Origin of the sequence: Vagococcus carniphilus, assembly GCF_014397115.1 — a bacterium.
Classification (GTDB): Bacteria; Bacillota; Bacilli; order Lactobacillales; family Vagococcaceae; genus Vagococcus; species Vagococcus carniphilus.
In genome coordinates this window covers 2,478,491-2,536,161 of record NZ_CP060720.1, presented here as the reverse complement: position 1 = coordinate 2,536,161, position 57,671 = coordinate 2,478,491, and the positions used below count along the sequence as shown (strand labels likewise).

Here is a 57,671-nt window from a genome sequence, read left to right as displayed (position 1 = left end):
TCTTCTCCTTTCAATTGGATTCCTTGAGAAATAGCAAATTCTTGATAGATTTTATTGGTTGAAAGAAGAACTTCATGGGTTCCTTTACCAACAATTTTACCTTCATCAAGGACAATAATTTGGTCTGCTTCTTGAATGGTACTTAGACGCTGAGCGATGATTAAAAAGGTTTGTTCACTCATTTCTGTTTTTAAAGCCTTTCTTAATTTAGCGTCTGTTTGATAGTCTAAAGCAGAAAAACTATCATCAAATACATACAAATCAGCTGGGTTAATCAATGCTCTGGCAATACTAATACGTTGTTTTTGTCCACCTGAAAAATTAGAACCACCTTGTGAAACAGCCGTTTGATAACCTTCTTTTTGATTAAAAATAAAAGAATCTGCTTGAGCAGTTTTGATAGCACGATCCATATCTTTTTTGGAAGCGTGAGAATTTCCCATTAAGAGATTACTTTCTATGGAACCACTAAATAGAAAAGCTTTTTGAGGTGTGTAACTAATTATTTGTCGTAAGTCTGCTTGCTTCCAATTAGATAAAGAGCGATTGTGAACTAAGATATCTCCGCTATTAATGTTAGATAAGTTAAGAAGTAGTTTAGCGACAGTACTTTTTCCAGAACCCGTACCTCCAACAATGGCGGTTGTTTTTCCTTTTAAGATATCAAAGCTAATATTTTCTAAAATGGGCTCAGCGCCATTATAAGAAAAAGTAACATCATCAAATCTGACTAAAACATCATCTGTGACAGAAGTGTTTCTTGAATTAGTTGCTGCTACGAATTCTGATGGTGTCTCTAGTACTTTATCAATCCGTTTCAATGAAGCGATTGAACGTGGAAGTGTCACTAAAACCATTGCAGCAACAATTAAGTAGCCAAGTGTTTGCATAGAATATTCAATAATAGCTGTGACAGTTCCTATTTGTAATTGACCTTGTCCAACAAGAAGGCTACCTACCCAAATAATTAAAGAAAAAACAAGCCCCATGATGAGATAAGCAACTGGTGTTAGAAAAGAGAAAATTTTGTTAACAGCAATCATACTATCTGCATAATCTTTAAAGCGATGATTGGTTTTAGATTCTTCTGTTTCTTGATTATCAAATGCTCGAATCATATTAATACCATTAAAAAATTCTCTTAATTTTGTAACCATTGCATCTAATTTTTGTTGAATACTACTAGATAAAGGTAACCCTTTTTTCAATAGATAAAAAACGGCCACTAAATAAATAACGATAGAAATCAATGGAATGATAGCTAAAGTTGGCGAGTTGATAAAAGTCATAACAATGGCGAACACACAAATGATTGGTGCTGGTAAAATTAATTGGAAAATCATCATTAGTGCCCGCTGAACATTAGTTACATCATTCATCATTCGTGTTAACAGGCTTGAAACACCAAAAGAATCCATTTTTTGAATGGATAATTCTTGTGTTTTTTGATAGAAATCTTTTCTGATTTCATAACCATAATTAGCAGCCAGTTTAGCAGACAAGAAGCTTCCTAAAACGGCAGCAAGACTTCCAATAATAGCGACAATTAGCATTTGAATACCAATTGAAATGACAAGTTTTTGATTTCCAGAACTAATGCCTGTGTCAATTAATTTTCCAATAAGAAACGGTACAGCTAGTGTTCCTATCGTTTGAAATGCTAAGGCAACAATTGTTAAAAAAAATAATCCTTTATTTCTTTTTAGAAATTGTTTCATATAAGTCATTTTAAATCCCTCATTTCTATATAAATAGTTCAGTATTAATAATGAACCGATGGGAATTAGTCTATACCTTCAAGTAGGTTGAAGGTCAATAAAAAAATCGATATACTAAAAAAAAGGGGGAATAACAAATGGATGAAGAAACGCTAACAATAGGTGAAATTGCTAAATTATTTGATTTACCGACATCAAAAATTCGCTATTGGGAAGAAAAAGAAGTTTTTACACCAAGAAGAAATAGTAATAATGATTATCGAACCTTTAATATTCAATCATCCATTGAATTACTGGATGTTATCTTTTATAGAAACTTGAATGTGCCAATTCAAAAAATGAAACACTTTAATCAGTTAAGCCCAGAATCGATTTATTCGATTTTAAATGATACAGAAAAAGAAGTTGAAGAAGAGCTAGCTAATTTAAAAAATAAATTGGTGGGAATTGAACAACGAAAAAGACAGTTAGAAGAATTGTTTGTGTTAAAAAAAGGTGGCTATCAATTTGAAAAGATTGAAATAGAGAAAATAGTTCCTGTAGATATGTCGAGTCCTGACGATATCCAAATTCAATTAGAATATTTAAGTAATTTTACGTTGTACAAGGATTTAGAAGCAGATAGTGAGTTTCAAATGGGAATTAGTGTCACGCCTGATTATCAGCATCAACAAGGTGTTTTATGGGAAAAAGATTTAGTTGAGAAAAAATATATTACTTGTTTACTTGAGTGTGATTCAGAAGATTTTGAAAAGAGTAATCTGACGAATCATTTAGATACATTAAGAGATGAAGGATATAAAATCACTCGAGTAATTGCTTCATATTTAGCAACTGCTTCAGATGAGACCAATGAACCACTTGATTATTATAAAGGTTGGTTAGAAATTGAAAATTAGTTAATAAGAATGCAAAACATATGAAATGATGAAATATTTATAGTAATCTAATCAGATTAAAGAAAAGAGGTAGAAAAAATGATTGAATTTAAAGAAATTACTCGAGAAAACTTTGATGATTGTCTTTTTTTAGAAGTAACTGAAGAGCAAGAAGATTTTGTCGCTTCAACCATGTTTTCTTTAGCGGAATCTAAGGTATTTACAGAAAATATTCCTTTAGTGATTTATGATGGAGATTTAATGGTGGGATTTGTTATGTACGCACTTGATCCAGAAGAGAATCATTATTGGATTCATCGGTTATTAATTGATAAAAAATATCAGAAGAAGGGTTACGGAACCCAAGCTATGACAAAAATAGTTAATTTAATTCAAGAGCTACATCAACCAAGTAAAGTCTTAACAAGTTTTGAGCCAGGAAATACAGTAGCTGAAAAATTATATTTGTCATTAGGATTTAAACATACAGGAAGGTTAGTGGATGATGAAGCAGTACTGGAATATTGCTTCAACTAATGTGGGAGGCTACTTATGACATTTAAAAATATTGTTTTTTCAACAAATGACAAACATCAAATACAGCAAGTAGTTGATTTAATAACAAAAGAGTTATCGAATATTTTGGTAGGAGTTTACTTATTTGGTTCTTCTACTCAGAGTGGACTTAAGAAAAATAGTGATTTAGATTTTCTTGTAGTAACTCTTAAAAGTATATCAGAAGATTCAAGAGTTTATTTAACGAATGAGCTGATGACATATTCAAGAAAAATTGGTGATAATTCTGATTTTCGATATATTGAATTGACTAATGTTGTGTTAAAAGATATTTCACCATGGAAACATCCTGCTTATCAAGATTTTTTATATGGGGAATGGTTAAGAGAGTCTTTTTTAATAGGTGATATATCCAAACGAGATATTAATTCAGATGTTACAATTATTTTATATCAAGCTAAAAGTCATGGTTTAGCATTGGTAGGTAGTAAAGAAATCTTGCCAGTTATTCCTTTTAGTGATGTAAAAAAAGCTATGAATGAGATGGTTTCAGTTGTTGCTGAAGAGGTAGTAGAAGATTCGGTAAGTGTTATTCTAACTTTATGTCGTATATTATATACTTTGGAAACTAAGGAAATTGTATCTAAAGATTTGGCAGGAAATGCAGTGAAAAGTTATTTTAATCCTATTCATAAAAGAGTTATCGAGTTAGCTATAAAAGAATATGTTTCAGGTGAATCAATGGTTGTTGAAGCACAGGAGCTAGTGGAGTTAGTAAATCAATTAAAAATAGGGATAGAAAGGAAACTTTAAATGATTGAAAAATTGGATCTTATCACAAAAGAAGAATTAGAAGAAATAGCAACAATTTGGTTAGAGTCAAATAAAGAAGCACATGAGTTTGTAGACCACTCTTACTGGGATGATAATTATGAGATGGTTAAGGAAATGTTTCCTCAAGCAGACATTTACGTTTATCGAGATAATGAAAAAATTATAGGGTTTATGGGGATTTCAGAAGACTATATTGCGGGTATTTTTATTAAATCAGCTTACCGAGGAGCAGGAATCGGCAAATTATTTATTCAAGCAGCTAAAGAAAATTATCCAAGTTTAGAATTAAGTGTGTATCAAAAAAATGAATCAGCCTATCAGTTTTATTTGAAACAAGGATTTGTCATCAAACAAGAACAACTTGAAGAAGAAAATAATGAAATTGAGTATATTATGAGTTGGAATGCGTAGTGGTCTTTATTATGAATTGTTCTAGATCATCAGATAACGTATAATAAACGAGTAAAGGGTGAGATAGACAATGGAAAATAATCGATCGAAAGAAAAAGCTGCATTATATGCAGAAGTATATAATAAAATATTAGAGATGATAAAGAGTGGCGTTTATCCAGAAGGTAGCAAACTATTAACTGAACCAGCTCTTGCTAAGGAATTAAATGTGGGTAGATCAACACTTAGACAAGCACTAGCGCTTCTACAGGAAGATGGGATTATTGAAGCTAGACGTGGTGTAGGAAACTTTGTCAGAAAAACAATTGATATTAATTCAACTGGATTAGAAAAAATGGAAAACCCTTTGATTAAAAGTTGTACAGCACCTATTTCTGATATTGAAATAAATGTTGTTCCAGGCATATCAACTCAATATACAGAACGTATTTTTAAAAGAAAAATGCCTGTTGTTTTGGCTATTCATCGATATTATAAAAACGTAGAAGAAATTAACGCCTATTGTTTTACTCACTTATCAACTGATTATCCTCATTTGAATGAGATTGATTTGGAAGAGTCTGAAAATATTCTTCAATTTTTAGAAAACGATATCTATAGATTAGCTCACTCAAGAAAAATTGAAATAAAGATAGTCAGTGCAACAGATAATTTGAAAAACAATCGAATAGCTGTAGATAATCATCAATTTCAATTGATGAAAGAAAGTATTGTTGATAGAACAGGTGAAGTTATTGCAGTTAATAAGTTTTATATTCCGATTGATAAATCATTAATTAAAGTGTTTTCATCTAACTAACCTTATTAAATATAGGAAAAAGCAAGATCAATTTTTGATCTTGTTTTTTTGTGTTGACATTTAATAAATATGGTTGTACTATTTATCTAAACAACGAACAACAAATAGAACAACTTGTTTTAGTTGTTTAAAAAATAGGAAGGAGATTTAAAATGAACGAAGAAACAGTTGAAAAAGATGTCAAAAAAGTAATGCCGATGATTATGCTGATTTTTGTATTAGCCGGAACTTTGCAAGAAGCAATTAATATTTGTGCACCAATTATTTCAGAAGACTTACAAATACCATCATCAAGTGTCAGTATGATATCAGCCGTTGCTATGTTGACTATGGGAGTCAGTTATATCGTATATACTTCTTTGTCGGATTTTATTTCAATAAAAAAATTATTAATTATTGGGATTGCTATTTCAACAGTAGGATCGATAGGTGGCTTTATATTTAGTCATTCATTTATTCTTGTTATCATTTTTAGGGCAATTCAAATGGCAGGAGGAACGAGTGCATCAGCGTTACTTATTTTAACAGCAACAAAATATTTAAATGAAGAAACACGGATGAAATATTATGGTTATAATACAGCTTGTTTTTCAGGCGGACAGATGTTAGGGATTTTATTAGGTGGAGGGTTTGGTGCTTATATTGGATGGAAGTACTTGTTTGTTATTCCTGTCTTTTCAATACTAACTATTCCTTTAATTTTGAAGTATTTACCAGATGATTCAAAACAAGAAAAGCAAAAGATTGACTTTTTAGGCATCGGTTTAATGTCAGCGTTATCATTATTTATTTCACTTTACTTTAATATGTTGAAGCCAAGTTTACTAATTATCAGTTTGGTAATAGCTGTGACATTTTTAGTTTATATCAGTAAAAATAATCATGCTTTTATTACAATAGATTTTTTCAAAAATACTAAGTATATGCTAGTTATCTTAGTCGTGTTATTAACTTATTTACCGCAAGGATCATATTCATTTTTATTTTCTTTTATGGCATCACAAGTTCACCATGTTGAGCCAACTAAAATTTCACTGCTTATTTTACCAAGTTATTTAATTAGTATGATTATTGGTATTTTTGGTGGTAAGATAACCCAAAAATTAGGTGTAACTAAGGTTTTAATACTAGGTATGGGAAGTATGGCATTAGGCATCTTAATCGGAAGTATTTTTATTGAAAAACATATTATGGTTCTATTAATCATGTCTTGTTTATTCAATGGTGGTTTTGCTGTTCTTTATACACCGATTATGACATTAGTTATTAATTCTCTTCCTGAAACAATGAGAGGAACTGGTTTAGGATTCTTCAATTTGTGTATCAAAATAACTTCTTCAACTGGTTTAGTTATTACTGGAAAATTGTTAGCAAGTCAAAAATTACATGACATGTCTATTATTCAAAGTGTGTCATCAAATAATATGATTTACAGTAATATATTATTAATGTTTTTAGTAACAATTACAGTTAGTTTAATCGCTGTAAATATGGTTAAAAAATCACTATAAAAATAACAAAGGATGGATAAAAAAATGAAAAGAAAAGACGGAACTCAATTTCATATCGGAGTAAAAGATGGACAAGTAGGGAAATATGTTATATTACCAGGAGATCCTAAACGTTGCGAGAAAATTGCGTCATATTTAGATAATCCTGAAAAAATATCCGATTTAAGAGAGTACATGGTTTACACTGGTGAATTAAATGGTGAAAAAGTAAGCGTTGCCTCTACAGGAATTGGTGGACCAAGTGCAGCAATTGCTATGCAGGAATTAGTAGACGCAGGAGCTGATACTTTTATCAGACTTGGAACATGTGGTGGTATGAAATTAGATGTTCAAGGTGGAGATTTAATTGTTGCTACAGGGGCTGTTAGAATGGAAGGTACGAGTAAAGAGTATGCTCCTATCGAGTTTCCAGCAGTAGCTCATCATGAAATTGTTCAAGTGTTAAAAGAAGCAGCAGATGAAAAAAGTGCTAAAAATCATGTTGGGGTTGTTCAATGTAAAGATTCATTTTACGGTCAACATGAACCAGAGAATATGCCTGTTTCTTATGAATTAGAAGGTAAATGGAAAGCTTGGCTTGATATGGGTTGCCTTGGTTCAGAGATGGAATCAGCAGCTTTATTCACTGTTGCAAATTATTTGGGTGTTAGATGTGGTACGATTTTATTAGCCGTGGAAAATCAAGAACGTGCTAAAGCAGGCATGAGTAATATCGGGTTTTACGATACAACACCAGAAACAGAAGTTGTAATAGAAGCTCTTAAAAAATTAATTCAAAAAGACAAAAAATAGAAGAAGGCGGAACTTTATGTTTAAAAGAGTTCATTTAGTAGTACTTGATTCAGTTGGAATTGGAGAAGCACCAGATGCTGAAAAATTTGGTGATGTTGGCAGTCATACATTAGGTCATATCGCAGAAAATGCAGGATTAACTATTCCGAATATGGAAAATTTAGGTCTAGGAACAATTGAGCCTCTTAAAGGCGTTAAAGCAGTAGAAGACCATCAAGGTTATGCGACTAAATTAGAAGAAATTTCAGTTGGTAAAGATACCATGACAGGTCATTGGGAAATTGCTGGCTTAAATATCCAAACTCCTTTTAGAGTTTTCCCAGAAGGATTCCCTCAAGATTTATTAGATAAAATCACAGAATTTTCAGGTCGCGGTATTATTATGGGGGCTAACAAGCCTTATAGTGGTACTAAAGTTATTGATGATTTTGGTGAAGAACAAATGAAAACTGGTTCATTGATTATTTATACATCAGCTGATCCAGTGTTACAAATTGCAGCTCACGAAGATGTTATTCCTTTAGAAGAATTATATAAAATTTGTGAGTACACTCGTGAAATTACAAAAGACGACCCATACATGATTGGTCGTATCATTGCTCGTCCTTATGTTGGTGAACCTGGTAACTTTACTCGTACACCAAACCGTCATGACTATGCCTTAGATCCATTTGGCAAAACTGTTTTAGATTCATTAAAAGATGCTGGAAAAGATGTTATCGCTGTTGGTAAAATCAACGATATCTTTAATGGCCAAGGAATGACTGATGCGGTTAGAACTAAATCTAACATGGATGGCGTGGATCAATTATTAAACGTGATGAAAAAAGACTTTACTGGTTTAAGTTTTACTAACTTAGTAGACTTTGATGCGTTGTTTGGTCACCGTCGTGATGTAGTAGGTTACGGAAAAGCATTAGATGATTTTGATGCACGCTTACCAGAAATCTATGACGCAATGGCAGAAGATGATTTACTATTAATCACAGCTGACCATGGTAACGATCCAACGTTCCCAGGAACAGACCACACAAGAGAATATGTACCATTACTAGCTTATAGCAAAAAAATGACAGGTCATGGTAAATTGAACCAAGGCTTCTATTCAGATATTTCAGCAACTATCGCTGAAAACTTTGGTGTTCCAGCAACAGAAAACGGAAAAAGTTTCTTAGATCAATTAAAATAAAATCATTAGATTTACCCCTCCTAGGATTATAGAATAACTAGAATTAGAGATTGACATTTTTGTCAGTCTCTTTTTTTATTGAAAAGGTTTTCTTTTTCCCTAATAGTTAGGGAAATAATTGATTTTAATTTTCTATTCATTTTTTTTATAGTTAAGACATATCAAAGAAGTACGGAGGAAAATTATGTCAGAATCAATTAATAATGAACTAGAATCAATGGATATTATCTTACATTCAGGTAATGCTAAAACATTGATTTGCGAAGCATTAAAGAGCATTAAACAGGGTGATGTTGCTTGTTTTGATGAAAAAACAACTGAAGCCAAAAAAGAAATCAAGTTGGCTCATAAGTCACATGCGGAGTTACTAAGGAAGCTCTCTTCAGAAAATAAATTAAATCAAGTTGATTTGTTACTAGTACATGCTGAAGGGCATTTGTCGTCTACTGATGTTGCTGTTCTTGTTATTGAAGAATTAGGAGAATTATATAAAAAGGGGTATGAAAATGGATAAAAATTTCTTATGGGGTGGCGCTACTGCATCTTACCAATGCGAAGGAGCTTGGAACGTTGATGAAAAACAAGAATCAATGTGGGATCATTATTTACATTTACAAGAATTAGAAAATGGCGATATAGCAAGTGATCATTATCATCGTTATGAAGAAGACATTCGTATGATGAAAGAAGGAGGACAAACCTCTTATCGTTTTTCATTATCTTGGCCAAGAATTATTAAGAATAGAGAAGGTGAGGTTAATCAAAAAGGGTTAGATTTTTATCATAAAATTATTGATACTTGTCATAAATATGATATTGAACCTTTTGTGACACTTTATCATTGGGATTTACCACAATATTGGGAAGAAACAGGAGGATGGTTGAATTTAGATGTTTGCCAAGCTTTTGAACATTTTTCAGAAGTATGCTTTAAAGAATTTAGTGACAAAATTAAATTTTGGACAACTTTTAATGAACCAAAATGGTTTATCGTAAATGGTTACTTTATCGGAAATTATCCACCTGGATTACAGAATGTTCAAAAAACAATGATTGCTGCTTATCATGTTATGTACGCAAGTGCGTTAAGTGTTCGGGCTTTTAGAGCTGGTAACTATCCAGGTCAAATAGGTGTTGTTCATAGCTATACACCTGTTAATGGGGTGAATGACTCAATCGAAACTAAAATAGCAATGAGATACGCAGATAACTATTGTAATAACTGGATTCTTGATACAGCTGCTAAAGGTGAATTTCCGATAGATTTAGTAGCTAAGTTAAGTGAATCTTACGATGTATCTTTCATGGAAGAGGAACATCTTTCTATCATTAAACAAAATACGGTAGATTTTATTGGTTTAAACTATTATGCTAGAACACTGGTTAAACCTTATACAACAGGAGAAACACAGTTGATTTTTAATCATACTGGTAAAAAAGGTGAAAGTAAAGTAGTTATCAAAGGATGGTTTGAGCAAGTAAAAGACCCTAACAGTGAATTTACGGCTTGGGACACAGAAATATATCCTAAAGGACTGGAAGATGGCTTAATTGAGGCATATGAAAGATATCAATTACCTATTTTTGTTACAGAAAATGGAGTTGGTGTTAGAGAGGATGTTACTGTTGATTGTGTAAATGATGATTATAGAATTTCATTTATGAATGACCATATTAATGCTATCATGAACGCACAAGATGCTGGTTGTGATATACGAGGATATTACACTTGGTCACCTTTTGACTTATACTCTTGGAAAAACGGATGTGAAAAACGCTATGGCTTAGTAGCTGTTGATTTTGATAATAATCAAATTAGAAAACCCAAAAAATCATATTATTGGTTTAAAGAAATAATTGAAAGCCAAGCAAAATTGATTCAAAGAAAAAAATATAATTAAGGGATGATTATAATGAAAAAAGTAATGTTGATTTGTAATGCAGGAATGTCTACTGGAATTTTAGCCAAAAAAATAGAGGCAGCATCTAATAATACATTAGAAGTTAGAGCATATAGTGAAGCAGAATATGAAGATTATTTAGAAGGAATTGACTTAATATTAATTGGACCTCAAATTGTCTTTTTAATGGATAACATTAAAAAGAATGTATCTGTACCTGTAGAATCAATTGCCCCAGTGAAATATGGCATGATGGATGGAAACGGTGTTTATCAAGATATTATTAAACTGCTAGGAGAATAGCCATGAACTTTAATAACTTTAGTAATAGTGTTAATAAATATATTTCCCCTGTAGCAAATAAGTTAAGTCAACAAAGACATTTAAAGGCAATAAGAGACGCGTTTATGTCTCTTTTGCCAATTACTTTATTTGGTTCCATTCCAATTATAATAAAAGCGCTACCTTTACCAGAAAATCCAACTAACTCTTTTTTAATTACTTGGAAAGAATTTTTGGAAAAAAATGACTTAGTTTTTAATTGGATTAGTGGTGTGACAATGGGAGCAATGTCCATATTTATCTGTATTGGAATTACTTATTTTTTATGTAAACAATATAAAGAAGATTTTTTACATCCCATTATGATTTCACTAGCTGGTTTTATGATGCTTGTCTTAACACCATTAAAAATGGGATGGGACGGTAAAGAGGCTGAGTTAAGTTTTTTAGATGGTCGAGGAATTTTACTGGCTATTTTTATTTCAATAGCAACAGTAGAGAGCTATCATTTAATGAAGAAAAAGAATGTGGGGCGTATTTCAATGCCTGATAGTGTACCAGCTTCGTTATCAGATACATTTGCTTCCTTAATTCCTGCGCTAATTATACTAACTAGCTTTAGTGTTCTTTTCATTATCTTTTATGCGATGGAAACAACAATGGCTCAATTTATCTATAGTATAATGGAAGTAAGTTTTAAGGCCGCAGATAGTTTACCATTTACGATCATTAGTGTGTTTTTAATTCATCTATTTTGGTTCTTTGGTATTCATGATGCTGCACTAGCTGGAGTGTTAGGGCCAATTAGAGATGGTAATTTATCTATTAATGCAGCTGAAAAAATGGCAGGACAAGATTTAAGTAATATTTTTACAACACCATTTTGGACTTATTTTGTTATTATTGGTGGTTCAGGATCTGTATTAGCTCTTGCATTTTTAATGATGCGCTCAAAGAGTAAACAATTGCAAACAGTTGGAAAAATTGGTTTAATTCCATCATTTTTTGGTATTTCAGAACCATTAATTTTTGGAACGCCGTTAATGCTAAATCCAGTTTTCTTTATTCCATTTATTTTTACTTCTGTGTTTAATGCTGTAGTTACTTATTTATGCATGTATGTTGGGCTAGTTGGAAAAACATTTGCAGTTTTCTCTTGGCAAATGCCAGCTCCGATTGGTACATTTTTGGCAACGATGGATTGGCGAGCAGTTGTTTTAGTCTGTGGGCTGATTGTGTTGAATGGTGTTATGTATTATCCGTTTTTTAAATCATACGAAAAAACATTAATTGAGCAAGAACAAGCTGCTGCTGAATAATTTTCTGAGATACTTGAAATATTTATATTATGAGAGGGGATAAATATGAATATATCAGATAGACAAATGAAAATAATCAAACTATTAGAAAATTCTCAGGGAAATCGTTCTTCGGAAGATCTTGCTGAAGAATTAAAAGTCTCATCTAAAACAATAAAAAATGATATAAAGGTATTAAAATCTTTTTTTGGTGATGAAATCATAGAGGCAAAACCTGGTATTGGTTATCAATTAAATAAATCATTAATTAATTTAGAAAAAATTGAATATAAAAATGAAGATTTTGAAATTTTAAATATCCTAATTAACCAACCAACTATCGATTTGTATGAGCTAGCAGATAAAGTATATATAAGTGAGGCCACTCTATTAAGAAAAGTGGCCTTAATGAATGAACTTATAGAAAAAGAATATGATTTTTTAGGAATTGAAAGAAAAAATAATCTGCTTTATATTAAAGGAGAAGAAAATAAACGGAAAATTTTTAATCTATTTTTGAATAAAGAGCTGGATAGTCATACACTAGATCTTTCAAAATATCAGTTTTATTTTAAAAATTGTGATATCAAGCAATTAACTCAAATTATTTTTGATTTCCATCAAACAATCCATTTGAACTTGAATGATTTTTCAACAGTGTCTTTTGTCCTTCATATGGCAGTTTTAATTGAAAGAATTAATAAGAAACAATTTCTAAATCAATTTGAAGAAATAAAATTAGATGAAAAAAGCTATGACCTTGCAAGGCAGTTAATAAAAGAGCTAAAAAAAGAACTTAGTATAGACATACCGAATGAAGAAATTTATTATGTTGCTAAATTGTATTCAACAAAAGTTGTAGACTCAAGTATCGATCAAAATGAGATGATAGAATTAGTGGAGGCAATAGTCACTTCAATAGATAAGAATTATTTTATTCAATTCAATGAAAATGAAGAATTTAAAAATTTTTTAAATCTTCATTTGATTTCCTTATATACAAGAGCAAAAGAAAATAAATTCTTACCTAATCCATTAACAGAAGAATTAAAATTGAAATATCCATTTATCTATACAGTAACAGTTTATGCAACGTCTATTATTCAAAAATCTTGGAATTTAACGATTCCTGATAGTGAAATTGGCTATATTGCATTACATTTTTTATCAGCATACAAATCTATGAAAAATAAAGATAGCAAAAAAGTAGTGTTAATCTCTTCTTTAGGGAAGGGAGGTATGTTATTAGTTGAACGTCAGTTGAACTTAATTTCCTCTTTTTCATTTCAGATTGTGTCTCATCAATCAATTTTTGATAAGAGTGGCATTCCAGAAAATGTGGATTTAGTTTTATCAACGGTAAAATTAGCTAAAGAGAATTTGCCACATGTTTATTATTTTAATCAAATGCTAACAGCAGAAGATCTGAAACAAATAGAAAAGATTGTATCGACTAAAAAAGAATTATCAATTTTTGATAAATATTTTCATAAAGATTTATTTTTTAGTCAGTGTTCTTTTTCGAACAAAGAAGAAGTTATAACTTTTTTATGTAAAAAACTAGAGAAACAAGGTTTTTGCCAAGAAGATTATTTACAAAAAGTATTAGATAGAGAAGAAATTTCTAGTACCTCTTATGGTAATTATTACGCGATTCCCCATGCTATTAAACGAGAGGCGACTGAAAATGCAATTGCTGTTTGTAGCCTGAAAAAGCCAATATATTGGGGAACTCATAAAGTAAAAATTATTTTTTTACTATCTCTAAAAACAGAACGAGATGAATCATTTGAGGCTTTGTTTGATCAGCTTTTTTATCTTCTTGAAAAAAAAGAGATTATAAAAAAATTAGCGGGTCAAGAGAGTTATGAAGGTTTTATGGCATTGTGTAATGAGGTTTACTCAGAAAAATCACTTTAGGTACTTATATATTACAAATAATAAAGCGACCGTAAGAAGTTGAATTAAAAGTCTAACTTCTTACGGTCGCTATTTTTATTGCCAAATAAGCGAACTAACGGATTCAGAAAAAACACTATGGCTAATGACTATTAACAAGTCCTATTAAAGCAATGAGAGCTGGATAAACGCTTAAAATAAAAGAAATTATGACAAGAAGTGTCCAAAGCCAATTCTTTTGTTTCATCCAACAGAGAATAGACAAAATGAAAGAAGTAACAGGTATTATAATATAAAGTAAAACAGATATAATATTTGCAATTAATACATTTGCTGGAAACAATAATTTGATAGCGTAAAATATTTTGTGTAAATAGAAATTTTAGGTAGATAAAAAGAAAGTCCATTCTGTAAAATTAAAGTTACCACAACCGAAATTTTATAGGAGGACTTTCTCATGACTAATTTTACTACAGAAATTATGGAAACACTAATCAATAAAGGTGATTTGGATGACTTATTCCGTCGTCATCTAGAATTAGCTATCAATACACTGCTACAAGCTGAATTAACGGCTTTTCTTGATTATGAGAAATATGATCGCACTGGTTTTAATTCAGGTAATTCCCGAAATGGGAATTATTCTCGTTCATTTAAAACAGAGTATGGAGAATTAAATTTGGCAATTCCTAGAGATAGAAATGGAGAGTTTTCTCAACAAACGTTGCCTGCTTATAAAAGAAGTAACGACTCTTTAGAAACCACCATTATCCAATTATTTCAAAAAGGAATCACTATGTCTGAAATCTCTGAGTTGATTGAAAAAATGTATGGTCATTACTATACACCACAAACCATTTCCAATATCACTCAAATAGTATCTGAAGATGTTGTTGCTTTTAAAGAAAGGTCCTTAGAATCCCAATACTCAATCATTTTTATGGATGCTACTCACATTCCTTTAAAAAGACAAACTGTCTCAAAAGAAGCTGTATATATTGTCATAGGTATCCGACTGGATGGGACCAAAGAGGTTCTTGGGTTTAGTATTGCTCCAACTGAGTCTTCGTATGTTTGGAAAGAAATACTTCAAGACCTAAAAGACCGTGGTTTAGAAGAGGTTTTATTAGTCGTAACTGATGGTTTAAGCGGCATTGACGATAGTATCCATAGTATTTATCCAAATGCTCAATTTCAACAATGTTGTGTCCATATCTCTAGAAATATTGCTCATAAGGTTCGTGTTAGTGATCGACAAGAAGTCTGTAATGATTTTAAATTGGTTTATCAAGCAGCTTCAAAAGAAGAAGCTATGAATCAAATAAGTTTTATGATAGATAAATGGAAAAAGCAGTATCCACGAGTAGTTAAATTACTCATGAATCCTGCTATATTAACCTTTTATAATTTTCCTCCATCAATCAGAAGAACCATTTATTCAACTAACTTGATTGAAGGTTTTAACAAACAATTAAAGAAATATACAAAAAGAAAAGAACAATTCCCTAATGAAGAATCTCTAGAGAGATTCTTAGTTTCTCAATTCAACAACTATAATCAGAAATTTTTGTGTCGGATTCATAAAGGTTTTAAAGAAATACAAGATACATTAGAATCAATGTTTTAACTTAACCGACAGAATGGTTTTTTCCATTTACACATAATTCTTGACGCAACCAATAATTTCCAAATGGGGTTAAAGATAGGAAGGTCAATCCAAATGCCAGATACTAGATTGATAGCGATTGTTAAAATAAAGAAAATTGGATAAATATTTTTAATTTTTGATGGTTGTTTCATATAAAACCTCACTTAGATTTATTTAGATAGACGCAATGACTTCGATTTCAAATAGAGCGTTCATGGGCAGTTGTTTGACTGCCACACAAGAACGAGCTGGATAGTTCTCTGTAAAAAAAGTGTGATAGATATCATTAACTTCAGAAAAATGGGCCATATCAGTGATAAACAGAGTTGTTTTATTAACATGTTCATAAGACATATGAGCTTCTTCTAAAATATGACCTAAATTTATTAAAGACTGAGTTGTTTGCTCGGATAAAGTATTTTTTAATTTCCCTGATTCTGGATTAACACCTAATTGACCAGATATATATAGATTCCCATTAGCTAAAACAGAGTGGGAATAGGGGCCAATTGGTTTTGGTGCTTTAGTTGAATTAATTATTTGCTTTTTCATAAAAAATCTTCTTTCTATTAGTTATAGTAAAACTTTTGATAAGATAAATACGATAAAAAAACTGGTTAAAGAAATAATAATACTTGCTAGAGGTAGTACTTTATATGCTAATTTAGAGTCTAGCTTTGAAGCAGTTGAAACAGCCCAAAACATGTCATCATTACCATGAAAAATCATGAATGAACCAGAAGCACAGGCCAAGAAAACTAGCATACCACCAGTAAAATTATCATATCCCATAGCAGGTACGATTGGAGCAATAATAGATGTAGCAGTTAGTAGTGAAACAGTAATCGAGCCGATAGCGGTTCTAAAGATAACCCCAATTAAAAAGAGCGTTAATAATCCTAATGAAGAACCAACTAAGAGTTTTGCAAGTACCATTTTTAAATCAGTCGCTTGAAGTACTGCTCCAAAGCCACTACCTGCACAAATAATGATTAAAATTTGTGCGCCAGCTTGTAGTGACTTACCAAAAACGCCATCAAATTGCCAAATAGTCGTATCGATATTATTTTTCAAACAAAGAATAAGAGCTAGAATAAGACTGATAATTAAAGCTATTTCTGTTGTGCCAGCCACTTCTAATAGATGTTGTAACCAATCGTAATTTGATAGAGATTCAATAAGAAAAGTTTTTAGCATAATTAAAATAACCGGAACAATTATTGGAGAGATAGCTGCAATAAAACCAAAGGATTTAGGCTTCTCTTCATTTTTTTCTTCTTCTAAACTATTATTTTCTGGATAAGGATATTTTTTACCTAACCATGTAGCACAGAAATAAACCACTCCAATTAATGCTAAACCAAAGATTAATGAAATTAACATGACTTTTCCCATCTCAAGAGATAAGACATCTATTGCCGCAAGTGGTCCTGGAGTTGGAGGAATGAATGTTGTTGGAATTAAACATCCCATACTTAGGGATACAATCATAACCATATAATTAATATTGGCTTCACGACTCATTTTTTTTGCTAATGGAGCTAGTAAAATAAAGGCAGATGAGCAGAAAACAGGAATTGAAACAAGAAGTCCTGTTAAAGCAAGTCCAATAGGAGAGAATTTTTTCCCAGTCACTTTAATGATTCGTTTTGCAATGACATCTGTTGCACCGCTAATTTCAAGCAATCCACCTGTAACGGTCCCGATTAAAACAATCAACCCAAGACTGGTAATAGCAGAGCCCATAGCATCTTTAATAATGGTTAGGATTTCTAAAAAACTAATATGAGATAGCAAACCATAAATAAAAGAAACACTTAATAACGTAAAAAAAGGATGTAGTTTAACTTTAATACTTAAAAAAATTAAACAGGTGATAGACAAAAGTAAGATGAACATAGTCATTTTTTTACCTCCTATTTACTTACAGTAAAGTTTTTCCTTTTTTGTAATAGCTTGCCATTTCATTTTCAGGCACCATGTTGCCACCAGTGCCCCAAATTAAATGAGTTCCGGTTTTTACAAAAGCTTCTTCACTTCCAATTGTCTGATTGAAATCAACAAAGGAAGCAATGCCAGCAGTTGAAGAAGGTTCAACATAAATAGTTTCACTATCTGTTAAAAGTGTTAAGTATTGATACAACCTATCATCATCAACGGTTGTAGCTGCGTACAGAATCGGTTTGATAACATTTCCAACTAACCGTGAAGGACGACCAACCGCTAAACCATCTGCAGCTGTTTTACCATCAATTCCAAGGTCATTGACTGAAATACCATCATTTAGACCGGTGTATAAGCCAAGTAGCATAGAAGGTGCATGAGTTGGTTCGACAAAAATAATTTTGACACCAGGGCCGAAAATAGTAACCAGACCAAATGCGACACCACCAGGGCTACCACCAACTCCACATGGTAGATAAACAAATAAAGGATTTTCTTCAGAGACTGTTATACCTTGTTGGTCAAATTGTTTTTTTAAACGAAGAGCAGCAACAGAATAACCTAAAAATAAATCTCTAGAACCTTCGTCATCGACAAAATGACAAGTAGGATCTTTTTCAGCTTCTTTTCTTCCTAAGGTAACAGCTTTACTAAAATCACCTTCATGTTCTATGACTGTTACTCCCCTTTTTCGAAGTAACTCTTTTTTCCACTGTTTAGCATCATTCGACATATGAACGGTTGTATGAAATCCTAGTTTTGCTCCCATGATTCCTATACTTAATCCTAAATTTCCTGTTGACCCAACAGCTATCGCATAGTTAGAAAATATTTCTTTGAACTCTTCGTCAGCAAGTTTAGCGTAGTTGTCCTCAATTGATAATTTACCAGATTCCAAAGCAACTGTTTCGGCAAATTTTAGAACTTCATAAATGCCACCGCGAGCTTTTATTGAACCTGAAATCGGTAAGTCGTTATCACATTTTAAATAAAGTTTCCCGTTAGTTGTTAAGTTTTCTTTTTCTTTTAAGGTGGTCAACATGTTTGGAATTTCAACTAAATGAGATTCAATGATTCCTTTAGTGGGCTCAGTTTCTGGAAAAACTTTTGCGATATACGGAGCAAAGCGATCTAGGCGATTAGAAGCATCTAAGATATCTTCTAAACTGAAATAAGAATCACTACTTTCTCCAAAGTTAGGATTTTTCCAACAAACCTCGTTTAGGTTTTTCAAATCTGTTAAAAAAGCATCCATTTCAATTGTCATTATTAAAACCTCTTTCCTTTTTATAATGTCAGGTTAGAAAGAATTCAAAAAGAGTATTTAACTTTAAAAGTAAGAGAAAATTGATTATAATATGGTTTGAGGTGTTAAATTTAATTAATCAATTTTAGATGATAAAGATAACCTTTTCATTTTTGAAGTATCTAACAGTACAAGAAAAGAGTAGCATATCATGTTAAAAATGTAAAATTAAATTTAACTTTTTGCTTATAAATTAAATTAAATTTAACAGAGGTGCCGAATGGATACAGTCAATGTTGGAAATCAAATAACTAAATTTAGAAATGAAAAAGGCTATTCAATGCGTAAATTAGCTGAATTAGGTGAAATAACGCCATCGATGTTAAGTCAAATTGAACGGGGATTAGCTAATCCATCAATTCAAACATTAAAAATACTATCAAAGGTATTAGAAGTTCCAATTTTTTATTTTTTTCTTGAAGAACAGACAACTGATAGTTTAATCACACGAAAAGATGAACATAAAAAAATGATTGTTAAAGATTTATCTTACGAATTATTGTCTCCAGATTTAGCTGGAGAATTAGAGACTGTTATTATGAGAGTACCAAGTGGAGTAGTTTCCTCAAGTGAACCAATTGGGCATAAGGGTGAAGAAATTGCTTATGTATTGTCTGGAAAAATTAACCTTTATTTAGATAATAAGTTGTATAGTTTAGATTCAGGGGATAGTGTTAAAATACCAGCTTATATGGTTCATAAATGGGAAAATATTGAAGAGGAAGAAGCAAAAGTAATTTTTTCAGTGACACCACCAACATTTTAGAGGATTAAAGGAGGCATTTTAGAGATGCTAATGGATCAGTTAAAAGAAATGGCTAATTTTACAAATCATGAAAAAGACATAGCTTCTTATGTGCTAGACCATTTAGAGGAGATTCCTCAACTGACTTCTGATGAGTTGGCTAAGTTATCCTTTACTAGTAAAGCAACAGTTATTCGTTTGTGTCAAAAATTAGATTTATCGGGGTATCAAGAGTTTAAGTTAAAACTTGTAGCTGAGATAAATCAAGAAGAACGTATCAATAGATTGTTAGCAAACGAGCCTATAACGGATCAAAGTACGCCAAGTGATATTATGAAAACATTACCTTTTTTATATGATAAATCAATAACGAATACACGATTAACGATAAATGAAAATACCATGAATCGAATAAATAATCGGCTAAAAACAATGGATGAAATTCATTTATACGGGACCGGAATAAGCTATATGTTAGCCCAATCTGCTGCTTATAAATTTTCAACGTTGGGTGTTCCTTGTTCATCATTTGAAAGTATTAACGGACATGCCTTGGCAGCAAGAAAAAAAGAAAGAATAGTTGTTTTTTTAATCAGTTTTACAGGTGCGAATAAAACAATTCATCAGATTGCGCAATATTTAAAAGAAGCGACTGATTATTACATTGTGGGAATTATGGGCCCCCATAGTCAAGGAATTGAAAAATGGTGTGATGAAATGATAGAAATTCCTAATCGAGATTCTTTGTTGAGTTTAGATGTTATCCATTCTTTTTCCTCAGCGAATTATGTGTTAGATATTATTTTTGGAATGTTACTAGCGGAGAGATATGAAAATCATGTTCTCTCTTCTGTAGAAATGCTTAATCATCAATCACTTTTATTAGATAAACTTGATAATTAATACGAAATGGACCTTTGTTACATAAACAGAGGTCTTTTTTTATGGAATAATGAACCAACTGACCAATGATAAGAATAGATATTGTTGATTAAAAATAGGCGTGCTAAACTACGGCTATAAAAATTTAGGAGGGACCTTAATGGGAAAATATGAAAAATTAGCCCAAGATATTGTTGTTAATGTTGGTGGAAAAGAAAATGTATCCGGTTTAGTTCATTGTATTACTCGATTGAGATTTACATTAAAAGATGAATCAATGGCTCAAGATGAAACATTAAAAAATATGGATGGCGTGATTACTGTTATGAAAAGTAGTGGGCAGTATCAAGTGGTAATTGGGAATCATGTGCCGGAAGTTTTTGAAGACGTTTGCAAGATACTTGATTTAGAAAATAATAGTGGAGAAAGTGAACCACCTAAAAAACAGAAAAAAATAGGCTTGTTAATTGATACAGTCTCAGGTATTTTTCAACCAATTTTAGGAATCATGGCAGCATGTGGGATGCTTAAAGGATTCAATACACTTTTTGCAACACTTCATCTCTATAGTGAAACAAGTGGTGGTTATTTAGTTATTAACGCAGCTGGAGATGCATTATTTACTTTTTTACCTTTATTTTTAGGGTATACAGCAGCTAAAAAATTTGGTTTAAAACCAATGATAGGTTTGGCATTAGGAGCAGCTATGTGTTATCCCGGTATTCAAGGAAGTGCAATAGCTGAGGGAGCAAAACCTTTATACACACTGTTGAATGGAACGATGTTTGCTTCTCCAGTTTACGTTGACTTTTTTGGTATTCCAATTATTTCGATTGATTACACTGGAACAGTTATTCCAATTATTTTAACTGTTTGGTTTGCTTCAAAATGTGAGAAATTTTTTAATCGATATGTTCCTGATTTAGTTAAATTTTTCTTTGTTCCAATGCTAACCTTGTTAGTTGCTTTACCAGTGGCAATGATTGTAATAGGCCCAATTGCAACATTTGCTTCAACATTAATTTCAGAATTTACATTGATGATTAGAAGTTTTAGTCCATTGTTAGCTGGGGCAATAGTTGGTGCTACTTGGCAAATTTTAGTTATTTTTGGTATTCATTGGGGATTTATTCCTGTTTATATCAATAATATTATGACTTTAGGCTATGACAATGTAATGATGCCGTTCTTTGCTTGTACCTTTGCAACGTCTGCTGTAGTACTTGGAATTTATTTCAAAACAAAAGATAAAAAATTAAAACAAATGGCTATTCCAAACTTTATTTCAGGTATTTTCGGAGTGACTGAGCCAGCTATTTACGGTATGCTCCTTCCATTAAAAAAACCATTTATTATCAGTTGTATAGCAGGTGGAATTGGTGGTGCTTTTTACGGTCATTTCAATTTCAGAAAATTTATTATGGGTGGAATGGGTATTTTTGAATTACCTAATATGATGAATCCAGATGGTAGTATGGGAAATATTATTGTTGCCCTAGTAGGTATTGTTATCTCGATGACGGTTGGTTTTTTATTAACAGTTATCTTTTATAAAGAACCAGCAACCCAAAGTAATCTTGATGGAAAAGTTACTAAAGAAAATATAACTGAAACAAATGAGGCAGAAGAGACGATCCTTTTTAGTCCCTTAAATGGGAAAGTTATCCCGTTAGAAGAGGTCAAAGATGCCGCTTTTTCTTCAGGTGCATTAGGTGATGGATTAGCCGTATTACCAGAATCAGGTGAATTGTATTCTCCAATTAATGGGACGGTCGTGGCACTTTTTCCAACAGGACATGCTATTGGTTTATCAACAGATAGTGGTGTTGAAATTTTAATCCATATTGGAATGGATACTGTATCTCTAGAAGGAAAGGGTTTTGAAACATCTGTATCAGTAGGAGATAAAGTTATAAGAGGACAAAAATTAATTGATTTCGATAAGGAAGCTATTATATCTGCGGGGTATGATATCATTACGCCGATTGTCATCACTAATACACAAGATGTTTTATCTATTAAAAAAACAAATAAGGCTGATGTTACTAATAATGATATGTTATTAACAGTTAAGCGATAGGAGGTAAAAACAGTGAGAAAAGATTTCTTATGGGGAGGAGCCACTTCGGCAAATCAGTACGAAGGTGGTTATCAAGAAAAAGGACGAGGACTGTCTTCAATGGATATTGTACCAACTGGAGGCAATCGTCAAAAAATGATCAAAGGGCATATAAATCAGCTCGAAATTAAAGAGAGCTTGCATTATCCAACGCATGAATCAGTAGATTTTTTTAATCATTATAAAGAGGATATTGCTTTGTTTGCTGAGATGGGATTTACAGCGTATCGAATGAGTATTTCATGGTCACGAATCTTTCCAAAGGGTGATGAAGAAAAGCCAAATCAAGAAGGATTAGATTTTTACGAATCTGTTTTTAAAGAATGCCAAAAATATAAAATAACTCCTATTGTTACTATTTCACATTTTGATGCCCCACTTTATTTAGTAGAAACGATAGGCAGTTGGAAGAGTAGAAAAATGATTGACTACTATTTGAGATATTGTCATATTCTTTTTACAACGTATAAAGAATATGTCACACATTGGATTACATTTAATGAAATTAATATGATTTTACATGCGCCTTACATGGCTGCAGGGGTACTTGTTGAAGAAAATAATGAGAAACAGATCAAGTATCAAGCAGCTCACTATGAATTAGTTGCTAGTTCTTTAGCGACTAAACTTGCAAAAGAAATTAATCCTAATAATAAAATTGGGTGTATGTTCGCAGCCGGAAGTGCTTATCCTTATAGCTGTCATCCAGAAGATGTTTTTGAAGCTTTAAAAGTGGATCAAGAAAACTATTTTTTTGCAGATATTCAAGTAAGAGGTAAATATCCTTCTTATGCTTTAAAAAGTTTTGAGAAAAATGGCATCAAGATAGAGATGACTCCTGAAGATTTAGAAAATATAGCAAATCATACAGTTGATTTTATTTCATTTTCTTACTACAACAGTAGGTGTATTGCTCGAAAAGAGTCAGATGCAGAACTAACAGAAGGGAATCTATTTGCGACTGCTAAAAATCCATATCTGGAATTAAGTGAGTGGGGATGGCCAATTGATCCTTTAGGCCTAAGGATAACGTTAAACAATATTTATGATCGATATCAAAAGCCAATGATAATCGTTGAAAATGGCTTAGGTGCAAGAGATAATCTAGAGAACGAACAAGTCCATGATGACTACCGAATTGATTATTTATCGAAACATTTAAAAATGATGAAGGCAGCTATTGAAGAAGATGGAGTCGATTTATTTGGTTATACCGCTTGGTCAGCTTGTGATATTGTTAGTGCCTCAAGTGGTGAAATCGATAAACGATATGGTTTTGTCTATGTAGATGCTGAAGATAATAATAAAAGAATTAGAAAAGATAGTTTTTATTGGTATCAAAATGTAATTAAAACAAATGGTAAAAATTTATAAAAATAGAGAACAGGTCATAAAGTTGACCTGCTCTCTATTTTTTTAGTAAGCAATCTGAAAAGGCAATCATTTTCTCAAAATTTTCAACAGAATGATCTGTTAAATGAGGTTTCAATGCATGATAAATATGTGTGACTTCATCAAAAATAAGTCGATTAGCAGATTTGTCAGGGGTCATGATTCTTGCGTGAGTCATCCACATTTGACCAATTAACCAAGTATTTTCAGTTAGGATATTTTTATCAAATTCAGAAATATTTTTCATAATCCCATTCTCAATCCAACAATCATACATTTTAGTAATTTCATCTGAAACGTTCTGTGCTCTTTTTGAATAAAATTCTTTAAGTTCTTCATCATTATTTAATAGCGTATACATTTCTGTGTAAAAAAATCGATACTTGTAGGTATTTTTAGCTAGTGCTAAGAAAAACATGAAGACATCATCTTCTGTTTCTCTATTATCAGTTGTAAAAAATATAGCATCCATTGCAGGGGCAATCCGTTCAATAAAAATAGAGCGGATAATATGCTCTTTGTTTTTGTAATGATAGTATAAATTACCAACGCTCATATCTAGAAATTCAGCAATGTCGTTTGTATTACATGAAGAAGCATCTTTATGATTGAATAATTTAATTGATTCATTCAAAATTTTATCTTTTGTTTTAATAATAATCTACTCCTTCCACCACTCTATATAATACTAAAAATATGAAAAGAGTCAATTAAATCTTTATTTATTCTTAGTTTGTTTATCGATTGTTTATTGGAACAAAATCGTTTTTAGAATAAAAACTCTAAAAACAACTTGATATAAAAAGTACCTCAGACTATAATGAGGTCAATTAGAGTAATAGCTCTAATTATCCGGATAATAACTTTAAGGAGTAGAGACAGATGACAAAAAGTAAATCGCTTGATTTTAAAGTACAAGATAACGTGGGCATTATCACGCTAGATAATGCAGAGAAATTCAATGTTGTCGGAAGAACTTTTTTTGAAGAATTACGTGATGTACAACAAGAAGTGTTAGCAAATGACACAATTAAAGCAATTTTAATTTTGGCTAATGGCAAACATTTTTCAGCAGGAATTGATTTAAATTATTTAAATACGGCAAGTTCTGAAGTAATGAAAGAAAGACTAGTTGGTTATCAACAGTTATATAGTTTTTGGGAAACGCTTCCTATACCAGTCGTTTCTGCAGTTAATGGAAAATGTATTGGCTCAGGTGTGGAATTAATTTTAGGATGTGACATTCGAATTGCTGGTGAAGATGCTAAATTATCTCTCCCTGAAGTAAAAATAGGGCTATCTCCAGATATGGGGGGAACCACTCGATTAACTCGCTTGGTTGGTTACGGTCAAGCCAAACGACTTATTTTATCATGTGATGAAATTTCAGCTGAAGAAGCTTTAAGTATTGGATTAGTTGAAAGAGTTGTTCCAACAGAAAAATTACATGAAGAAGCACTTAAATATACAAAAAAAATAGCAAGTTACCCATCAAACAGTTTAAGATTTGCTAAAAAAGGAATTCAAGTAGCTCAGGAAAGTAGTTTGGCTGCTGGTTTGATGTATGAAGAAGCTCAATCAATTTACTGTTGTGGAGCAGATGATATTAAACAATCGATCAATATGATTTTAGGAAAATAATATAAAAGATGAGGAGTTTTTATGATGGATTTTCAAAAAATACTTTACAATGTTCAAGAAAAAATTGCTTTTATTACATTAAATACCCCTAAAAATTTAAATTCTTTTGATGATGTTATGTTAGATGAAATTGTAAGCGCCTTACATCATGCAGATGAAGATAATGAGGTAAAAGTTATCGTTTTAAACAGTTCATCTCCAGCTTTTAGTGGCGGAGGAGATGTGCGTGCAATGTATGAAGGTGTGAAGAGTAATAATCTAGATTTCAATACTTCTATCGAAAAAATGGCATCGGTTTCTTTAACAATGAAACAAATTTCAAAACCAGTTATCGCTTCTGTTTCCGGAGCTGTTGCAGGGGCAGGATTTAATGTAGCGTTGGCAGCTGATTTTATTATTGCTAGTGAAGATGCGTTCTTTATTCAATCATTTGTGAATATTGGTTTAATACCAGATGCTGGTGGAATATTCCTTTTATCTAGAGCAGTTGGAGTAAATAAAGCAACTGAACTTGTGATGACAGGTAAACCAGTTAGTGCTTCACAAGGTAAAGAATTAGGTTTTGTTTCTAATATTGTTCCAACAGAAGAGCTAGAAGCCGCAACAAACAAGCTTGCAAAATCTTTAGCTTACGGTCCGTCCTTAGCCTATGCAGAAATCAAAAAACTTGTTTTTGAATCAGATTTTAAAGGATTTGAAGAATACGTAAAACAAGAAGTTAAATCACAAGTAGCTTGTAGTGAAACAGCAGATTTTGTTGAAGGCATTTCAGCTTTTGCCGAAAAAAGAAAACCAAAATTTAATTAACCTTAAAGGAGAAGATCATTATGTGGAAAGATGTTTATCAAAGTAAATTAGTTTCTGTAGAAGAAGCAGCAAAAAAAGTAGAATCAAACGATAAAATTTGGTTTGGTGCTTGTTCATCAGCACCGATTCAATTATTAGAAGCTTTAGCAGACCGATACGAAGAGGTAGAAAATGTTGATTTAGTTACTGGTCTAGCATTGTATCCATTTAAATTTTTCCAATCACCTAAATACATTGGACATTTAAATTATACAACTATTTTTTATGGCGCATTTGAAAGAAAATTTTATAGTAATGGCAATATCAATGTGAACCCAATTCATTTGTCAGAAACATTAAATACAGCTCGCGATGTTTACCATGTAGACACTTTATTAGCAGATGTCTCAGCTCCTGATGAGGATGGATACATGTATTATGGCCCAATGGGTGTGTCGCTAAATGGTGAAGTAGCAGAATTCGCTAAAAAAATAATTGTTCAAGTTAATAAAAACCAACCAAAAGTCTCAGGAGTTAAGCACCGTATTCATGTGGATGATGTGGATTATATTTGTGAGCATGATCATGAATTACCAATTTTACCTCAACCAGAAGTAAGTGAAACAGATAAAAAAATTGCCTCAATTATTCTACCGATGATTGAAGATGGTTCATGTATTCAAATCGGTTTAGGCGGTTTATCTAACGCTGTTGGATATGGTTTAGATACGAAAAAAGATTTAACTGTTCATACAGAAATGTTCACTGATTCAATGGTTTACTTAGCTAAAAAAGGTGTTATTAACGGCAAGATGGTAGCAGGTTTTGGTCTGGGTAGTAAAGAATTATATGAATTTGTTGGGGAAGGAAAAGTTGATTTAGCGCCAATTAATCAAGTGAATAATTCTTATGAGGTCGGTAAAAACGATAAATTTGTTTCAATCAACGCATGTTTAATGGCAGATTTAACAGGCCAAGTTTGTTCAGAGACTTTAGGGCATTACATGTACAGCTCAACTGGTGGACAGCTTGATTATGTTAAAGGTGCTGCTATTTCTAATGGTGGTCAAAGTTTCCTATGCTTACCATCGGTTAATAAAAATAAAGATGGTCAAGTATCATCTACTATTACTTTGAATTTACCAAAAGGTGAGATTGTTACAACGCCAAGATCAGAAGTTATGTACATTGTAACTGAATATGGAGTGGCAGATTTAAGAAATCAACCTGTCAGAGAACGTGTTAAACGAATGATCGCTATTGCACATCCTGATTTCCGTGAATCATTACATGAACAAGCATTAGAAGCTGGCTTAATAAGAGAGTAGGTATAAAAATGAAGAATAAATTAAATAAAGTAGCTGTTATTGGTGCCGGTACTATGGGAAGTAGTATTGCTGCCTTATTAGCAGCAGTTAATCTAGATGTTTGGTTACTTGATATCCTTCCAAATAATTTAACATCAGAAACAGAGCATGATAAAAATGCAAGAAATCAATTAGCTTTATCAGGTATCAAACAAATGAAAAATCCAAAGAGTCATATGTTACTTGATTCTTCTAATTTAAATCGAGTTCATCCAGGAAACATGGTCGATGATTTAGATGTTTTAAGTGAATGTGATTGGATTATTGAAGTTGTTTTAGAAAAATTATCAATCAAGCAACAAGTAATGAAACAAATTGCATCAGTTAGAAAAAAAGGGAGCATTGTTTCATCTAATACGTCAGGTGTTTCGATTACAAGTATTATCGAACAAGAAGATGACGAATTCAAAGCTCATTTTTTAGGAACCCATTTTTTCAATCCTCCAAGATACATGAAATTATTAGAAATTATCCCGACAAAAGATACTTCTTCAGAAGTGGTAGAAACAATGACAACATTCTTTGAAGAAGAGCTTGGAAAAGAAGTTGTTATTGCTAATGATACGCCTAACTTTATTGGTAACCGTATCGGAACGTTTGCTTACATCGATGTGATGAAACAAATGGAAAAATATGAACTATCTATTCCCTTAGCTGACGCTTTATCAGGTCCAGTTATTGGTAGACCGTCAAGTGCAACTTTTAGAACGGCAGATATGGTGGGAATTGATATCTTGAAAAATGTTGCTCATAACGTGGTAAGTCAATCAAATGATGCGGTTGAAAAAGAGAATTACACACCACCATTATTTGTAGATGCCATGATTGAAGCAGGAACACTAGGAAATAAAACGTCAGGTGGTTTCTATAAGAAATCAGTGGTTGATGGTAAACGAACTTTCTTAGTTAAAGATTTAAAAGCAAATGAATATGTTCCTTTTGATAAAGTGAAAAATGAAAAAGTTATGTCAGCTTTAAAATCAGATAATAAATATAAAACAATCGCCTATGGTTCAGATATCGAGAATCAATTTGTCTGGGAAACATTAAAACACACATTACTATATAGTGCGTCATTAGTTCCTGAGATAACAGATGATTTCAAGATGATTGATAAAGCAATGAGAGCAGGATTTAACTGGGAATTAGGACCTTTTGAAATTTGGGATAAATTAGGACTAAAAGAAAGTGTTGAGAGAATGTTAGAAGAAGGTGACACAGTTCCTAACTGGATTCTTTCAATGATTGAAGATGGAAAATCTAGTTTTTATTCTGAGGGAAAATCAACAAGTGAAATGAAACAAACTCTGATTGTTGAAAACGCTGGTGCTAAGATTTGGCATATTGGAGATGACATTTTATTCTTAGAAATTATTTCTAAGGGTCATGTGATCAATAGTGATGTGATCGAAATGATGGAAAAAGCAACCTCATTACTAGAAACATATGAAGGGTTAGTTATTTCAAGTTATGGGAAAAACTTCTCAGTTGGAGCAGATTTAGGAACGATTGCTCATTTAGTTGAGAATGATAACTGGAAAGAACTAGAACAATTAATTGAACGATTACAGTATGCTAATTTGAATTTAAAATATGCAAAAAAACCAGTTGTAACAGCTAATTTTGGTATGACATTAGGTGGTGGAGCTGAAGTGTCAATGCATAGTGATCATATTGTGTCTTATCCAGAAACCTATCTTGGATTAGTAGAAGTAGGCGTAGGTCTAGTTCCAGCTGGTGGTGGATGTAAAGAGATGGTTAGACGTAGTAGTCAAAAAATTTCTAAGAGAACAAAACAAGATTGGATAGTTGAAGTAAAAGAGATTTGGCGAACTATTGCAATGGGACAAGTTAGTACTTCTTCCTTTGATGCCATTAATAAAGGCTATTTTTTAGAAAATGAAATCACACATCAATTTAGACAAGAAAAATTAGTCGAAACAGCTAAACAAGTGATTCAAGACTTAAATAATAATCATTACCGTGCACCTTTGAAAAAAGAAATTCCTGTACTAGGTTCAACTGGAATGGGTGCGATAGAGATGGAAATTAACGGCATGAAAGAGGGCCAATTTATTTCAGAATATGATGGTCAATTAGCCAAAAGTGTTGCAACGGTTTTATGTGGTGGGGACCTACCAATTGGAACAATGGTGACAGAAGAATACTTGCTATCTCTTGAAAAAGATATGTTCTTAGAATTGTGTCATAAAGAACAGACTCAAAATAGAATTAAACACATGTTAACAACAGGAAAACCGTTAAGAAATTAGGAGGAAATTTAGATGAGAGAAGCAGTCATTATCGCAATGGGACGTTCTGCAGTAGGAAAAGCCCCTAAAGGTGTTTTTAAAAATACTCGACCAGAATCTATTGCGTCTCAAGTAATCACAGGGATGCTTGATAAAGAAGATAGCGAAATAAAAAATCAAATAGAGGAAGTTATTTTTGGTTGTGCGTTTCCAGAAGCAGAGCAAGGATTAAACGTTGCACGAAATATTTCTCTACTTTCTGATATCACCAATGAAGCATCTGCTCAAACAGTGAATCGATTTTGTGCTTCTGGTTTACAAGCGATTGCCACTGGAGCAAACAGCATCAAATGTGGTGAAAACTCAGTTGTTTTAGCTGGGGGAATTGAATCGATGAGTGTGGTACCTATGGGAGGTAACTTATCTCTAGGACATCCTGAATTAATCGAAAAAGAACCTGGTGCATACGTTAGTATGGGGATCACGGCAGAAAATGTCGCAAAACGTTATGGTATTAGTCGTGAAGAACAAGATGAATTCAGTTATAACAGTCATATTAAAGCATTGAAAGCTCAACAAGCAGGTAAATTTGAGAGACAAATCATTCCTGTCTACGCAGATTCAGTTGAAGTAATTGATGGTAAGCCGCAAAAAGTATCTAGATTGATAACCCAAGACCAAGGAATTAGACCAACTATTTCAGTTGAGGCTTTAGGAAAACTAAGACCTGTTTTCAAAGCTGGTGGTAGTGTGACAGCAGGTAATGCGTCGCAAATGAGTGATGGTTCTGGTGTTGTTCTTTTAATGGAAAAAGAAGAAGCGCTAGAAAAAGGTTTAAAACCATTAGCTAAGTTTGTTGGTTTTGCCACATCAGGTGTAGATCCTAACTACATGGGACTAGGACCAATTCCAGCAATTAAAAAAGTATTAAAACAAACGAATTTAGAGGTTAGTGATATTGATTTATTTGAACTAAATGAAGCCTTTGCTTCTCAAGCATTAGCGTGTATAGATGAACTTGGTTTAGATAAAGATAAAGTTAACGTTAACGGAGGAGCTATTGCTTTAGGTCATCCGCTAGGGGCTACTGGAGGTATCTTAACGGTTAAATTATTAGATGAAATGTTAGAAAATAACTTGAAATATGGTTGCGTCAGTATGTGTATTGGTGGCGGAATGGGAGCAGCAGCAATTTTTGAAACAATAAGATAATGAAGGAGAATGAGACATGGGGACAACTTCAATTATCAATGAAACTCTGATTAATCGAGCTAAGATTTCAGGAAAGAACGAAGCCGTTTTTGATGTAAAAAAAAATAAACGCTATTCTTTTGACGATTTATTAAACAGAGCTAATCAACTATCTTACTTTTTAAAAAATCAATTGCATTTGAAAAAAGGAGATCGTATCGCATTTTGTGCTGAGAATTCAGTCGAATTTATTGATAGTTTTTATATGAGTTCTCAGACAGGTATTATCATAACCACTTACAATTATTTACTGAATTCAAAAGAGATTTCAAACATGATGAAAAATGAAGAACCAAGTGTTTTGTTTTACTGTTCCAAAAGTTTCAAGAAGATTAATTTACTTGCCAAAGAACATCCTAATTGTTGTTTTATTTCATTAGAAGAAAAAGAAGATAATTTGGCTGAATATCTCTATCTAGACATTATGAATAATAGTCAAAGTGAACTAGTTGAATCAATTGATTTATCACTTGATGATATTCAAATGCTCATTCACACAGGTGGAACGACTGGAATACCAAAAGCTGCGAAAATTAGCTATCAATCAATCATGTTTAATGCTATCAGTGAAATTTTAACACTCGATTTAACCAGTGCTGATTGTTCTCTTTTAATGCTTCCTTTTTATCACACCGCAGCTTGGAATGTTTTAACATTACCTATTCTCTATGCTGGTGGTCGTGTCATTATATTAGGTGGCTTTTCAGAGGAACAAACCTTTGATTTAATCGAAAAGGAGAAACCAACTGTCGCTATTGGTGTGGAAACTATTTACAAACGACTAATGGATCATTCTTTATTTAATCATATTGATTTTAGTGGGTTTAGATGGTTGTTAAGTGGAGCAGCACCTATTTCTTATCCTACAATGAAACCGTACTGGGAAAAAGGAATTAAGTTAGTTAATGCGTATGGAGCAACAGAAACAGGGCCTAATAACATTGTCCATCCAGTTAATCAAATGTCCTTAGAAGAAGCTAAGGAAAAATGGGGAGCAGCTGGAAAAGTGATGATGTTTAATCAAATGAAAATTGTGGATGATGAGTTTAAAGAAGTAAAAAAAGGGGTAAAAGGAGAGTTGATTTGGCGTGGACCACTAACTTTTTCTGGTTATTGGAACCAAGAAACATCAGCTGAATCAATGTTAGCAGACGGTTGGATTAGAAGTGGAGATATCGGTTTTCAAGATGAGGACGGATATATTTATATAAGTGGCCGAATAAAAAATACAATTATAAGCGGTGGCGAAAATATTTACCCCCTTGAAATTGAGAAGATACTAATGTCTCATGATTTAATTGAAGATGTTTGTATCATTGGCGTAAAAGATGACGAATGGGGAGAAATTGGAAAAGCACTAGTTGTTTTAAAAAGAAATCAAAAACTAACTAAATCAGATATTGTTACTTATTTAAAACAATATATTTCTCCCTTTAAAATACCAAAATATATTGAATTTGTTGATGTGATACCAAAAAATGCAGTTGGTAAAACAGATTATCCACTAATTCATCAAAAATATGCTTAAAAATGTAAAAGTAAGGATGACGAGAAGAATGAAAAATAGAATAACTGAACTTTTAAATATCGAATACCCAATCATACAAGGAGCAATGCAATATTTATCTCGTTCTGAGTTAGCGATTGCTGTTTCAAAAGCAGGAGGATTAGGAACAATTCCTGCTATGACTTTTAGAACACCTGAGGAATTACGAGAAGAAATTCAAACAATAAAAAAACACACAGATAAACCATTTGCTGTTAATATTTCGATGTTACCTGAAGTAGTAATCAACGAGTTAACAATGAAATTTGTTGAAGTAATTATTGAAGAAAAAGTACCGGTAGTTGAAACATCAGGAAGAAGCCCGCAAGAACTAGTTCCTTTATTTAAAGAAAATAATATAAAGCATATTCATAAAGTTTCATCCATTAGACATGCTAAAAAAGCTCAAGAATTAGGTGTTGACGCTGTAACGATTGTTGGATTTGAATGTGGAGGGCATCCAGGAATGGATGATGTTAGTAGCTCTATCTTATTTGCCAAAGCTTCTGAAGAATTAACGATTCCAGTTATTGGTGGTGGTGGTATTTGTGATGGTAAGAGTTTCTACGGAGCCATGTCATTAGGAATTGATGGTGTTGTTATTGGAACTCGTTTCTTAATGTCTGAAGAAGTGAAAACATCAGAAGTTTATCACAAAACAGTTTTAGAATTAAATGAAAATGATACAACCCTTATTTTAAGATCATTAAATAATGCGATGAGAGTAGCAGATAATAAACAAGCAGAAAAAATTCTAAAAATGGAAGAAGAAAATGCAGGTTTAAGTGAACTATTACCAGTTATTTCAGGCATTAAAACATATCAAGCTATTCTAAGTGGAGATACTGACAATGCTCAATTAGTGGTTGGGCAAAATATTGGTAGAATTCACTCTGTGGAATCAGTTGAAGATATCATGTCTGAATTAGTTTCAGGTTTTAATGAACAACATTCTAAAATGACTAGTTTAGTTAAATAGTAATCAAAACAGGTGGAAAATTTTCTGCCTGTTTTTTTATTGGTATAGTTGTTAGATATGATAGTTTATTAAACTTGTTATTTAAAAAAGATTCAGGTAAAATAGGTTCAGATAAGTTTTTAGATAAAAAAATTCACAAAAATGAAAGCGATATCTTTAAATTTGTATAGATATTAATTAGTTGAGTGAAAAACCAATAAAACAATAGAAAGTCGAGGAAAACAATGAAATTTTTTGTAGATTCAGCAGATGTGAAAAGTATCCAAGCAATAAGTGAGATGGGACTAGTAGATGGAGTGACCACAAATCCTTCTATTATTGCTAAAGAAGGAAAAGATTTCGAAGAAACGATTAAAAAGATTTGTGAAATAACAGACGGCCCTGTTAGCGCAGAAGTTGTCGGAACAAAGTCTGAAGAAATGATTGAAGAAGCTAAAAAATTAGCTGAATGGTCTTCTAATGTGGTTGTTAAAATACCAATGACAAAAGAAGGATTAAAAGCCGTTTCTGTTTTATCTAAGATAGGTATCAAAACTAATGTGACTTTAATTTTTAATATCACTCAAGCTTTATCAGCTATTAAAGCAGGAGCGACTTTCATCAGTCCATTTATTGGAAGGTTAGAAGATATTGGGACAAATGGTTTTGACTTAATCGAGGCTTGTCGCATTATGATTGACATGTATGGTTATGAGACAGAGATAATTGGCGCTAGTGTTCGTTCAATGAAACATGTGGAAGAGTTAGCACTTATCGGTTGTGACATCGCTACTATTCCACCAAGTCTTTTTGATAGTATGTTGAAACACCCGTTAACAGATAAGGGAATTGAACAGTTTGAAAAGGACTGGGCTCAATTTACAAAATAAATTGAATCAGGAAAAAATCAGTGTTGCTTAGCAATGCTGATTTTTTTATTGCCTAAAAAACCTTAAATTATTTTGTCACTTGGTTGTCACACCTTTTTTTTACTATCAACTAAGTAAAATAAGAGAGGAATAAAAAAATGAGTATATTTAAATGGTTAATTACTTTTTTTATAGTAATAATAGCGAGTTTAGGTGGTTTTTTATACTATTCGTTTAAAATAGAACCCTATCAAGTAGAGGTTGTAGAGTATGTCTCAATAAAGGACAAAGAAGCTGAAGATGAGATTAAAGTTGTTCAATTTTCAGATGTTCATATAAAGGAAGATTTTACTCATGAAAATCTGGAAGAAGCTGTTAATAAAATCAATGATCAAAAACCAGATTTTGTAGTTTTTACAGGTGATTTATATGATAATTACTCTATTTACAATGATGATGAAAATATTATTGCGACATTAAACAAAATAGTAAGTAAATTAGGTAAAATAGCTATATGGGGAAACAGAGACTATGGAGGCGGAGCTGCGCAGCATTATGCCCAAATCATGCAAAAGGCTGGGTTTGTGTTATTATCAAATCAAAGTCAGAGTTTTTCTTTAGAGAATAATAAAAAAGTGTTATTTACTGGGTTGGATGATGCTTTATTAGGAGCTCCAGATTTAGAAAGTAGTAAAATAGATGAATCTGTTGATTATTCAATTTTACTTAGTCATGAGCCAGATTTTATTAATCAGTATGATACATCTGACTATAATATTATTTTAGCGGGTCATAGTCACGGAGGACAAGTTCATATTCCATTTATTCCTTCAGTTAATCAAACAGGGCTATCTCATTATTCTCATTCTAAAAAATATAGTAAAGGTTTTTATGATTTACATAAAGAAGGAGATAAAAAAATTTATGTTAATTCAGGTATCGGGACAACTCATATTTCAGCCAGATTTGGTGTTGTACCGGAAATAACACTCTTTCGAATTTTAATTTAAGGGAGGATAACCATGAAAATACTCTTAGCAGAAGATGATTTAGACATGCAAAAAATTTTAAAAATTTATCTAGAAAAAGAAGGCTATCAGTTAACTATTGCTTCAGATGGTGAAGAGGCTCTCGATTACATTGTTAATGAAAAATTTGATCTAGCTATTCTAGATTGGATGATGCCAAAGAAAGATGGAATGGAATTATGCGAAGATATTAGAAGGATGGCAATTCCAATCAAAATATTAATGTTAACAGCTAAAAACACGTCAATCGATGAATTAAAAAGTTTAACTGCAGGAGCGGATGAATACATATCAAAACCGTTTGAAATGCCAATTTTATTGATTCGGATTAAAAAATTAGTTCGTGGAGAAAATGTTTTAAAAAATGCTACTTTAAGTTTAAATATCGAAACATTTGAAGTTAGAGATAATCTTCAAGGGATTGATTTAACTAGAAAAGAGTATGACTTACTTCATTACTTTATGTTAAATATTGATATTACCTTATCAAGGGAACAAATATTAGATAATGTTTGGGGAATTGATTATGAGGGAGATACAAGAACTGTTGATACGCATGTCAAACGCCTGAGAAAAAAATTGAGCGAAGATTATATTGAAACAAAAGTTAGACTTGGTTATGTGATGAGGTCTAAAGATGAATAAAATTGCTAATAAATTTATGATTGGCATCATTGTTGTTTTAGCACTTTCGACGCTTAGCTCAATAATGTTTACTCAAAACTATGCCGGTAAATATTATGTTTCACAGAAGACAGAACAACTCAATCAAGTGTCAGATCAATTTATTTCTAAGGTTAATCAAGAAAATGTAGAAGATGTTAGTAATTCTTTTGAAAAAAATGAAAAAGTAGTTATTGTTTATTCAAATAAGACAAATGATAATGACAAATTAAATAGTGAATTAAGAAGCTCTTTTTTAGAAAAAGGAATAGGGTTTAAAAAATTATGGTTATGGGAAGACGATTATGAAACAGTTATAGATGGTAAAAACCGAATCAAACTTTACGAGCAAGAGAAATTAAATTACAGTTTATTAGTTAAATACATATCAAAAGAAGATTTAGTTTATGCGATTGCTATGATTGTTCCTAATATAGAAGACTCTTTTCCAATTATTAATACTTTTTTTGCAGTGATAAGTAGTATGACGATTATTTTAGCGACAGTTATTATTATATTTTTAGTCAGACGTATTGTGGAGCCATTAAATAAATTTGATTTATTTGCCAAAAACATGGGAAAAGGACAATTTATCCCATTAGAAGTCAAAACGAATGACGAGTTAGAAAAAGTAGCAGATACATTGAATCAAATGGGAACTGAGATCGTTCATTATCAAGAACAGTTAAAAGAAAAAAATCTACAAATGGAGGAACTTTTAAATAATGTAGCCCATGATTTAAAAACACCTATCTCACTGATTAAATTATATTCAGAAGGTATTAAAGACGGACTAGATGATGGAACTTTCCTTCAAACGATTGTTAAAGAAAGTAACGAAATGAATCAGATGGTGGAAAGACTGCTGCTTATTTCTAAAATAGAAAAAGAAGAAGTTGAATGTAGAGAAATTAATTTATCTTCTTTTGTAAAAAATAGACTGGATACCTATTTAATTATGTCAAATGAGCAAAAAATTGAAATAGTTAGTCGCATTGAAGATGGATTGCTAATAGAAACGAATGAGAGATTACTGCAATCAATTATTGATAATCTCATTTCTAATGCTCTAAAATATACATCAGGAACTCAAATTTTTATTAATTTAAACTCTGTCGATCAAAAAATTGTGTTTGAGATTTCAAATGAATTGTCTGATTCGAACTTGGAAGTAGAAAAAATTTGGGAGCCTTATTATGTTGGAGAAAAATCAAGAAGCAAAGAATTATCTGGAACAGGTTTGGGACTTTATCTTGTTAAAAAAATAGTGGATAAATTGGATTATGAGATTGATTGTCGTATTAAAGAGGACAAGTTGTATTTTACATTAATGATAAATCAATAAATTAATTTTTAACTAATAATGGTACAATAATAGAAAGAAACGTAAATTAGAAAGGAGCAATACCAATGACTTATATAAAAAAAGAAGAATGTGTTTATGCAATGGATAAAAATAACCAACCGGTTTGTACTGTACAAGATGGTGAGGTTGTTACCTTCGAAACGTTTGACTGCTTTACTAATCAAATAACTAGCGAAGTCTCTTCATTTACTACATTAGACTGGGATAGAATTAATCCTGCTACAGGACCTGTTTTTATTGAGGGAGCAGAACCAGGTGATACATTGAAAGTTGAAATTCAAAAAATTGAGATAAAAGGTAATGCGACAATGGTAACAGGTACTGATATGGGTGTTATTGGAGACTTGTTAACAGAGAACACTGTAAAAATTTTACCAGTTGTTGATGATCAACTGATTTTTTCTGATGATTTGAAACTTCCTTTAAATAAGATGATAGGAGTTATTGGTGTTGCTCCCAAAGGTGAACCAATTTCATGTGGTACACCAGATAGTCACGGCGGAAACATGGATTGTAAAGAAATAACGGAAGGAACGACTCTTTTTCTACCAGTTAATGTGAGTGGTGCTTTATTTTCTTTAGGTGATTGCCATGCTGCGATGGCAGATGGTGAAGTATCTGTTTGTGGGGCTGAAGTTCCTTGTGAGGTAACGGTGAAACTTTCTGTGATAAAAAACAAAGATTGGCCATTACCATTTTTAATAAGAGATGAAAAAATTAGCACTCTATCATCTAAATTAACTGTAGATGAAGCTTGTGTTTCGGTAACTAAAATGATGGTGTCTTTCGTTGAAAATTACACTGATTTAACTAAAGGAGAAGCGATTCATTTACTATCTTTAGCAGGAGATTTACGGATTTGCCAAGTAGTAGATCCAAATAAAACTGTCAGAATGGAATTACCTTTAAATTATTTAAAAAAATGGAAATAAGCTAACTGAAAGCAGATGATTGGATGGATAACATTAGTAGAATAAGAGAACAAATAAAAAAAGATCCCGAGAATCAGGAGTTTCAAGAAAAAGGATGGCAGCCAATTTTTATGGCTAATAAGCAAGCCAAAATTGTGATTGTAGGCTCTGCCCCAGGAATTAAAACACAAGAAAAAGAAGATGTTTTAAGAGATAAAAGTGGGAATGAGTTGAGAAATTGGCTAGGTGTCTCTGAGGATGAATTTTATCATTCCGGAGATTTTGCCGTGTTACCTTTAGATTTTTATTTTCCTGGTAAAGCTAAAGTAGGTGATTTACCGCCACGTAAAGGTTTCGCTGATAAATGGCATCGCCTCTTACTTAATGAAATGCCTAATGTTCAGCTAATTATTTTGATGGGACTTCATGCGCAAAAATTTTATCTAAAATCTAGTGCCAAGAGAACATTGACAGAAACTGTTTTTTCTTATGAAGAATACTTGCCAGATTATTTTCCGATTGTGCATCCGTCTCCGTTAAATTTTAGATGGCATGCTAAAAATCCAACATTTAAAGAAGAAATCGTTCCTATATTAAATCAACTAACTCAGACAATTTTGTCTCGAAAATAATTTTTTTATCAAAGATCCTTGACCTTCCAGTTACAGGAAGGCGTATTCTTTAGTTACTCAATAATTGATTTGAAAGGAAGGATTAATGTGTTAACGATTGGACAATTTTCTAAAGCAAGCCAAATTCCAAGTAAAACATTACGCTATTATGATGAGATAAACCTGTTGAAACCGTGTTTTGTGGATATTCAAAATGGCTATCGTTATTATGAGGCTAGTCAATTAGATATGACAATGAAAATTTTACGTTTAAAGCAGTTTGAATTTTCACTTTCAGATATACAAATCATTTTGGAAGATAATGAAAAATTGACTCAAATGCTTGATGAAAAGAAGAAAGAGATTCAATTTAAAGTAACCGATTATACTAACCTTCAAACAACTATTGAGAATTATATAAGAGAATTATCTCAAGGAGGAAGTATCATGGGAAAAATCGATACATCAAAAATCAAGGTAGTGACAAGTCCAAGTTTAAATTTAATTTCAGTTAGAGAGACAATCAACATTGCCAATTTTGATCGCTTATTTGAAAAAGCTGGTAACTTATTGGGTTTAAGCCAACAAGTACCAACAGGCTGTCCTGTTACTCTTTATCACAGTGATGAATACACACCTGAAAATTATGATGTGGAAGTTGGTTTTCCAATTACTGATTCAACGATAAGTAATCATATCATTGAACCAGCTGAGTGCGCGTACTTTGAATATGTTGGTTTATATGACAATCTAGGTGAAGCCTATCTTAAGTTGACTAAATGGATTGAAGAAAATGGCTATAAGATTAATGGTGTCCCTTATGAACAATACATGACAGACCCACTTCAAACAGAACCTGATAAAAACCAAGTGAACGTTTATATGCCAATTATAAAGGAGAATTAAAATGAGTGATAACCTATCTCAAAACATTAAGGCCTATCAAGAAGTTGTTTATGAAAAAAGCCCTGTTGTTGAAGCTTATTTTGAATTAATTCATTTTGTAAGAAAACTAAGGACAGATTTTACGAAAACAACGAAAGCTTATAAAGTTGGCAATGTATCAGAAGGTTATATGGATTTTACGTATTTTCCTATTTTTAATGAGGAGTTAAGAGAGAAAAAGCTAAAATATGGGATTGTGCTAAATCATCAATTGATGCAATTTGAACTGTGGTTAATGGCGCATAATGAAAGTGGAAAAACGAAGTATTGGAACCAACTAAAAAATACACCTTGGAATGAAGAAAAAACAGAAGAGATGAAATATTCTGTATTAGAAGCAGTTCTTGAAGTAGAGCCTGATTTCAATGATTTAGATAGGTTATCCCAAACAATTATTAATCAATGCCTATTAGAAATGGAAGCTATCAATCCCTATCTATAATAAGAATATCAAAAGAAGTCGGCTAGAAAATCATTCTATGCTGACTTCTTTTTTATTGACTGTGAGGTGGCTTCACGGTTTATACTAAGGTATAAGCAAGGAGGTCGTTTGAATGAAATCAATTTCTACAGGACAGTTAGCTAAATTATTTAATTTACCAAAACATACCATTCGTTACTATGTTGATGAATCTTTACTAGTCCCTCATGTAAATGAAATAAACGGTTACCATGAATTTGTAGAGCGAGATATCTACAAATTATATCAAATCGTTTTTTTACGAAATGTGGGTTTATCTATTGAAACTATCAAGGAAGTTCTTTTAAAGGATGAAGTGATTCCTTCATTACAAGATTCAGTAAAAAATATCGACTATCAAATAGCTGAACTAATCGCGTTAAAGAAAACAGTGACTCATATTTTAAAAGCAAATGATGAGATGAAATTAGGAGAGATTCAATTTGTTGAAAAAGAGGATCGCTTTTTGAAAATAGTTTCTGATGAAGTTGCTCAAAATGGGGCAATTGATTTACTTAAAGCTCATGAACTTGGCTATGATCATCTGGATTTGTTTTTCTTTGTGATTGATAAATCGTTAGAAGAAACTGTCTATGTTTTAGGAGAAAAAGAAGAATATCATAAAAAATTAAATCGCGGAATTTACGCTTGTAAAAACATTGAATATCTAAATGATGAGCAATTAGAATCAGAAATAGAGTTGTTCTTGAAAGATCCAGTATTAGAAATAAGTAGCCAATCTGAAATGATTATTTATGAAAATATTTATAGTTCCTTATCTTTTAGTGAAAAAGAAATTATGACATTAGAAGTATTATTATCCTAAAACATCAAGAGAAAAATGATAATTAATTAATAAAAGAAATTAAAAAAAACTTAACAAAGAGAAATTAAAAATTATTTTTCTCTTTGTTAAGTCATTGAAACCAGCGGATGAAGCTAGACCACTTAGTTATTTTTTTAAAGTAATGACTGAAAGGATAAAAGAAAAGGCTTGCATTTTTTTATAGCCCAAACTATAATGAAGCCATAAAAAATATTTTTTATCAAAGTACAAAAAAATGTATATTCAAGAAAGGGGGTTTTTTTAATGAAGAAAGTCGTAGTCGGCGGTCAAATTGATAAAGAAGAGGTAAGACAACTAGTAGAAGCACATGCTAATGGGGTATTTGAAGTAGAGGTAAAAAGTGATTTAGATGCTGCAATGGCCGTAAAAGCAGGACAATCAGATTTTTATCTAGGAGCATGTAACACTGGTGGCGGTGGAGCTTTAGCAATGGCATTAGCTTTACTTGGAAGAGAAAACTGTGTTACTGTTTCAATGCCTTCAAGTGTTATGACTGAAGAAGAAATTAGAGCTGAAGTACAAGCTGGTAAAAAGGCGTTTGGATTTACAGCGCAACATAAAGAAATTGTTATTCCAATTATTATGGATGAATTAGCAAAATTATAAAATAAAAGGAAATGGTGGAAACATAATGGGGACTTCAAAGTTAATTGAATTAATTGCAATTGCTGCATTGGGCGGTTTAAGCTCGATTCTAGCAAACAAGGGGATTGCGGTATTTAACGATGGGTTACGTCCTATCGTCCCAGAGTTTTTAGAGAAAAAGATTGGTAAAAAAGAATTAGCAGCAACAAGTTTTGCTTTAAGTTTTGGTTTGGTTATTGGATTTGGTATTCCAGTTTCAATTGGTGCATCAATTTTATTAGTTCATAGTATTTTACTGATGACTGATATTATTGGTTCTTGGGCACCAGAGGGTAAAAAAGGGATGATCATCTCTGGTGTGATCGGTGCTGTTTATGGTGTTGGATTAGTATTAGGTTTACAAGCAGTTGTAGATGCTTTTGCGATGATGCCTGTTAACTTTATTGATTCATTATCACAAGTGGGAGCACCAGTTGTTATTTCATTTAGTATTTTCCCAGCAGTAGCTATTGCTAGTCAACATGGGTTTAAAAAAGGTTCTATTTCATTTATTGCGACATTATTAACATTATTTATTGTAAAACAATTTGGAACATTTAACCTTGGTAACGGAACTAAACTAACTTTAAGTGCTGAAGGTATGTCACTTTTAGTAGGTATGATCTTTATGATTTATTACGCTGTTCAAGTTAAGAGCGATGGTAGTAACTCAAATGAAAGTTTAGTCAGTGTCTTTTTAGAACGTGTTAACAGAATCAAGAAAAACTGGATTTGGTTATCAGTAATGGGTGGATTAGTTTCTGCAGCAACAAGTCTTTTATTAATTGCAGGAGACCCAATTTCATTAAATCTTTTATCAGAAGGTAAAATGAGTGAAGCAGCTTTAGCAGCATTTGCTCGTGGTATTGGTTTTATTCCATTAGTATTCTCAACAGCTATTGTGACAGGTGTTTATAGTCCTGCTGGAACAACATTTGTATTTGTTGTTGGTATTTTATTAAAAGGTAATCCGTTGTTAGCATTTGTTGTGGGTGCATTGGTTATGTTTATCGAAGTTCAATTGTTAACGTTAATGGCTAAAGCATTAGATAAATTCCCAGGCATTAGAGAAATGGGAGAACATATTAGAACAGCAATGAATAAAGTATTAGAAGTAGCGTTATTAATTGGTGGAGCGATGGCATCAGAATCAATCGCACCAGGAATCGGTTACTTCTGGGTTATCGGTTTATTATTACTAAATAGAAAAGCGAAAAAACCAGTTGTTGATTTAGCAGTTGGGCCAATTGCAGCAATCACATTAGGTATTTTAGTCAATATTTTAAATTTAATTGGTTTATTTACACCAGTTGTAGCCGGTTAAAAATAGGAGGCAACACGAATGGTTTTACAAAATGGGATCACTTATATGCATGAGCATACAACCATTGATTTATCACGTTTAAAGAACATTGATGATACGAACTTAAATTGTTATGATGAGACTGTAGCAGAATACAAAAAATTGTACGCTAAGGGCGTTAGAAATATTGTTGATGTGACGAACATGGATATGAGAAGAAATCCAATGTACGTGAAACGTGTAGCAGATGAAACAGGGATGAACATTGTTCAAGCAACTGGTTTTTATCAAGATAAGTTTTTACCAGAATTTGTAACGGATTATACAGTGAAACAATTGACTGATTTTATGACAAAGGAAATAAATGAAGGAATTGCAGATACTGATATTAAAGCTCAAATTATTGGTGAAATTGGAACAAGTAAAAACGAAATGACTGAAAGAGAAGCAAAAGTTTTTGAGGCGTCAGTGATTGCTCATAAAGAGACAGGTGTTCCAATCACAACTCATACAACATTAGGAACTTATGGGCATGAACAAGTTGAATTCTTCAAAAAACATGGGGCAGATTTAAGTAAAGTCGTTATCGGTCATGTGGATTTGACTGGAGATATCAACTACATTCTTCATATGCTAGATCAAGGTGTCTATGTTGAGTTTGATACAATTGGAAAAGAAAACTATCAGCCGGATTTATTACGTGTTGAGATGTTAAAAGAAATTGAAAAACGCGGTTTCACGGATAAAGTCTTTTTATCAATGGATATTACAAGAAAATCAAACATGGAGTACATGGGAGGCATTGGTTATTCTTATTTATTAGATACCTTTGTCCCACTTGCTTTAGAAAATGGTGTCTCTCAAAAATTTATAACAAAAATGTTAGAGGAAAATCCTCAAGCATTTATGAATAGAAGGTAAAACGTATGAAAACATATCCATTAACAAGTTTAACCATTGAAGAAGCAACAGCGCTTCAATTTAAGTTAGTTGATTCTATCACTCGATTCTTCCCAGGAAACGAGATTTTAACCCGAGGAGATTTAGGTGTTGTTAAAGGATTAAATCAGCCAGAAGTGACAAAAAAAGCAGAACAAGTGCTTGCTGACTTTTTTGAAGCTGAAAGTGCGATGCTTGTCCGTGGGTCAGGCACAAATGCCATCCGTTTAGCACTATATGGTAGTGTTGGAACAAATGGCACTTTACTAGTTCATGATGCGGCTATTTATCCAACAACTCAAGTTTCTATTGATATGCTAGGAATCAACATTAAAAAAGTTAATTTTAACGATTTAGATGCATTAAAAAAAGCAATTGTTTCAGAAGAGTTAGATGGTGTCTTGGTTCAAGTGACGCGTCAAAAAATTGATGATTCTTATGATTTAGAAGAAGTCATTCAAGCTATTAGAGCTCTTAATGAAACATTACCGATTGTAACTGATGACAATTATTCAGCCATGAAAACAAAAGGCATTGGTACCCAATTTGGTGGGAGTCTAGCTTGTTTTTCAACTTTCAAACTATTAGGTCCTGAAGGTGTGGGTTGTATAGTTGGTGATAGCCGATATATTAATAAATTAAAACAAGAAAACTATTCTGGTGGTGGACAAGTTCAAGGACATGAAGCCCTAGATGTTTTAAAAGGAATGATTTATGCGCCAGTTTCTCTAGCTATTTCATCTCAAGTAAGTGAAACATTATGTGAGAGAATTAATAGCGGTGAAATTGAAGGATTAGAAAAAGCGTATGTTGTGAACGCGCAGTCTAAAGTAGTTGTCATTAAGTTAAAAGAAAGCAACGCTAAAGAGATTATTGATGCAGCCACAAAATTAGGCGCACTTCCTCATCCTGTTGGAGCAGAATCACAATACGAATTTTCACCTCTTGTTTACCGTGTATCAGGAACATTTAGAGCGACTGATAGTCAAGCGGAAACAACAATGATTCGCATTAACCCGAATCGTTCAGGTGTCGATACTATTGTTAGAATATTAAAAGAAGCAATGAACATAGTGAAGAAATGAGGCGTTTAGATTGAGCAATAAATTCTTGAAGAAAAAAGGAGTCATTATAAATCATTTAGCATCGGATTTACTTCAATTAAAAAAAGGTGACCGAATGCCAAGTATTTCAGAATATCAAGAAACATATGGCGTAGCACGAGGTACGGTTCAAAATGCGTTAAATTATTTGAAAACTGAAGGGGCATTAACAACAAAAAGTCATGGACATCTAGGTACATTTATTGAAGAAATTGATTACTCTATTTTACAAGAATATGCTCTTTCTGAAGCTATTTTAGGAACAATGACCCTTCCATACTCGAGATTGTATGAAGGTCTAGCTACAGGTATTTATGAAGAATTCAATGAACATAAAATAAAACTTAATTTGGCTTATATTAGAGGGTCAAAGGAAAGAGTTCGCTCAATTACAATGAAGACGTACCGTTTTGCAGTAATTTCAAAATTTGCTGCTAAGCGGGCGATTCAACAAGGGGATCCTTTAGAGATAGTGATTGATTTTGGCGCTCAAACTTATTTAAGTGGTCACGTCTTACTCTTAGCCAACCGCAATAACGATAAGATTGAAAGTGGTATGCGAGTTGCCATTGATTACAGTTCACTTGACCAACAAATGTTGACAACTGAAAGTATTCAGGGAAAAAATGTTGAATTAATTGAGATGCCAGGACATCAAATTATTCACTCTCTAAAAGATGGACAAATTGACGCAGGAATTTGGAACTTTGATGAGATTCGCGATAAAAATTATGAAGAATTAAACTACGTTAAACTAGAAAATTCTTTAGAAGAAGAGATGAGTACCTCAGTAATTGTTTGTCATCAAGAAGATAGTTCGATGCAAGCTTTTTTTGCTAAAAGTTTTGATTTTAAACGTGTGCTAGAAACACAATCTCAAGTAAGAAGTGGTGCAGTTATTCCGAGATATTAAAGGAGAAAATCATGATTAAAGAAAAACTAGAAATATTAGTCAGCTCAGAAGTAATTGATGAAGAAACAAGAAGTTATGTTTTAAAAGTTTTAGAATACTTGCTTGAAAAAGAAATTATTAGTGAAGTCGGACAAGCAGATGTTTTCTTAACTCATTTAGCAATGGCTGATATGAGACGTAAGAAAAATGAAGCAGTTGCAAGTTTAGATGAATTTATTCTTTCAGAAATTTCTGCAGATCCTAAATACATCCATTCAAAAGAACTATGGCAAGATTTAGAAGTTATTGCAGATAATAAATTTGAAGAGGCAGAGTTAGACTATTTCTACTTACATATCATTAACTTACTAAAGGAGGATTAATATGTTTTTAGAAGCAACAAAACGTAGAAATCCTGAGTTGATAGATGCTGCTGTAAAGTTACATCAAGAAGGTGCTATTTTACCTGATACCTATATTTTAGATTTAGATAGCATTGTTCAAAATGCTAAAGTCTTAAAGAAAAAAGCGGATGAAGCAGGGATTGAATTATTTTACATGACCAAACAAATTGGTCGTAATCCACTAGTTTCTGAAGCTATAAAAAATGCCGGAATTGATAACGCAGTTGTCGTGGATTTTAAGGAAGCTTTAGTAATGATGGACAACAATTTACCAATTGGTAATGTGGGCCACTTGGTCCAAGTTCCAACGAGATTACTAAAAAAAGTGGTTGCTTACGGGCCAAAATTTATGACAGTTTTCTCAAAAGAAATGTTAGAAAGAATCAATGAAGCTGCTAAAGAAGCTAATAAAGTTCAAAAGATTTTACTGAAGGTAATTGAACCGACAGATGAAATTTACGAAGGTCAATTTGGTGGATTTCGTCTAAATGAATTAGCTGATTTAGCTAAGCTCGCTAAAGGGTTAGAACATATCGAAATTTCAGGTATTACCTCATTTCCATGTTTCTTATTTGACGGAGTGAGCGAGTTAAAACCGACAAACAATATTCAAACAATAGAAAAAGCAACGGCTATTTTAAGTGATAATGGCATCAATATTTCAGAGTTAAACATTCCTTCAGCAACTTGTAGTAAAACAATTCCTTTAATTCAAGGAATTGGTGGGACTCAAGGTGAGCCTGGACATGCGTTAACTGGAACAACACCATTACATGCTAAAATGGATTTAGAAGAAATCCCGAGTATGCTTTATGTGAGTGAAATTTCTCATAATTTAGATGGAAAAGCTTATCTATATGGTGGTGGTTACTATCGCCGTGGACATATGGAAAATTTATTAGTTGTCAATGAAGCTAATGAAAAGTTTTCAGATACAGTGGAAACTTTTGGAAATGACAGCATTGATTATTATTTAACGTCAACTCATAATCATGCCGTTGGTTCAACTGTCTTAGCTGCATTTAGAACTCAAATCTTTGTGACAAGAAGTGACGTAGCAGTTGTTTCTGGTATTAGTACAGGACAACCTAAAGTAGAAGGAATATACAACAGTCTGGGAAATTTAATTAGAAGGTGATAAGATGAGTAGATTTGTTGTGATTGTATTAGATAGTTTTGGTGTAGGAGCGATGGAAGACGTCGCAGAGGTTCGACCAAGAGATATAGGAAGTAGCACTGCAGGACATATTATAAAAGAAAATCCTGGTATTCAACTACCTACATTAGAAAAATTAGGGTTGATGAATGCTTTAGGTTACGAAATAGGAAATCATAAAAAATCTGAAACGGCTGTGTTTGGAACATCAAATTTAGCCCATCATGGTGCGGATTCATTTTTAGGACATCAAGAAATTATGGGAACAACCCCTAAAGTTCCATTAATTCAACCATTCAATCAAAAAATTGATGAAGTTGAAGCTAATCTTGTTAAACACGGATATGATGTGAGACGAGTTGGGGAAAAAGGAACTGAAATTCTTGTAGTTAATGAAGTCGCCACTGTCGGAGACAATTTAGAAACAGACTATGGTCAAGTTTATAATGTTTCAGCTTGTCTAGATTTGATTAGTTTTGAAGATTTAAAAGCTTTAGGTCATGTTGTTCGTGAGGTTGTTCAAGTATCACGAGTAATTACCTTTGGTGGCGAGCAAGTCACATTAGATGATTTACTTTCTGCTAGAAAAACTAAAAATAATGAAATTGCTGGAGTGGATGCACCAGAATCTGGTGTTTACAACCATGGGTATCAAGTGGTTCATTTAGGATATGGGATTGACAAAAATGTTCAAACACCAACCATTCTAGATAAAAAAGGAATGACTGTTTCTTTCTTAGGAAAAATATCAGACATCATTCAAACAGAGAGCACTCGTCAATTCCCAGGAGTTGATTCAGACTACTTGTTTGATTGTTTAATTAGTGAAGTGAAGGATATTGAAACAGGCTTTATCGCTTTAAATATTCAAGAAACAGATTTAGCAGGTCATGCAGAAGACGTGCCACGTTACTCTGATCGACTTGAATTAAGTGATAAAAGGATTGCTGAGTTACTTCCTTTACTGGTTGAAGGTGATATTTTAGTTGTGATGGCAGACCACGGAAATGATCCAACGATTGGTCACAGTAATCACACAAGAGAGAGAGTACCACTACTTGTTTATAGTCCTGGTAAAGAAAAAATTGAAATTGGTGAAAGAAGTACAATGGCAGATGTTGGTGCTACTGTAGCTGATTTCTTTAAAGTAGATTCACCACAAAATGGGACATCTTTTTTGAATAAAATAATGTAAATAGAAGAGAAAATTTCTGTATTGTTTACAAAAATAAGGAGACGAGATTGTGATAGAAGTTTTTTAAACTTGTGTTATAACTCGTCTTTTTTAGGAGGTAAGTCATGAAACGAGTTCAAACCTATGCGCAAAAGACATTTTTAGCAATGGATAATCGCTATAAATCTGTTAAAAAAGTCTTTCCTAATAGTATTGAGAGTATTTCTGAAACAACTGGTTTTTACGTTGGAACAAAAGAAGTTCCTCTTATATCAACTAGTTTTATTCACTCTTTAAAAGAAAAAGGATATAATCATCATACAATTGATAAAGCAAGCCATTCAGGTCGAGCGATTGATTTGGATTTAATAAATCCTCTAACAGGGAAATATATGACAGGTTCATCTAGTGGAACAGCTTTAAATGTCTTTTTAGGAATCAATGATTTAGGTATTGGAACGGATGGTGGTGGTTCTGTTTTAGCTCCTGCGATGAGTTTAAATTTATATTCACTCATTCATCCAGAGCTTGGTCAAAGGGATGATCACACAAAAGAAGTTAAAAAATCAACAGATGGAATTGCCTTTTCACCATCAATTGGTCTGATATCAAAACAACTAAGTCATATTGAGAAAATTATAAGTGAAGAATTTGATTTAACTCCTACTATTAACTCAAGTGAATTGAGAATTGGAGTGGATTCAGTTGCTTTAGATAGGTTTGATGAAAGTATTTATTTAGTTAAACCCCTTGAAATGACTGGTAAATATACTAAAACTAGAAAAGAATTAATCGATGAACTAAATAACTATCTAACTGATTTTGATGTCATTATTTCTAAAGAAGGTCCGATTGATTTAAATGGTTTTGGTGATACTGTTTTCGGGCATTTTTCAAAAGAAACAACCACTATGCAAGAAGCAGCTAATAAAGGGTTTATTAAAGTCGTGAATATGATTCAAGCCGTAGGAATTACAGTTCCTGCCACTGGTTTAGGTGAGGGTTATTTACTTATTACAAAAGCAGAAAATCATAAGATAGCTCTCTTGTTAGAGATAGCAAACTATTTATCAAGTGAGCCTGATGAGTTAATAGAACGATATTTTGGTGATTTATCTAAGTACTTTGAACAAGGTATTTAAAACAGGGATAGGTAGACTTTTTATCCCCTGGCAATTAAAAAGATGTTCGTATAAATAAGAAAGAGGCTGACCCAAAAGTCTCTTAAATAAAATAAAAGGAACAGAATCTTTTTACGATTTTGTTCCTTTTTTTGACGAAAAAAATAGCACTATCCTTTATAATTAAAGCGTCTAAACCAAATCAAAAGGGAGTGCTATTTATGTATAAAAATTATAACATGAAACAAGTTACATTATCACTAGATTTAGAAATTTATTTAGAAAAAAATGACATCGCTTTCGCGATTAATGAATTAGTAGAGAGTATTCCAAGTCACGTTTTTTCTGTTTTTGATCATCAAATGGGAACCTCATCTTACGACCCAAGAATGATGTTGAAACTTATTTTATGTGGCTACACACAGTCAAATTTTTCTGGTAGAAAAATTGAAGCGATGACTAAAGATAGTATTCGTACTAGATGGTTGACTCAATCACAATTTCCTAACTTCAGAACCATTAATCGTTTTCGAGTGAATCCTTTGGTTCAGCCGATTCTTCAAGAGTGTTTTATTCAATTTAGAAATCAATTAGTTTCGCAGAAATTGATTGAAGAAGATGCTATTTTTATTGATGGGACCAAATTAGAAGCTAATGCCAATAAATATAGTTTTGTTTGGAGAAAGAGTACGACCAGATTTGACGATTCTCTAACAGAAAAATCAAAAATATATTATAAACAATTAGTCAAAGAAAAAATCATTCCGTCGATTCATAATGAAGATGAGGAATGGGATGATAAACAGTTGAATCTCATTGCCGATTCTATTGAAACTAAAGTATCTGAGTTGACTGAACAAATAGATGATACAGAAGACGTTACACTTAGAAAAGAACTCCGTCGTCAAAGAAAGGAACCTAAAAAAGCCTTAAAGGCTTTTCGAGAATTCAGTGATAGGAAGAAAAAATATAAGCAACAATATCAGATTTTTAAAGAGAGAAATAGTTTTTCAAAAATAGATATGGACGCTACTTTTATGAGAATGAAGGAAGATCATATGATGAATGGTCAACTGAAACCGGCATACAATATCCAAATCGCAACCAACAATCAATATGTTCTAGCTTATGATACTTTTTCAAATCCAACAGATTTTAAAACGATGATTCCCTTTTTGACCACTATCAAAGAATCTTATTTTGAGTTACCTAATTATATTGTAGCTGACGCCGGTTATGGAAGTGAAGAAAACTATTAAGCCATCTTGGATGATTTTGAGAGAACACCATTAATCACCTACACTATGTATCAAAAAGAACAGACCAAAAAATATAAACAAAACCCATTCATTACTAATAATTGGAAATACAATGAATTAACAGATAGCTATACTTGTCCTAACAATAGAGAACTGCATTTTAGAAATTACTCTACTCGCAATGATAAACAGGGATTTACAAAACAGTTAAAAATGTATGAATGTGAAACATGTATAGATTGCCCTGTCAGATCTTTGTGTACCCGAGCAAAAAGTAATAAAAGTAGAGTCATTCAAAAAAATGGTAACTGGGAATATTTTAAAGCTCACGCAAGAGAGCTTTTGAGCGATGATGTAACAGGAGCGATTTACCGTCGAAGAAAAATTGACGTAGAACCAGCCTTTGGAAACCTAAAGGCTAATTTGTCGTTCAATCGATTCTCGGTTAGAGGTCAAGATAAAGTAACACAGGAGTTAGGATTTGCCTTTATGGCTCTAAATTTGAGAAAATTAAGTAAATTTAGGAAGGATATAGACAGAAAAATAAGAAAAAACAAGAATTCCAAAATGATAAACCTCATTTTAGAATTCTTGTTTTGTTTTAAGAGACTTTTGGGTCAGGCTCTTTCTTGTTTAATTAACTCTTAATTTAGTATCACCAGTCTCAAGAACTTCTAATACTGAATTTAAAGAAATTTGCATGATATTTCTAACTGAAACATCAGTATAATGTGCGATGTGTGGTGTAAAGAAGATTTTTTCGTGGTTTAAAACTTGTTCGAATAAATCATCTTCTAAATCTAGGTTTCGATAATCCTTTGGAATAAATCCTGCTTCGTTTTCATAAGTATCTAAAGCAGCACCTGCTAATAATCCATCATCTAAAGCTTTAATCAGTCCTTCAGTATCTATAACAGATCCGCGAGCTGCATTAACAATATAAGCTGTTGGTTTGAAGTGTTTAAACATTTCATAGTTAAATTGATGAGTATTATCTTTAGTAGCTGGAACGTGAAGAGTTACGATATCAGCTTGGCTTACAACTTCTTCAATACTATTTTTATATTCTAGAACACCTTCAGCATTTGGATTATGGAATATATCAAATGCAATAATTTTTGCTCCTAGACCTTTAAATAATTTTGCTGTTGTTAAACCAATATTTCCAGTTCCAATAACACCAACAGTCATTTCATGAACCAAACCAGCGCGAATAGCAGGCTGCCATCTAAAGTCATGTTCTTTTGTTTTTTCATCAATTAATCGTGTTTTTCTAACTAGACTCAAAGCAGCAGTTAAAGAAAACTCAGCGATTGATTCGGGAGAATAAACTGGGACATTACTTATAATAATATCGTTATCTGTAGCAGCTTCTAAATCGTAGTAGTCAAATCCAGCACTTCTTTGCCCAATATGTTTGATTCCATAACTTTTTAAAATAGGGTAAAGTTCTTTTGGCACAGGGGAATTTTGACTAGTTGAAACACCGTCAAAACCTTTAACTTTATCTATATTATCTTTTGATAATTGTTCATCAACAATTGTTACTTCAACATTATTCGCTTTAGCCCAGTCGTGAGTTAGTTCTAATTCTTCTTCACGCACATTAAATACGATAAATTTATACACTATAAATCGCTCCTTAACTATTAATTATTTATTTTCACCAGCAAAAGTAAAAATTTCATCTTTATATAAGCCCATTTTTGTAAACACAGTATGTGTAACAATTGCAATTCCTAAAGGTACAACTAAATATTGAATTAGTAGAATACCAATATTTATAATTGGGCTACCAGTCATAAATGAATAGGCATTAATTGGTCCAGCCAGACCTGTTAAACCAAATCCAGCAGAAGCAGTTGTTCCTTGGATTTTAAAGATATAGCCAGCAATACCAGTAACGATAGAATTAATAAAGATAGGTAAAATCATAATTGGATTACCTAAAAAGTTTGGCATTAGCATTTTAGGACCAGCGAAGAATAAAGCAAAAGTAGTTCCTTTTTTATTAACTTTTGAAGAACCATAAGCTAATGTGAATAAAGTCGCTACAATACCAACGTTTGCAGCACCTGATGCAAGTCCACTAAGAGAAATCGCATAAGCAATTGCAACACTTGATAAAGGCGTTACAATAATTAAAGCAAAAGAAATAGCAATTAAAATTGTCATCATTAGAGGTTGTAGAGTTGTGAAGTTTTCAATTAAAGCTCCTAAACCTGTTGTTACGTAACCTACATATGGTAGAGTGAGCATACCAATTAAACCAGGAATCATTGCTCCAACGATAGGAATAATAACGATACCTAAATTGGCCACTCTGTTGTTATACCATCTTATAGCGGTTACAGAAACGGCTGCTATAATCATAATATTGATTAAGTCTCCAGTGCCGTGTAATTCCCAAGCACCATCTACAAATTTAGCAGAACCTCCTCCTATAAAAGTCGCTCCCATTAGTGAAGCTGCTTCAACACCAGAAAATTTAAATTGTAAAGCGGTAAACATTCCGACTAATACGGGTACTGTAAAAGAAATTGTTGCAACGTTTTGTTGCATCATTGCAAAAAATTCATTATAACTAGATAATGCCTTAAAAATTTCACCAAATATTGCGTTTGGGATTAAACCAACAACAATCCCCATTGCCGCACCGTTAAGAATTTTACTTGTAAATTCTTTTGGACTTATTTTTTCCATAATTACACTCCTTAGTTTTTTTATTAATGTTATATAAAAAAGATAACACTTTTAAAATGAGCGGTCAAAGGAATTTTAGTTAAAATGTGAAATCCCAAACTTTCTTTTATATGTTTTTTTAGATAAAAAAACTCATGATAAGAAACCTTTAGTTATCTTTTATTTGTAATTAGTTCATTAAAAAATCAGTAATTTATTCACAAACACTTAGTTGTGAAATGTTTCTCAATAAAAAAGATGTAAATGTCATTTTATTTACAAAGATAGACGGTGTTATTTTATATCCTTGTAAAGTTAAATAATAATAAAAAAAATAATCTAATAAAGGTATCTTAAAAAAAATAAAATGTTAAGCATATTTATTGTCATTTATAAAAAAAATTGATATTATCATCCTACATTTATTTCTTGAGGGAGTAACCAGTAACAATAAGTTACGCTAATATCAACAGTAAGTTAACGACAATTCGTTTTCTGGTATTAGCTGAAATGGTGAGACTTAAGACAAGCCAACACTTGTCTTAGGTCTCTTTTTGTTTTTATTGGGCCTAAGTCAGGAATAATGAAAGGGAGGAATTGTTTTTGAGTAAAAAAACATATCAACAAAGTACGGACGAAATCATGTTACAGGTAGGTAGCCAGTTTAATGGACTATCTGAGAAAGAGGCAAGTAAGAGACTTGAGGAAAATGGGCTAAATCAATTAAAAGAGAAACCTAAAAAATCAAGCTTCCAACTTTTTATAGAAACCTTTAAGGATGCTATGGTTATTATTTTATTAATAGTAGCTGTCATTCAACTGTTGATGGGAGCTCATATTGAATCAATCGTGATTTTTGCCGTTCTTTTATTAAACTCCTTTGTTAGTGTGATTCAAACAAAAAAAGCAGAAGGTTCTTTAGATGCGTTGAAGAGTTTATCGGCTCCTGATGCGAATGTGTTTCGAGAAGGAAAAGAAAAGGTTATCTTAGCAAAAGAACTAGTTGTAGGAGATGTTGTTCTTTTAGAAGCAGGTGATTATATTCCAGCCGATGGAAGATTACTAGAAGTAGGTTCTTTAAAGGTAGATGAAGGGATGTTAACAGGAGAATCGGTTCCTGTTGAAAAAAGCTTAGCGTCTATTAACAAAACGGTGCCAATAGGTGATCAAAATAATATGGTGTTTAGTGGAACTATTGTGACTTATGGTCGTGGTCGTTTTATTGTAACAGCAACAGGAAATGACACGGAGATTGGTCAAGTAGCTGATTTATTAGAGGGGACAGTAGAGCAGAAGACTCCATTACAACGTGGATTAGATAGCTTTAGTAAGAAACTAAGTCTAGCAATTTTAGCGTTATCCTTAGTCATTTTAGGTGTACAAATTTTTCGTATTTTAGTTCACGGCGGTTCAGGTGATATGACTACTGATTTATTAAATGCTTTTATGTTCGCTGTTGCTGTTGCAGTCGCCGCAATTCCAGAAGCGCTACAATCTATTGTGACAATTGTTTTATCTATTGGTACTAAAAATATGGCAAAAAAACAAGCCATTATTCGCCAATTACCAGCAGTTGAAACTTTGGGAGCAACCAGTGTTGTTTGTACCGATAAGACTGGAACGCTAACTCAAAATAAGATGACAGTCATGGCGTATTATTTACCAAATGACAAAGAAGAAGAGGCCACTGATCCTAATAAATGGACGTCAGATTTCAAGCAATTAATGACTATTAGCTTACTAGCTAATGACGCAGCTATAACTGAAAAAGGTGAAAAAATAGGAGATCCAACGGAAATTGCCTTTCTAGATTATAGTGAAAAATTGACTCAACCTTACCGAGAAATTCGTGAATTATATCCACGTTTGCAAGAATTACCTTTTGATTCAGATCGTAAATTAATGTCGACACTTCATTATATGAATGAAGAACATTTATTGTTAACTAAAGGTGGACCAGACATTGTTTTAGAACGTAGTAATCGTATTTTAGTTGATGGAAAAGTAAAGTCTTTAACTGAAGATATGCGGATGAAAATTCAAGAGAAAAATGAGGCATTTTCAAATAGAGCGTTGCGAGTTTTAGCTTTTGCTTATCGCCCACTAGAAAACCGCTCATTGGTTTTAGAAGATGAACAGGAACTAATCTTTGTTGGGCTAATGGCTATGATAGATCCACCAAGAGAAGAAGTAAAACAAGCTGTATCAGATGCAAGAGATGCAGGGATTAAAACAGTGATGATTACTGGCGACCATAAAACAACAGCTGTTGCGATTGCAAAAGAAATTGGTATTTCAACTGAAGGAGATTTAGCTTTTACAGGTGTTGAATTAGATGCGTTATCAGAAGAAGAATTAAAAGAAAATTTAGAACGAATTTCAGTTTATGCCAGAGTATCACCTGAGAATAAAATTAGAATTGTTCGAGCTTGGCAAGAAAAGGGACATATTTCAGCAATGACAGGAGACGGAGTTAACGACGCACCAGCTCTTAAACAAGCTGATATAGGAATTGCTATGGGAACTGGAACAGATGTAGCTAAAGACGCTTCTGCCATGATTTTAACTGATGATAACTTTGCTTCAATCATTAGCGCAGTTAAAGTTGGACGTAATGTCTTTGATAATATCAAAAAAGCTATTGCTTATCTATTTGCTGGTAATTTAGGCGCGATTATTGCCATTTTATTTGCTCTATTAATGGGATGGGATAATCCATTTACAGCGTTACAGTTACTTTTTATTAATTTAGTAAATGATTCTCTTCCAGCGATTGCTTTAGGAATGGAAAAGGCTGAACCCACAATTATGAAGAGAGTACCAAGAAATCCTAATGAGGGAATTTTTTCTGGTAATACATTGACCTCTGTTACTTATCGAGGATTATTGATTGGTTTAGCTGTTATTGTCGCTCAATATCTAGGAATGTCTCAATCACCAGAACTTGGAGTTGCTATGGCTTTTTCAACTTTAATTTGGAGTCGTACTTTACAAACTTTACCAGCCAGATCTAATAGTCAAACAGCTTTAAAAGCTGGATTATTTTCAAACAAGATGGTTATGATAGCTATCCTGGTTTGTTCAAGTTTATATGGGATTACCTTAATTCCAGGTGTTCGTCAAATATTCTCAATACCAACAAACTTTTCATTAACTGAAATCATCATTTCAGTTGCCCTAGCTATTTCAGCAACTGTTTTAATGGAAGTTACTAAATTAGGCATTAAAGCAGTTAAAAGAATAAATCAAAAAACACAAGTTGATTTAATTAACGATTAATAGTAGAAGATAGTAGAAGCATGACAGGATATTTTAATTCCTTGTCATGCTTTTTTAGTTTTTGATGGACTAATTCATTTTCCCCCGATATGATTTAAAAATACGTTAGATAACCGATATTGAAAAGAAGAGCGTGAACATAAACTTTCAAACACGATGAAATAAATTGC

General features: G+C 32.4%; 52 protein-coding genes and 1 pseudogene (1 of these 53 cut by a window edge). 45 read left to right on the top strand and 8 right to left on the bottom strand.

Annotation, left to right across the window (positions count from 1 at the left end):
- Nucleotides 1–1,727, bottom strand: partial view of an ABC transporter ATP-binding protein gene (locus H9L18_RS12310; protein WP_126796535.1) — the 5' portion only. 22 nt of this gene lie to the left of the window's left edge; only the first 1,727 of its 1,749 coding nucleotides appear in the window; it begins with the start codon at nucleotides 1,725–1,727; the stop codon falls past the left edge of the window.
- Nucleotides 1,728–1,855: 128 nt separating this feature from the next.
- On the opposite strand from H9L18_RS12310, the gene H9L18_RS12305 reads away from it, so the two are divergent.
- The 14 genes from H9L18_RS12305 (at nucleotide 1,856) to H9L18_RS12240 (ending at nucleotide 15,655) form a co-directional block, all read left to right on the top strand.
- Complete coding sequence (locus H9L18_RS12305; RefSeq protein WP_126796537.1) at nucleotides 1,856–2,617, top strand: MerR family transcriptional regulator; 762 nt, start codon at nucleotides 1,856–1,858, stop codon at nucleotides 2,615–2,617.
- Between the two features lie 78 nt (nucleotides 2,618–2,695).
- Nucleotides 2,696–3,133 carry a GNAT family N-acetyltransferase gene (locus tag H9L18_RS12300; RefSeq protein ID WP_126796539.1) on the top strand — a complete coding sequence of 146 codons (438 nt, stop codon included), beginning with the start codon at nucleotides 2,696–2,698 and terminating at the stop codon, nucleotides 3,131–3,133.
- A gap of 15 nt (nucleotides 3,134–3,148) precedes the next feature.
- Complete coding sequence (locus H9L18_RS12295) at nucleotides 3,149–3,925, top strand: aminoglycoside adenylyltransferase domain-containing protein (RefSeq protein WP_126796541.1); 777 nt, start codon at nucleotides 3,149–3,151, stop codon at nucleotides 3,923–3,925.
- Nucleotides 3,926–4,357: a GNAT family N-acetyltransferase gene (locus H9L18_RS12290; RefSeq protein ID WP_126796543.1), complete on the top strand. Its 432-nt coding sequence runs from the start codon at nucleotides 3,926–3,928 to the stop codon at nucleotides 4,355–4,357.
- A 70-nt stretch (nucleotides 4,358–4,427) separates the two neighbouring features.
- Nucleotides 4,428–5,156, top strand: a complete 729-nt coding sequence (locus H9L18_RS12285; protein WP_126796545.1) for a GntR family transcriptional regulator — start codon at nucleotides 4,428–4,430, stop codon at nucleotides 5,154–5,156.
- Between the two features lie 152 nt (nucleotides 5,157–5,308).
- Entirely contained in the window at nucleotides 5,309–6,667 is a 1,359-nt protein-coding gene (locus tag H9L18_RS12280; protein ID WP_126796547.1) for an MFS transporter, read from the top strand.
- A 24-nt stretch (nucleotides 6,668–6,691) separates the two neighbouring features.
- Nucleotides 6,692–7,459, top strand: coding sequence for a uridine phosphorylase (gene udp / locus H9L18_RS12275; RefSeq protein WP_126796549.1), 768 nt, complete (start codon nucleotides 6,692–6,694; stop codon nucleotides 7,457–7,459).
- A gap of 16 nt (nucleotides 7,460–7,475) precedes the next feature.
- Entirely contained in the window at nucleotides 7,476–8,648 is a 1,173-nt protein-coding gene (gene deoB, locus H9L18_RS12270; protein WP_187559344.1) for a phosphopentomutase, read from the top strand.
- Between the two features lie 184 nt (nucleotides 8,649–8,832).
- Entirely contained in the window at nucleotides 8,833–9,162 is a 330-nt protein-coding gene (locus H9L18_RS12265; protein WP_126796634.1) for a PTS lactose/cellobiose transporter subunit IIA, read from the top strand.
- A complete protein-coding gene (locus H9L18_RS12260) occupies nucleotides 9,155–10,549 on the top strand; it encodes a glycoside hydrolase family 1 protein (protein WP_126796632.1) in 1,395 nt (464 codons plus the stop codon). The genes H9L18_RS12265 and H9L18_RS12260 overlap by 8 nt, the downstream gene beginning before the upstream one ends.
- Nucleotides 10,550–10,561: 12 nt before the next feature.
- Entirely contained in the window at nucleotides 10,562–10,852 is a 291-nt protein-coding gene (locus tag H9L18_RS12255) for a PTS sugar transporter subunit IIB (RefSeq protein ID WP_126796630.1), read from the top strand.
- Nucleotides 10,853–10,854: 2 nt separating this feature from the next.
- Complete coding sequence (locus H9L18_RS12250; RefSeq protein ID WP_126796628.1) at nucleotides 10,855–12,150, top strand: PTS sugar transporter subunit IIC; 1,296 nt, start codon at nucleotides 10,855–10,857, stop codon at nucleotides 12,148–12,150.
- Nucleotides 12,151–12,195: 45 nt separating this feature from the next.
- Entirely contained in the window at nucleotides 12,196–14,049 is a 1,854-nt protein-coding gene (locus H9L18_RS12245; RefSeq protein ID WP_126796626.1) for a BglG family transcription antiterminator, read from the top strand.
- A 436-nt stretch (nucleotides 14,050–14,485) separates the two neighbouring features.
- A complete protein-coding gene (locus H9L18_RS12240) occupies nucleotides 14,486–15,655 on the top strand; it encodes an IS256 family transposase (protein WP_104859673.1) in 1,170 nt (389 codons plus the stop codon).
- On the opposite strand, the gene H9L18_RS12235 is transcribed toward H9L18_RS12240, so the two are convergent.
- Genes H9L18_RS12235 through dsdA form a run of 4 tightly spaced genes read right to left on the bottom strand, consistent with a single transcriptional unit; the run spans nucleotide 15,652 to nucleotide 18,887 of the window.
- Nucleotides 15,652–15,828, bottom strand: a complete 177-nt coding sequence (locus tag H9L18_RS12235) for a hypothetical protein (protein WP_185847539.1) — start codon at nucleotides 15,826–15,828, stop codon at nucleotides 15,652–15,654. The genes H9L18_RS12240 and H9L18_RS12235 overlap by 4 nt on opposite strands.
- 22 nt (nucleotides 15,829–15,850) lie before the next feature.
- Nucleotides 15,851–16,228 (bottom strand): RidA family protein, encoded by a 378-nt coding sequence (locus H9L18_RS12230; RefSeq protein ID WP_126796428.1) that lies wholly within the window; start codon nucleotides 16,226–16,228, stop codon nucleotides 15,851–15,853.
- Between the two features lie 21 nt (nucleotides 16,229–16,249).
- A complete protein-coding gene (locus tag H9L18_RS12225; protein WP_126796430.1) occupies nucleotides 16,250–17,581 on the bottom strand; it encodes a GntP family permease in 1,332 nt (443 codons plus the stop codon).
- Nucleotides 17,582–17,600: 19 nt separating this feature from the next.
- Complete coding sequence (dsdA, locus tag H9L18_RS12220; protein ID WP_126796432.1) at nucleotides 17,601–18,887, bottom strand: D-serine ammonia-lyase; 1,287 nt, start codon at nucleotides 18,885–18,887, stop codon at nucleotides 17,601–17,603.
- A 259-nt stretch (nucleotides 18,888–19,146) separates the two neighbouring features.
- On the opposite strand from dsdA, the gene H9L18_RS12215 reads away from it, so the two are divergent.
- The 4 genes from H9L18_RS12215 (at nucleotide 19,147) to H9L18_RS12200 (ending at nucleotide 24,046) form a co-directional block, all read left to right on the top strand.
- The gene (locus tag H9L18_RS12215; protein ID WP_126796434.1) at nucleotides 19,147–19,692 is read left to right on the top strand and encodes a helix-turn-helix domain-containing protein; all 546 of its coding nucleotides are present in this window, start codon (nucleotides 19,147–19,149) and stop codon (nucleotides 19,690–19,692) included.
- Between the two features lie 24 nt (nucleotides 19,693–19,716).
- Nucleotides 19,717–20,574, top strand: a complete 858-nt coding sequence (locus H9L18_RS12210) for a MurR/RpiR family transcriptional regulator (RefSeq protein ID WP_126796436.1) — start codon at nucleotides 19,717–19,719, stop codon at nucleotides 20,572–20,574.
- 139 nt (nucleotides 20,575–20,713) lie between these two features.
- Nucleotides 20,714–22,633 (top strand): beta-glucoside-specific PTS transporter subunit IIABC, encoded by a 1,920-nt coding sequence (locus H9L18_RS12205; protein ID WP_126796439.1) that lies wholly within the window; start codon nucleotides 20,714–20,716, stop codon nucleotides 22,631–22,633.
- A 12-nt stretch (nucleotides 22,634–22,645) separates the two neighbouring features.
- Entirely contained in the window at nucleotides 22,646–24,046 is a 1,401-nt protein-coding gene (locus H9L18_RS12200; protein ID WP_126796441.1) for a 6-phospho-beta-glucosidase, read from the top strand.
- Between the two features lie 34 nt (nucleotides 24,047–24,080).
- Here the strand turns inward: H9L18_RS12200 and H9L18_RS12195 are convergent, their stop codons facing one another.
- The gene (locus tag H9L18_RS12195) at nucleotides 24,081–24,698 is read right to left on the bottom strand and encodes a TetR/AcrR family transcriptional regulator (RefSeq protein WP_126796443.1); all 618 of its coding nucleotides are present in this window, start codon (nucleotides 24,696–24,698) and stop codon (nucleotides 24,081–24,083) included.
- Between the two features lie 248 nt (nucleotides 24,699–24,946).
- Between H9L18_RS12195 and H9L18_RS12190 the strand changes: the two genes are divergently transcribed.
- From H9L18_RS12190 to H9L18_RS12065, 26 genes and pseudogenes are all read left to right on the top strand, one after another.
- The gene (locus H9L18_RS12190) at nucleotides 24,947–25,705 is read left to right on the top strand and encodes an enoyl-CoA hydratase/isomerase family protein (RefSeq protein WP_126796445.1); all 759 of its coding nucleotides are present in this window, start codon (nucleotides 24,947–24,949) and stop codon (nucleotides 25,703–25,705) included.
- Between the two features lie 21 nt (nucleotides 25,706–25,726).
- Complete coding sequence (locus H9L18_RS12185; protein ID WP_126796447.1) at nucleotides 25,727–26,512, top strand: enoyl-CoA hydratase-related protein; 786 nt, start codon at nucleotides 25,727–25,729, stop codon at nucleotides 26,510–26,512.
- Nucleotides 26,513–26,532: 20 nt separating this feature from the next.
- Nucleotides 26,533–27,819 (top strand): acetyl-CoA hydrolase/transferase family protein, encoded by a 1,287-nt coding sequence (locus H9L18_RS12180; protein WP_126796449.1) that lies wholly within the window; start codon nucleotides 26,533–26,535, stop codon nucleotides 27,817–27,819.
- A gap of 8 nt (nucleotides 27,820–27,827) precedes the next feature.
- Nucleotides 27,828–30,131 (top strand): 3-hydroxyacyl-CoA dehydrogenase NAD-binding domain-containing protein, encoded by a 2,304-nt coding sequence (locus tag H9L18_RS12175; RefSeq protein ID WP_126796451.1) that lies wholly within the window; start codon nucleotides 27,828–27,830, stop codon nucleotides 30,129–30,131.
- Nucleotides 30,132–30,143: 12 nt separating this feature from the next.
- Nucleotides 30,144–31,322 carry a thiolase family protein gene (locus tag H9L18_RS12170; RefSeq protein ID WP_126796453.1) on the top strand — a complete coding sequence of 393 codons (1,179 nt, stop codon included), beginning with the start codon at nucleotides 30,144–30,146 and terminating at the stop codon, nucleotides 31,320–31,322.
- 16 nt (nucleotides 31,323–31,338) lie between these two features.
- Nucleotides 31,339–32,889, top strand: a complete 1,551-nt coding sequence (locus H9L18_RS12165) for a class I adenylate-forming enzyme family protein (RefSeq protein ID WP_126796455.1) — start codon at nucleotides 31,339–31,341, stop codon at nucleotides 32,887–32,889.
- A gap of 28 nt (nucleotides 32,890–32,917) precedes the next feature.
- Nucleotides 32,918–33,886 carry an NAD(P)H-dependent flavin oxidoreductase gene (locus H9L18_RS12160; RefSeq protein WP_126796457.1) on the top strand — a complete coding sequence of 323 codons (969 nt, stop codon included), beginning with the start codon at nucleotides 32,918–32,920 and terminating at the stop codon, nucleotides 33,884–33,886.
- A gap of 224 nt (nucleotides 33,887–34,110) precedes the next feature.
- Entirely contained in the window at nucleotides 34,111–34,755 is a 645-nt protein-coding gene (gene fsa / locus H9L18_RS12155; protein WP_126796459.1) for a fructose-6-phosphate aldolase, read from the top strand.
- Between the two features lie 137 nt (nucleotides 34,756–34,892).
- Complete coding sequence (locus tag H9L18_RS12150) at nucleotides 34,893–35,744, top strand: metallophosphoesterase (protein WP_126796461.1); 852 nt, start codon at nucleotides 34,893–34,895, stop codon at nucleotides 35,742–35,744.
- Nucleotides 35,745–35,756: 12 nt separating this feature from the next.
- Nucleotides 35,757–36,407, top strand: a complete 651-nt coding sequence (locus H9L18_RS12145) for a response regulator transcription factor (protein ID WP_126796463.1) — start codon at nucleotides 35,757–35,759, stop codon at nucleotides 36,405–36,407.
- A complete protein-coding gene (locus H9L18_RS12140; protein WP_126796465.1) occupies nucleotides 36,400–37,770 on the top strand; it encodes a sensor histidine kinase in 1,371 nt (456 codons plus the stop codon). The genes H9L18_RS12145 and H9L18_RS12140 overlap by 8 nt, the downstream gene beginning before the upstream one ends.
- 65 nt (nucleotides 37,771–37,835) lie before the next feature.
- The gene (locus H9L18_RS12135; RefSeq protein WP_126796467.1) at nucleotides 37,836–38,723 is read left to right on the top strand and encodes an acetamidase/formamidase family protein; all 888 of its coding nucleotides are present in this window, start codon (nucleotides 37,836–37,838) and stop codon (nucleotides 38,721–38,723) included.
- Nucleotides 38,724–38,746: 23 nt separating this feature from the next.
- On the top strand, nucleotides 38,747–39,334 hold the full coding sequence (locus H9L18_RS12130; protein WP_126796469.1) for a uracil-DNA glycosylase family protein: 588 nt from the start codon (nucleotides 38,747–38,749) through the stop codon (nucleotides 39,332–39,334).
- Nucleotides 39,335–39,421: 87 nt separating this feature from the next.
- Nucleotides 39,422–40,219 carry a MerR family transcriptional regulator gene (locus H9L18_RS12125; protein WP_185847541.1) on the top strand — a complete coding sequence of 266 codons (798 nt, stop codon included), beginning with the start codon at nucleotides 39,422–39,424 and terminating at the stop codon, nucleotides 40,217–40,219.
- A 1-nt stretch (nucleotide 40,220) separates the two neighbouring features.
- On the top strand, nucleotides 40,221–40,700 hold the full coding sequence (locus H9L18_RS12120) for a DUF7000 family protein (protein WP_126796473.1): 480 nt from the start codon (nucleotides 40,221–40,223) through the stop codon (nucleotides 40,698–40,700).
- A 112-nt stretch (nucleotides 40,701–40,812) separates the two neighbouring features.
- The gene (locus tag H9L18_RS12115; protein ID WP_126796475.1) at nucleotides 40,813–41,544 is read left to right on the top strand and encodes a MerR family transcriptional regulator; all 732 of its coding nucleotides are present in this window, start codon (nucleotides 40,813–40,815) and stop codon (nucleotides 41,542–41,544) included.
- Between the two features lie 264 nt (nucleotides 41,545–41,808).
- Nucleotides 41,809–42,171, top strand: coding sequence for a DUF2620 domain-containing protein (locus H9L18_RS12110; RefSeq protein WP_126796477.1), 363 nt, complete (start codon nucleotides 41,809–41,811; stop codon nucleotides 42,169–42,171).
- 25 nt (nucleotides 42,172–42,196) lie between these two features.
- Nucleotides 42,197–43,513: a YhfT family protein gene (locus H9L18_RS12105; protein ID WP_126796479.1), complete on the top strand. Its 1,317-nt coding sequence runs from the start codon at nucleotides 42,197–42,199 to the stop codon at nucleotides 43,511–43,513.
- 18 nt (nucleotides 43,514–43,531) lie between these two features.
- Nucleotides 43,532–44,413, top strand: coding sequence for a phosphotriesterase family protein (locus H9L18_RS12100; protein ID WP_126796481.1), 882 nt, complete (start codon nucleotides 43,532–43,534; stop codon nucleotides 44,411–44,413).
- A 5-nt stretch (nucleotides 44,414–44,418) separates the two neighbouring features.
- A complete protein-coding gene (locus H9L18_RS12095) occupies nucleotides 44,419–45,516 on the top strand; it encodes an aminotransferase class V-fold PLP-dependent enzyme (RefSeq protein ID WP_126796483.1) in 1,098 nt (365 codons plus the stop codon).
- 10 nt (nucleotides 45,517–45,526) lie between these two features.
- Entirely contained in the window at nucleotides 45,527–46,447 is a 921-nt protein-coding gene (gene yhfZ, locus H9L18_RS12090; protein ID WP_126796485.1) for a GntR family transcriptional regulator YhfZ, read from the top strand.
- Between the two features lie 11 nt (nucleotides 46,448–46,458).
- The gene (locus tag H9L18_RS12085) at nucleotides 46,459–46,809 is read left to right on the top strand and encodes a hypothetical protein (RefSeq protein WP_126796487.1); all 351 of its coding nucleotides are present in this window, start codon (nucleotides 46,459–46,461) and stop codon (nucleotides 46,807–46,809) included.
- 1 nt (nucleotide 46,810) lies between these two features.
- On the top strand, nucleotides 46,811–47,968 hold the full coding sequence (locus tag H9L18_RS12080) for a YhfX family PLP-dependent enzyme (RefSeq protein WP_126796489.1): 1,158 nt from the start codon (nucleotides 46,811–46,813) through the stop codon (nucleotides 47,966–47,968).
- 4 nt (nucleotides 47,969–47,972) lie between these two features.
- Nucleotides 47,973–49,181, top strand: a complete 1,209-nt coding sequence (locus tag H9L18_RS12075) for a phosphopentomutase (protein ID WP_126796492.1) — start codon at nucleotides 47,973–47,975, stop codon at nucleotides 49,179–49,181.
- Between the two features lie 104 nt (nucleotides 49,182–49,285).
- Nucleotides 49,286–50,302: an amidase family protein gene (locus H9L18_RS12070; protein WP_126796494.1), complete on the top strand. Its 1,017-nt coding sequence runs from the start codon at nucleotides 49,286–49,288 to the stop codon at nucleotides 50,300–50,302.
- Nucleotides 50,303–50,502: 200 nt separating this feature from the next.
- A pseudogene (locus H9L18_RS12065) lies at nucleotides 50,503–52,188 on the top strand (IS1182 family transposase).
- On the opposite strand, the gene H9L18_RS12060 reads toward H9L18_RS12065, so the two are convergent.
- Nucleotides 52,174–53,169 carry a D-2-hydroxyacid dehydrogenase gene (locus H9L18_RS12060; RefSeq protein ID WP_126796242.1) on the bottom strand — a complete coding sequence of 332 codons (996 nt, stop codon included), beginning with the start codon at nucleotides 53,167–53,169 and terminating at the stop codon, nucleotides 52,174–52,176. The pseudogene H9L18_RS12065 and the gene H9L18_RS12060 overlap by 15 nt on opposite strands.
- 24 nt (nucleotides 53,170–53,193) lie before the next feature.
- The gene (locus tag H9L18_RS12055) at nucleotides 53,194–54,243 is read right to left on the bottom strand and encodes a PTS sugar transporter subunit IIC (RefSeq protein WP_126796244.1); all 1,050 of its coding nucleotides are present in this window, start codon (nucleotides 54,241–54,243) and stop codon (nucleotides 53,194–53,196) included.
- A 582-nt stretch (nucleotides 54,244–54,825) separates the two neighbouring features.
- On the opposite strand from H9L18_RS12055, the gene H9L18_RS12050 reads away from it, so the two are divergent.
- On the top strand, nucleotides 54,826–57,501 hold the full coding sequence (locus tag H9L18_RS12050; RefSeq protein WP_126796246.1) for a cation-translocating P-type ATPase: 2,676 nt from the start codon (nucleotides 54,826–54,828) through the stop codon (nucleotides 57,499–57,501).
- The last annotated feature ends 170 nt before the right edge of the window (nucleotides 57,502–57,671 follow it).

Excerpts from the sequence above, each read along its gene's own strand:
- H9L18_RS12160 (WP_126796457.1), top strand. The coding sequence starts at position 32,918 with ATGAAAAATAGAATAACTGAACTTTTAAATATCGAATACCCAATCATA.
- H9L18_RS12070 (WP_126796494.1), top strand. The coding sequence starts at position 49,286 with ATGAAACGAGTTCAAACCTATGCGCAAAAGACATTTTTAGCAATGGAT.
- H9L18_RS12130 (WP_126796469.1), top strand. The coding sequence starts at position 38,747 with ATGGATAACATTAGTAGAATAAGAGAACAAATAAAAAAAGATCCCGAG.
- H9L18_RS12265 (WP_126796634.1), top strand. The coding sequence starts at position 8,833 with ATGTCAGAATCAATTAATAATGAACTAGAATCAATGGATATTATCTTA.
- dsdA (WP_126796432.1), bottom strand. The coding sequence starts at position 18,887 with ATGACAATTGAAATGGATGCTTTTTTAACAGATTTGAAAAACCTAAAC.
- H9L18_RS12140 (WP_126796465.1), top strand. The coding sequence starts at position 36,400 with ATGAATAAAATTGCTAATAAATTTATGATTGGCATCATTGTTGTTTTA.
- H9L18_RS12240 (WP_104859673.1), top strand. The coding sequence starts at position 14,486 with ATGACTAATTTTACTACAGAAATTATGGAAACACTAATCAATAAAGGT.
- H9L18_RS12245 (WP_126796626.1), top strand. The coding sequence starts at position 12,196 with ATGAATATATCAGATAGACAAATGAAAATAATCAAACTATTAGAAAAT.
- deoB (WP_187559344.1), top strand. The coding sequence starts at position 7,476 with ATGTTTAAAAGAGTTCATTTAGTAGTACTTGATTCAGTTGGAATTGGA.
- H9L18_RS12135 (WP_126796467.1), top strand. The coding sequence starts at position 37,836 with ATGACTTATATAAAAAAAGAAGAATGTGTTTATGCAATGGATAAAAAT.
- H9L18_RS12285 (WP_126796545.1), top strand. The coding sequence starts at position 4,428 with ATGGAAAATAATCGATCGAAAGAAAAAGCTGCATTATATGCAGAAGTA.
- H9L18_RS12170 (WP_126796453.1), top strand. The coding sequence starts at position 30,144 with ATGAGAGAAGCAGTCATTATCGCAATGGGACGTTCTGCAGTAGGAAAA.
- H9L18_RS12150 (WP_126796461.1), top strand. The coding sequence starts at position 34,893 with ATGAGTATATTTAAATGGTTAATTACTTTTTTTATAGTAATAATAGCG.
- H9L18_RS12215 (WP_126796434.1), top strand. The coding sequence starts at position 19,147 with ATGGATACAGTCAATGTTGGAAATCAAATAACTAAATTTAGAAATGAA.
- H9L18_RS12280 (WP_126796547.1), top strand. The coding sequence starts at position 5,309 with ATGAACGAAGAAACAGTTGAAAAAGATGTCAAAAAAGTAATGCCGATG.
- H9L18_RS12145 (WP_126796463.1), top strand. The coding sequence starts at position 35,757 with ATGAAAATACTCTTAGCAGAAGATGATTTAGACATGCAAAAAATTTTA.
- H9L18_RS12115 (WP_126796475.1), top strand. The coding sequence starts at position 40,813 with ATGAAATCAATTTCTACAGGACAGTTAGCTAAATTATTTAATTTACCA.
- H9L18_RS12080 (WP_126796489.1), top strand. The coding sequence starts at position 46,811 with ATGTTTTTAGAAGCAACAAAACGTAGAAATCCTGAGTTGATAGATGCT.
- H9L18_RS12230 (WP_126796428.1), bottom strand. The coding sequence starts at position 16,228 with ATGAAAAAGCAAATAATTAATTCAACTAAAGCACCAAAACCAATTGGC.
- H9L18_RS12095 (WP_126796483.1), top strand. The coding sequence starts at position 44,419 with ATGAAAACATATCCATTAACAAGTTTAACCATTGAAGAAGCAACAGCG.
- H9L18_RS12180 (WP_126796449.1), top strand. The coding sequence starts at position 26,533 with ATGTGGAAAGATGTTTATCAAAGTAAATTAGTTTCTGTAGAAGAAGCA.
- H9L18_RS12120 (WP_126796473.1), top strand. The coding sequence starts at position 40,221 with ATGAGTGATAACCTATCTCAAAACATTAAGGCCTATCAAGAAGTTGTT.
- H9L18_RS12305 (WP_126796537.1), top strand. The coding sequence starts at position 1,856 with ATGGATGAAGAAACGCTAACAATAGGTGAAATTGCTAAATTATTTGAT.
- H9L18_RS12295 (WP_126796541.1), top strand. The coding sequence starts at position 3,149 with ATGACATTTAAAAATATTGTTTTTTCAACAAATGACAAACATCAAATA.
- H9L18_RS12175 (WP_126796451.1), top strand. The coding sequence starts at position 27,828 with ATGAAGAATAAATTAAATAAAGTAGCTGTTATTGGTGCCGGTACTATG.
- H9L18_RS12100 (WP_126796481.1), top strand. The coding sequence starts at position 43,532 with ATGGTTTTACAAAATGGGATCACTTATATGCATGAGCATACAACCATT.
- H9L18_RS12190 (WP_126796445.1), top strand. The coding sequence starts at position 24,947 with ATGACAAAAAGTAAATCGCTTGATTTTAAAGTACAAGATAACGTGGGC.
- H9L18_RS12260 (WP_126796632.1), top strand. The coding sequence starts at position 9,155 with ATGGATAAAAATTTCTTATGGGGTGGCGCTACTGCATCTTACCAATGC.
- H9L18_RS12225 (WP_126796430.1), bottom strand. The coding sequence starts at position 17,581 with ATGACTATGTTCATCTTACTTTTGTCTATCACCTGTTTAATTTTTTTA.
- H9L18_RS12205 (WP_126796439.1), top strand. The coding sequence starts at position 20,714 with ATGGGAAAATATGAAAAATTAGCCCAAGATATTGTTGTTAATGTTGGT.
- fsa (WP_126796459.1), top strand. The coding sequence starts at position 34,111 with ATGAAATTTTTTGTAGATTCAGCAGATGTGAAAAGTATCCAAGCAATA.
- H9L18_RS12235 (WP_185847539.1), bottom strand. The coding sequence starts at position 15,828 with ATGAAACAACCATCAAAAATTAAAAATATTTATCCAATTTTCTTTATT.
- H9L18_RS12255 (WP_126796630.1), top strand. The coding sequence starts at position 10,562 with ATGAAAAAAGTAATGTTGATTTGTAATGCAGGAATGTCTACTGGAATT.
- H9L18_RS12075 (WP_126796492.1), top strand. The coding sequence starts at position 47,973 with ATGAGTAGATTTGTTGTGATTGTATTAGATAGTTTTGGTGTAGGAGCG.
- H9L18_RS12290 (WP_126796543.1), top strand. The coding sequence starts at position 3,926 with ATGATTGAAAAATTGGATCTTATCACAAAAGAAGAATTAGAAGAAATA.
- H9L18_RS12185 (WP_126796447.1), top strand. The coding sequence starts at position 25,727 with ATGATGGATTTTCAAAAAATACTTTACAATGTTCAAGAAAAAATTGCT.
- H9L18_RS12105 (WP_126796479.1), top strand. The coding sequence starts at position 42,197 with ATGGGGACTTCAAAGTTAATTGAATTAATTGCAATTGCTGCATTGGGC.
- H9L18_RS12110 (WP_126796477.1), top strand. The coding sequence starts at position 41,809 with ATGAAGAAAGTCGTAGTCGGCGGTCAAATTGATAAAGAAGAGGTAAGA.
- H9L18_RS12055 (WP_126796244.1), bottom strand. The coding sequence starts at position 54,243 with ATGGAAAAAATAAGTCCAAAAGAATTTACAAGTAAAATTCTTAACGGT.
- H9L18_RS12165 (WP_126796455.1), top strand. The coding sequence starts at position 31,339 with ATGGGGACAACTTCAATTATCAATGAAACTCTGATTAATCGAGCTAAG.
- udp (WP_126796549.1), top strand. The coding sequence starts at position 6,692 with ATGAAAAGAAAAGACGGAACTCAATTTCATATCGGAGTAAAAGATGGA.
- H9L18_RS12300 (WP_126796539.1), top strand. The coding sequence starts at position 2,696 with ATGATTGAATTTAAAGAAATTACTCGAGAAAACTTTGATGATTGTCTT.
- H9L18_RS12250 (WP_126796628.1), top strand. The coding sequence starts at position 10,855 with ATGAACTTTAATAACTTTAGTAATAGTGTTAATAAATATATTTCCCCT.
- H9L18_RS12085 (WP_126796487.1), top strand. The coding sequence starts at position 46,459 with ATGATTAAAGAAAAACTAGAAATATTAGTCAGCTCAGAAGTAATTGAT.
- H9L18_RS12210 (WP_126796436.1), top strand. The coding sequence starts at position 19,717 with ATGCTAATGGATCAGTTAAAAGAAATGGCTAATTTTACAAATCATGAA.